Origin of the sequence: Brevibacillus sp. NPDC058079 (genome assembly GCF_042885155.1) — a bacterium.
In the GTDB taxonomy this organism is placed as follows: domain Bacteria; phylum Bacillota; class Bacilli; order Brevibacillales; family Brevibacillaceae; genus Brevibacillus.
This window is the reverse complement of sequence record NZ_JBHVSO010000008.1, coordinates 229,593-285,847: the sequence shown is the minus strand read 5'-3', so window position 1 is coordinate 285,847 and position 56,255 is coordinate 229,593. Positions and strand designations below refer to the sequence as shown.

The window sequence follows — 56,255 nt, the reverse complement described above, 5'->3', positions numbered from 1 at the left end:
CTGTGAGGAGAGAAGTGACTAATGTTGTGCTGTAAATGTGTTTGAAGAGCCTGGATTTCATGGGGCAACCTCCTGATCATATATGCAAGAATTTGATAACGATTCTCATTATCAAATCCATGAAAAGTATATATTTCCAATAGAATTTCGTCAATAAGAAAATGTTTTTTCATCATGTTCTTGGTCAGAAATTCAAAAGGAATCCCCTTCAGGAAAAAGGCAAAGTGAGCATCTGCCTGTTTCCCCAAAGGGGATTTGTTCTTCGTGATGGGAAAGAACTATTCTTTGTCCCTGTTTTCTTTTTTTGCCGCAGCCGTCTTTGCAGTTTGGTCCAATGTCCCTTCCTTTGGTGTAAGGGAATAACCATGCATATTGCTTCCGTTATAACCCATGTCCGGTTTTTCCTTTGAGATGCGATCAGTCATTTGCGTCCCCCTTATTTTGCCCAGTGGGTGTAGAGTCTTGCTGCACATACGGATTGTCGATGTCATTTGGTTCCTTGTCTAGATTGGTACGGATTGCGATTATTGGGCTATTCGGAGGTTGAGCGATCAGTCTGTCATCCAGTTGTTTGAAATCAGGCAGGTCGTTTTCGCGATTGTCATCCATGTTCGTCTCCTCCTTTACGGGTTAGTATGTCCACCATCTGCCTGCCAATTTCCTTAACTGGAAAAGGAAAGAGACTGGTACTACACACGAAAAAACAGCCCCAGTCCCAGGAAAAGTTCGGGCGGAGGCTGTGACGATCATCTTTGTGCAGTTAACTCGTTTTCTTGGCTAGGATCTTCATAAAAGAGGCAAGATTCGTTTGTAGCAATGGTGTGAAGGTTGAAAAGGAAGTATTTTCAGCGAGCGTATTCATTTGACGAACAAATTCAGTGGCGTCCTTTGTATTTACATTCTCAAAGCGGTTAGCGATTTTTGTATTTTTTAAATCGGAGAGAAGCGTAGCTTGTTCGTTTCGGTATTGTGCGATCCAGTCTGGACGATGTTGCAGCTTTTTGACGAATTGAATCAGCGTGCTTACTTTCTCTGTTTGATTGGTTGTGGCCGCTTGCATTTTTTTGTAGGCTTCTGGGTCATACCGCTCCATCAGCTTGGACGGATTAACATAGTCGTTCGGCGCCCCATGTGGTTTTTGCGGAAGCTCTACGTAGCTGGCACTGCCAGTTGCAGGGTCAACCTTTCGTGTTTTGGCGACTCCAGCAAGCAGCTGGAGGGTATCCAAAAATTCAGCAGCATTTTTTTCATCACCCATGTATTGGTCTGCCAAATATTTACCTTGGGTTAAACCGACTTCTACCAAAGCAGTTCTTTCTTCATCCGTGTAAGTGGATTGGGAGTTGAAAAAATTTTGCTCCAGGATGTGGTCAAAGCCTTTGCGAGCCTCGGGTGGTTTATCTGCGAAAATTTTATCCAAACGCTCATTAATCTCTGTGCTAAAGAAAAATTGGACGCTGTGATGTTCGATGGCATCAGCAGGTAGCTCGCGTGCCTTGTGTGAACGAAGGTCTACAGTATCGGGCTTGGGCAATCCCAGACTAGTTCCTGTCACCATTTTGGGTGCAGGTTGGTTAGTTGGAAGCTGGGGGGTTAGGTAGCGGGTATTCGATTGGATTTGCATGTTCTACTCTCCTCACATGGATTCATGTTCAGTCGTGATGGCAGGAGATCTGGTTACCTTTTATCAGATGACTGGTATGAGCTGTGAGAACGGAAGGAAACGGATCTCAATTGCTTCTTGTCTATACTATCGGCTGTTTTTGGTCCATTTTTAATATGCTGGCAAATATGAAAAAGGACTCCCGTTTAGATAACGGAAGTCCGTATTTTTTTCTTCGATTACTTCGTGTATTCATCCATGCTGAAGTCTACTTGTTCAAGCGGGACGAGCTTGGTCTTTTTGGTGATTTTATAAGCGAGCCAAATGATTAAGAAGAGTGGCAGGCCAATGTAAGAGACCAGGACGCCATACCAGTCAATCATTCCACCCACGAATGCGGAGTAGTTTTGCCCCAAAATAACGATACAGCAAATGATGAAGGCAAAAATCGGTCCAAACGGGAACCATTTTGCCCGATAAGGCAATTCGCTTAAGTCACGACCCTGAGCGATAAAGGCTTTGCGGAAACGATAGTGACTAATGGCAATTCCCAGCCAAGCGATGAAGCCTGACATACCGGAAGCATTCAAAAGCCATACATACACTTCACCTTCCCCAAACAGAGAGGACAGAAAAGCAAGGGCGCCAATGAGCGCAGTCAAGATCAAGGCATTGATCGGTACGCCGTTACTTGTTACTTTTGCGAACCATTTTGGTGCGTTTCCTTCTTTCGCCAAGTTCCATAGCATGCGTGTAGAGGCGTACATACCAGAGTTACCAGCTGACAATACAGACGTGAGAATAACGGCATTCATGACAGATGCTGCAAAAGCAAATCCGGCATTTTCAAATACAATCGTAAACGGACTGATCGCAATATCCGTAAGGTCGCCACTGATCAGATTTGGATTATCGTATGGAACCAACAACCCGATGATCAAAATAGCGAGGATGTAGAAAAGCAAGATGCGCCAAAAAATTTGACGGATGGCCTTCGGAATGTTGCGGGCAGGGTCTTCGCTCTCCCCAGCTGCGACACCAACGAGCTCTGTCCCTTGGAAAGAGAATCCGGCAATCATAAAGACACCGAGCAGGGCCATGAAGCCGCCATTGAATGGCGCGTCGCCTTTGGTGAAGTTTTGGAAGCCAACTGCTTGGCCGCCCATAATGCCAAAAATCATCAACACACCCACAATAATAAAGATGATGACCGTTATTACTTTAATCAAGGCGAACCAATATTCTGATTCTCCATAGGCTTTCACAGACAGGAGATTCAAGGCAAACAGCAATCCGAGGAACAAAGCGCTCCACAATATCGCTGGGGTATCCGGGAACCAATATTTCATAATAAGTGCCGAAGCTGACAGCTCGACGGCAATGGTAATCGCCCAGTTGTACCAGTAGTTCCAGCCGAGAGCAAAGCCGAGAGATGGATCGACGAACCGTGTGGCATACGTCGAAAACGAACCGGAAACAGGCATGAAGGACGCCATTTCCCCCAAGCTGGTCATTAAAAAGTAAACCATGATACTAATGGCGAGATAGGCGACTAAAGCTCCACCTGGTCCGGCGGAATGGATCGAGCCTCCACTCGCGAGAAACAATCCCGTCCCAATCGAGCCGCCGATGGCGATCATCGTCAGGTGTCGGGCTTTTAAACCACGTTGCAATTGATTTTGTGACATAAGCTGCTTGCACGACCTTTCTTGATTTTTGAGAAGGAAGGTCGGAAATTAAAAAACCGCCATAGCCAAAAAAATGGCATAGGGCGGTATCATCCAATCCCCACCAAGCCTTCACTGAAGATAGCTCACCACGTTTGCTTGGCATGCAAACGTGACAGTTCTGCCTCTTTCGAGTACAGCCCCAACCCAATCGCACAGAGACGCGATATGAGCTTCGGCGGATTTTCCTTACCTGGAGTCATTGATTTTCTCTGAATCTCGTACAGGATGATATAAAAGCCGCGACCTCTATCCCCACCGTGAAAGATGAGGATAACATGTATGAAATTATGTGATTTAACAACTATAAAGGATTGTTCGGGATTAATCAATGTGAAATTTTGTTATTCAAATGAGCGTCTGGCAGGCCAGGAGCCTTGCAGCTTGCGAATTTGGACGATTTGTCCTGTATGAAACGCATCATGCAAGACAAGACTCATTACGGCCTGGTAAATGGGTTTATAGGTAGCCATCTGGTTTAACTCTTCATCCGTCAGCAAGGAAAGCTTTTCATGAATGTGGTGATGGACGCTTTCCATTCGTAAGAGGGTAGCTTTCCAAGCGTCTTCGTCATCTGGACCACCGGATGGGGTGAAGGTATCATCGTTCGTCACAGCGGAGCCAGGAAATTCGGTGCCCAAAAGACGATGCAACAGGCGTTCTTTGTAATAAAGCAGGTGGCTGACGTTTTCCCAGATTGTGTTGGCTGCTTCTCCCACAGGGCGCCAGTTTGCCTCCGCTACTGATACTCCGGCAAGCGCTTCTTTTAAGGGTGGATACCAGTCTTCCTTGTCATAGGCACATTCCCATCCGTGCAAAAGCAATTCCTTCCGATTCATACGCTTCCTCCTCGTCTGTGAAACAGATTGATGAAACGCTATAATAGCTGTAAGAAATGATTGTGTAACCAGTTAATTCAATTACGATAGTTACAAATAAAGATTACCATATCCTGTATGGTCATACAAGAGAGAAAAATGAAGGGTTTCGTCAGGAGAGTTGATGACATGGACTGGCTTTGTATCGATTTTTTAAATAGTGATTGGCGGGATTGGCGCGGTTCTGGTCGTGGGGAAAATCGTCTGGAGAAAGAGGAATGGCTGTCATCCTTTTTGCAGACATACAAGCTAACCGCACCGCTGCCGATGAATGAGGCGTGTGCCGCGTCTCTTTTGCAATTGCGGGAGCGTTTGAGACGTATGCTAGAGGCCGTAATCCGTGGAGACCGATTCCAAGAGGAGGACCTTGCGGAATTGAACAAAGTGTTGGCTCTCGCTCCTTTTCATACGCAGGTGTTGTATGTAGATGAGGAGGGCGGCTACAGGCAAAAGCAATCCAGCCAAGCAGAGGGATGGTCACTCGTCATGGCACAAATTGCAGCTTCTTTCGCGGAGTTGCTTGCCCCACAGCATCTGGAGCGAATCAAAATATGTGACAACGAGGATTGCCGCTGGGTGTTTTATGATGAAAGCCGCAACCGGGTGCGCCGCTGGTGTGATGACAAAATGTGCGGAAACCTGATGAAGGTGCGCCGTTTTCGTGAGCGGCAGAAGGAAAAAGGTTAATGGAGCCTTAACCAAAGACCGTCGGGATTTTGTCTCTGACGGTTTTTTCTATGTTTGAGACATAATAAGTAGCATATACATGGGAACGGAAACGAGGTGGGTAGGATGAGTCAAGCGCGCAAAAAATGGTTTCAGGCACTCGTATTGGTGACACTTGGAGCGATTTGTCTGGCTATATGGTATTTGCAGCCATATCAGCCCGATCAGGCAGCGTTAACGGCCATGCAAGGCGGTGAAGGGATTACGGTTATGGATACGAATGACTGGATTATTTTCCAAGGCGGGGAGTCACGCGAACCGGGACTCATCTTGTATCCAGGAGCACTTGTCAAACCGGAGAGCTATGCACCGATTGCCCGTGCCTTGGCAGGCTCCGGCTACCATGTTTTTCTCGCACGAATGCCGCTGAATTTGGCTGTAAGTGATCTGACGCGAGCCACACAAGTATTGAAGGCGTACCCGAATAAAACGTTTGTCATCGGAGGACATTCGCTTGGTGGTACTATGGCAGCTCAATTCGCAGCAAACCACCCGGACCGAATCAACGGCGTGTTTTTACTGGGAGCATATCCGAATAGTCAGGGGAACTTGAAGAAGGTGAATTTGCCTGTGCTGTCTTTGCTCGGGTCTCGCGATGGAGTGATCAATATGGAAAGGTTTATGGAGAGCAAGCAATATTTGCCCGATCGTACCGTGTACATGTCCATAGAAGGGGGGAATCACTCCCAGTTCGGAAGCTATGGATCGCAGGAGGGCGACCAGCCAGCTGCCATTACCCCGCAGGAGCAGTGGCAGCAAACAGTGGCAGCAATCAAGGATTGGCTGCTTAATGAGGTTACGATGATGAACGTGGAATAATACCGGATACAACACCTGTAATGCGAATGTTTTCCGAGGGGAGTAGCAAGGGGGTGTCTTGCTCGCGTGTGGTTGTAAACAGACATTCCAATGGATTGACGTCTGCTGCGATGCGCACAAGAAACTGCCCCTCCTGTCGGATCAACACAGGTCTGTCTTTTACAGGCTCCATCGAAAAGTCTGAGATCAAGAGAGCATCTCCGGGAAAAATACCGAGACCACGAAGGCCATCATCTCGCATGATGAGAGCAAAGCGGGCCACGTGATAGCTGGCTACCTGCAAGGAGGGTAACAGCGACAGCTCCTCGTCTTGGTCCAAGGCGAGATCAAAAAAATGAGTCGTGTATGCATCTCCGGCAATAAAGACTCGTTTCATCAGGTATCGCCTCCTTCATAACTAGCGTCTTAATTTATCCATAGACGGGAAAGCCTTTGGCATACAGTCGGCTCAGTATGCGCTCAAAACGGGCGCGAGCAAGAGGCATCGGTACCTGAAAGCGCTGAGCCAACATAGCCGGAGCGTTGTATCGCGAGCAATCGGCAAGCAGGGGGCTCATCATGTAGATGGGGAGCAGCAAATGCTCGGCAAAATGATTCGCCTGCGATTCTTGCCAGTCAATCATCCATTCGCTGCTTTGGGGCTGAATGCCTTCATGAAGGAGCAAATGTCCGAGCTCATGCGCGATTTTAACCCGCTGGGTAGCCGGATCGAGTCGCTCGTCCACCGCAATGACATAACGTCCCGGAGAAAAGGGATGCGCGTGTGCACGACTCCTGCCGCAAATACGATGGATCTCGATGCCGTACGTTTCGCACAGCAGATGCAGATCGATTTGTTCGGGCTGGTCGATGCCGTGATGCTGAAGCAACAAGTACACGCGACTCTCGAGCCATGTTTGCGGTTCGCAGATTTCTTTCAAAAGGGAGTGAAGCATCAAGGACCTCCTAAATGAATGGTGAGGAACGTACGTTCTGCTTTGTGCTGAAAAGAAAACCCCGCACTGGGGTTATTTTTATTTTTTTTTGATGTCTTCCGTGATGTCAAACAAAGACGGAGGTCGTTCCTCGCGTACTTTATGGACTTTCCACTGTTTCTTCAAGTCGTACCAGTAGCGGCGAATTTCTTTTTTCTCCTCTTCTGAAGCGTCCAGATACCCGTCTAGGAAATAGTAGTCGTCTGGGTCATCGATCTTTTCCTGCAAGAGCTCGTCCAACGAACGTTGATTTGTCTGCTCAGTTGCGGGGAGGATATAGGCTGTGACTTCATCTGTGCGGCCCAACAACCAATCGGTCGTGACGTCCAGCACATCAGCCAATTGTCGCAGCATGTCATTCGGTGGTGTGCTGTGGTTGTTCTCGTAGTTACTGATCGTCCCCTTGGTCGTGCAGACATGCTCTGCCAACTCTTCCTGGGTCAGACCTTTTGTCTTACGAGCTGTGCGTAAGCGCTGAGATAGCATGAGCGTGCCAGTCCTTCCTGTGAGGATGTACAAATTTATTGTACTAAATGAGAGGGAAAAAGAAAAGTATGGATATTAATTTTGTTTTCAACGAATTATGTACAAGCCTTTTGTACAAAATACAGATAAGGACGGTGCAGGAACACTCGTTCTGTACAGTGACAAAAGGGGAGATCAAACATGGAAGATCAAGTAACAACCGTATTACTTCAGCAAGGGCCATTTGCTGCTTTGTTTGTCTGGTTGTTGTTTTATATTATGAAAGCAAATCGCGAGCGCGAGGGGCGCTTACAAGACTTGTTGGACAAATACAGCGACAAATATGATCTGATCCTCGAGGAATTGCGCGAGATCAAAGGAAAAGTGAAGAAATAACGCTTTTTGACATCAAACCTTCTGATGAGCGTGACGAATACGAATCCGAATCCGAATCCATTACTTATGTTGCCCGATTCCTTGAAGAGCTTATTCAGCAAGGGGGACAAATCCTTGCAGCCTGTACCAGACCTTGATCGGCCTTTAGCCCTTCAAGGTCCTTTTTTACTTGCAGTGTCCTTTTCCCCATTTACACGTCTTCCATAATAACTTACTAATACTTAGCAAAAAGGAGCAGTATGACTATGCATTTACCCGTCGTCTACTCAACCATCTGTGAAAAAGCATTACTGAAAGTACTTCAGGATGCATATCCAACCGAACAAATACAAACGGTACACTACATGCTTCGAGGCATGAACGATACGTACCTCGTGGAGACAATCGATCAAAAACGAATATTCAGGCTGTATCGCAGTGATTGGCGAACAGAGGAAGCAGCAGTCGCGTTCGAGATGGAGCTGTTGCTTCATTTGAACAGACAAGGAGTATCTGTTTCTGTGCCAATTGCGGACGGCTCAGGAAAGCATGTCTTGAGACTGCAAGCAGCAGAAGGCAATCGCTTTGGTACGCTGTTCACTTATGCCTGTGGCAAGGAGCAGGAGATCGATAGCGAGGAACTAAGCGCACGGTTTGGCAGAGCCGTTGCTGAGTTGCATGTCAAAGCAGAAGGTTTTTCCACACAACAAGCTCGCGAGGTGTGGGATGCCAAGACGTTGATTCATCGCCCGTTAGCGATCATCGAGGCACGTCTGCAGCATCGGAAGGAGGATTTTCAATTCCTCCAAAAGCTGGCGATTGAGCTGGAAGCCAAGCTGAACGAGCATATCCGTGCGGGACTAGACTGGGGGATTTGCCACGGAGACCTTCAAGGGAATTTTAATACGAATTTTTGCGAGGACAACACCTGTACCCACTTTGATTTCGACCTGTGCGGATATGGCTGGCGGGCGTATGATCTGGCTGCTTTCAAGCTGAGCCGAATATTGATCGAAGAAGATGACGAACTGGTGGAATCGCTATGGAGTGCTTTCCTAAAAGGATATACCGAGGCTCGTCCCTTATCTGGAAACGATCAGGCTGCGGTGTCGCTTATGACAGGCATTCGCCAATTGTGGCTAATGGGGCTGTGCATGCATGATCCTCATATCATGGGTAGTAGCGAATCGGATGATGCTTTTGTGAATGAGAAGATGGAGTTTTTCAAAAAATTTTTCGCGTAAACGAGAAGTATTTTGCAAAGCGTTGTCAGAAAAACATGCGACCCGAAGTCAATGATAGGTAAGCCATACATTGACGAGAAAGAGGGAGAAAGCATGCTATCTTATATGGGAAGTGGCCACTACTGCTACGCAAATTCATCATCAATGCTTTTGGAGACAATTGGGGAGAAGGTAGCGCCTGCTGTACTCGAGGTACTTTCCGGTGTAGGAGTCGGAGCCATCTGGTATGAGGAGCAAAAAGTCATTTATTTCGGACAAGTGATTCCTGACCGTGGTGTCAGTCATGCGCTAGAACTGCTTGGTTTTCGTTGGACGGAAAGATCAGGAGATGCAGAGGGCGAGCCACCGTTGGCAGAATTACGGCGCGAATTGGAAAAGGGACCCGTGTTACTCGGACCGCTTGATATGGGCTACCTGACGTATAACCCAAATGCTCAGTACTTGGGAGGTGCTGATCATTTTGTTCTTGCGTACGAGATGGATGATCAAGCGATCTACGTGCATGATCCCGCAGGTTTTCCTTTTGTCAGCCTGCCGTTGTCTCAGTTTGTCTTGGCGTGGAAGGCTGAGAAAATCTTTGATAGCCTCTTTTCCTATCATTATTGGACTGCACCAAAGCGTGTAGGTAGTCCGACGGAGGAGGAGCTGGTTGCAAATGCGCTTCGTTTATACCAAGGGATCTATCAGGAAAGCGCAGCAGCTGAACCGAACCCTTCGATCCTATACGGAAAGGAAGCGATCTTGCGTGTAGTGAAGCGGATGGAAGATGAAGGTGGACTTTCGCCAGCGGAAATGGGCCACTTATCCTATTTTGCTTTCCAGCTAGGGGCGAGGCGAGCGATGGATTTCGCTGTATTTTTCTCGAAGCATGAGCCAGAGCTGGCGGCGATCAAAGAGAAGCAGGCAAAGCAATTCGGACGTTGTCATACACTGACCGTAGAAAAGAATGAGAAAGAACTCGCGGATGCCATGCGCGTGCTGGCAGATATCGAAGAAGAATTTCGCCAAGCGGTTTGTGCCAAATAATATCGTTCCCCCGAGTGAGTAAGCAACGCTCCTTGGGGGTTTTTCTTTAATTTAAATATTATTACTTTTTTATGATTCATGACAATTACATCCCGGATGTGTTACCTTGATATTCATTCGTCCATGTAAAAGAGACAAAGTCCATTCCATGTGGACATTATTTACCAACACGTATCGGGGGTTCAAGTCATGAAACAGTTAGGTTTACTACCCAAAATTCTGATCGCCATTGTCCTTGGGATCGGGATCGGCTCCATTTCGCCGATTTGGGTTGTGAAAGGATTGGCTACATTTAGTGGCCTGTTTGGAAATTTCCTCGGATTTGCGATTCCGTTGATTATCATTGGATTTATCGCGCCAGGCATTGGTGAGCTGGGCAAAGGGGCTGGGCGTTTGCTTGGGGTAACCACAGGGGTTGCTTACTTGTCTACGATCCTTGCAGGAGCGCTTGCTTATTTGGTCAGTACGAGTATTTTTCCACACATTCTTGAGGTAGGTGGACTGGTGAATCAGTATGCCAACCCGGAGAAAGCACTGGTGAAGCCGTTCTTTACCGTGGACATGCCGCCGATTGTAGGTGTGATGACAGCATTGTTGCTCGCCTTCACCCTTGGTCTTGGAGCGACTGTCATCAAAGGGAACGCCCTGCAAAATGTGATGGTAGACTTGAGAGATATCGTAGAGAAGCTGATCGCTTCCGTCATTATCCCGTTGCTTCCCTTACATATCCTGTCTGTATTTTCAAACCTGACCTATGGTGGACAAGTCACTATGATTTTGTCCGTGTTCGTTAAAGTTTTCGTTATGATTATTGCCTTGCATCTATTCTATCTGTTCGTGCAGTACTTGGTAGCGGGCCAGATGGGACGCAAAAACCCATTCACGCTGATGAAAAATATGCTTCCCGCTTACTTTACCGCGATTGGGACACAATCATCTGCGGCCACTATTCCTGTGACACTGAATCAAACCAAGAAAAACGGTGTGAGCGAAAAGATCGCAGATTTCGTCGTTCCACTCTGTGCGACGATCCATCTTTCCGGAAGCACGATTACGCTTGTCAGCTGTTCCATGGCAGTCATGATGCTAAATGACATGACGACATCCTTTAGCGTGATGTTTCCGTTCATCTTGATGCTGGGCGTAACAATGATCGCCGCACCAGGTGTGCCGGGTGGAGCAGTCATGGCAGCACTCGGATTGATGGAGTCCATGCTCGGATTTACAACTACGTTGACTTCGTTGATGATTGCGCTGTACATCGCGCAGGATAGTTTCGGTACCGCTTGTAACGTTACGGGTGATGGTGCGATTGCGGTGATTACGGATCGTTTGAGCGAGGAGAAGGCGACGTAAAGTCTATTGAAAAGATAATCCCTTGGTTTTCGTGAGGATTTCTTCCAGTTAAATTCCCCCGTTTCCAACTAGTGAGAATTATATTATCATTGGGTATAATTCCATCATTCTACTTTTTGCGAAAAGGGGAATACATAACGCAATGTTTAACGAACGGAAAGCGTTACAAATGACATTGCAGGCCATGCTAGAGCAACGTATGGCACTGCGTCGACAGTATGTCGATCAGGACAAGCAGTTGGGAGCTGACATCAAGCAGCTTTTGAGCCGTATTCGCGAGTTGGATAACGAAGCCGGGATCGGAGACGATGAAAGCTCAGAGGATGAAACTATGTCAACAGAGGAATTTTCCGACGATCTGATGAAGCGAATGAAGGTAAGAAAGGCTCACATTCGTCACGATTATTTGGAAGTTGCGAAGCACATCGAGAACCTGTTACGGGAAGCGATGTCTCCGATGTCATTGGCTGATCTCTGCTCCGTGTTGAAAGCACGGCACCAGGTTGAGTTTGCGAGTCCCTACATTGGTGTACAGAAGTCATTAAAGTATCTACCCCAAGTAAAAGTAGAAAAAGACGGGCGGAAACTGATTTTTTCACTCTAGGCAACGAGGGTGAGATAGACAGTTTCACGGAAGGCAAGACCCAAAAAAGGCGATGTGTCTATGCACAATCGCCTTTTGGTGTCTATTGATTTACTTGCTTATTGCAAGAAGGACTTGAGCATCCAAATGTGTTTTTCCAGGCCGCTGCGGATTCCCAAAAGCATATCGGCTGTCGCTTCATCGTCGGCTTGGTCTGCCGTTTCCATAGCCAGCTTCAGCTCGTCTACGAGAATGGAGAAGTCTCTTGCGATCGTTTCTACCATTTGCTCAGCTGTTTCGTTTCCTTCTGCTTCGGTGATGCTCGCTGTGTTCAGACATGCAGCCAAAGTCGCTACAGGCTTTCCGCCGATGGAGAGGACACGTTCAGCGAGGGAATCAAGATTCGCTGCTGCTTCGTTGTACAATTCCTCAAATTTTGCGTGGAGTGTAAAGAAGTGAGGTCCTTTTACATTCCAGTGAAAATTGTGTAGTTTCGTATAGAGGACTGTCCAGTTCGCCACTTGTTTATTTAATACGCTATAGAGTGTGTTTTCCATTGAGAATCTCTCCTTATTTATAATAATTATTTGTTTAAACTTATTATAAACTAATAAGGATTATTGTCAACACCCAGGAGGAAATTTATGCAGCAGCTGCGTATCGGTGCGGTTATTTTAGCGGGCGGAAAAAGCAGCAGAATGGGCTCGCCAAAGCAAAACTTACCGTGGAGGGACGGAACCTTTTTAACAGAGCTAGTAAAAGAAGTACAGACGGTTGGCTTGTCTTGTTTCATTGTAGCGAACGATTTTTCGGATACTCAAGTGACACAAAAGGAACAAATTGATGAACGGCCCGTCACAATTACACCTGATCTGGTACCATCCTGCGGTCCTGTCAGTGGACTGGTTACTGCCTTTCGCGTAAGTTCCGAGGATGCTTTGCTGGTGTTGTCCTGTGATCTTCCCTTTATGGATCGTGGGCAAATTGCCAAGCTTATTGAATTTGCGAGGGAGAGGGACGATTGGGATGTGATCGTCACCCAATCAGAGGGACGCACGCATCCGTTATGCGCAGTGTATCATCGGAGAACGCAGGCTAATTGGGAACGGGCGCTGTTACATGGACAGCGAAAACTGATGTGGACATTAGAGGAGTTGCGGGTGGTGCCATTGCCTGATGAATGGTTGGACCCTTGGGCTGTATTTAATGTCAACACGCCTGAAGAGTACGAACAGGCTAAAATTGAAGAAGAACGCAGAAAGACAGGACATGCTTGAGGTATGTCCTGTTTTTTGTTTGGAAAAAAGGGGCTTGTCATAGAGGGCAATCATACAAGCATTTCTCAGGACAAACCGTATGAATAGTAGTGATCGCTAACGAAAGGAGGGAAGCGCAATGACAAGAAAGTGCAAAAAACAGGGCCAACACCACGGTCACCACTGTTGTTGCAAAAAACACGACAAACATCACGACCACCATTGTTGCGGTAAAAAACACGACAAGCATCACGACCACCACTGTTGCTGCAAAAAACACGACAAGCATCACGACCACCACTGTTGCTGCAAGAAACATGACGATTACTGCGAGCCTCACTGCTGCTGCAAAAAACACGATGAGCCGCATTGCTGCTGCAAAAAGCATGAACAGTGCCACGATCACTGCTGCTGCTGCTGCAAATGTCATGATTGCAAATGCTGTGAAAAACATGACCACCACTGTTGCAAGAAGCATGAAATAGATGATGAAGACGAAGAAGAGGATGACGACGAAGACGAAGATGACCACCACTGCAAGCATCACAAAAAGAAACATTGCTGGTGCAAATAGAAAATTCCCACGTACAAAGAACAAAAGCCCGAGAGCTAACTCGGGCTTTGAGATTACCAACAGCTTGTCCCGCTTTTATTTGATTCCTCCTTTAAGGAAGAAGGATTCTCTTTGCTTGTGTATACACGTTCATTTTGTCATTGCGGATAAATCCTACTGCGGTGAGCTTCAGCTCATCTGCCAGTTGCAGGGCGAGATCAGTTGGAGCGGACTTGGACAAAATGATGCCAGCACCAATCTTGGCAGCCTTGAGCAGCACCTCAGACGAGATGCGTCCACTGAAGACAAGAATTTTGTCCGTGGTCGAAATGTCATCTCGCAAGCATTTTCCATAGATCTTGTCGAGAGCATTGTGACGTCCGATGTCGGAGAACTGAAGCAAAACTTCATCCGGTGTACAGAGGGCTGCATTGTGGACGCCACCTGTTTGGCGGTGGATCTCAGACGACGCTTGCAATTCTTTCATCAGGCGCATGCATTGAGCGGGAGTGACAGTTGTTGTGCTTTCAACGGGCTTTGCTGTGCGCGCATCGCTAAAAAAGTAAAAGGATTGTCTGCTTTTTCCGCAGCAGGAGGTAATTCTGCGTTTGGAGTAAAAGCTCTGCGACAAAATCGTTTCTTTATGCAAATCAACGTAGGCAAAACCTTGGGCCTCATTAATCGTAAGCTGTTTGATTTCCGAGTAGCTCTTGATGACGCCCTCGGCTGCGAGAAAACCGATGACCATTTCTTCCAGGTCGGCCGGAGTACATACGATTGTAGCGAATTCCTCATCATTGAGGAAAATCGTGAGGGGGTACTCGGTAACGATTTCGTCGTCTTCCCAGCCATGTTGGTCAGCCGAAATTTTCAACACGGGCAGTCGGGTGGTGATGGTTAGTTCGGACATACGGGCCTCCTTTTTGTCGAAAATATGAAGTTTTTATGGCTATTTTGTGAGGAAAATATTGTCGAGTGAACGCTTACATGGTAGTATACTATGTGAGATGAAAAGTGTCATAAAATTTTCGTCTTTCCATGTATGCTTAGCGTAAGGACAGATTGACACGGAGCAGCGACCCTGCCACCGATTATTTTGTAGCCTTGCAGCGAATTACATAGTGAACACAATGCTTGTTGATGCTGATGTAGCGTTCCTGCTGATGATTAACTGCTGTGTTTCATCGTATCCCTCGTTTCCATTTGTGGAGACCTGGGTGAGTCGGTGAAATCAGCAGTTTTTCTTTTTTTCGAGAAGGCTGCTGATGGATCCACAGCATGCGAAAGACCATTGCGAAGGAGATGAATGATTTGGAACAAAAAGTGAAAAACCGCTGGCTCATCGCGTTGGCTGCGGTAGGCATCCACATCTCGATTGGATCGGTATACGCATGGAGTGTATTCACGAAGCCAATTACCGAGCAGTTCGGATGGGACTTGCCAGACGTTCAATTTACGTTTAGTATTGCGATCTTGTTCTTGGGGCTGTCTGCTGCCTTCCTCGGTCATTATGTAGAAAAGCACGGCCCGCGCAAAGCTGGCATTCTCGCATCTATCTTTTTTGGAGTAGGAACTGTCGGGGCTGGCTTGGCGATTCAAATGAGCAGCTTGCCTCTGTTGTACTTATGTTATGGAGTGCTGGGCGGTATTGGACTTGGGGTAGGCTATATTACGCCAGTATCGACGCTGGTCAAATGGTTTCCGGATCGCCGTGGTTTAGCAACAGGTCTTGCGATTATGGGCTTCGGCTTTGCTTCCATGATTGCCAGTCCGATTATGAACGCTTTGATTGCAAATGTAGGAATCGCGAACACCTTTTATATTTTGGGCATTATTTATTTCGTTGTGATGTTGGCTTCGGCTCAATATTTGGCTCCACCCCCAAAAGCCTGGGTACCGGCTGGATTTTCCGCTGAGGGAACAGCTGGCAGCAAGCAAATCAAAAAAGATTTGTGCCAATTGACTGCCAACGAAGCAATCAAGACACGCCGTTTTTACTGGCTGTGGCTGATGCTGTTTATTAATGTGACATGTGGAATCGCGGTTATTTCGGTAGCATCGCCGATGGCGCAAGAAATGGTGGGCATGTCTGTCGGAACAGCAGCTCTGATGGTAGGGTTAAACGGTTTGTTCAACGGTGGTGGACGAATCGGATGGGCGTCTCTGTCTGATTTCATTGGACGACCAAATACGTACACAGCTTTCTTTGCCATCCAAATGGTATTGTTCTTCCTATTGCCGAATTTGTCCAATCCAATTCTGTTCATGGTTGCGATGTTTATCATTATGACCTGTTACGGTGGTGGCTTTGCATCTATCCCGGCATACATTGGTGACTTGTTTGGAACGAAGCAATTGGGCGCGATTCACGGCTATATTTTGACGGCATGGGCTGCTGCCGGCTTGGCAGGACCGATCTTTGCAGCATGGGTTCGCAAGACGACAGATAGCTATACAGGAACTATGAGTGTTTTCGCAGGAATGTTCGTTGTCGCTCTGGTGATCTCGCTATTAGTCCGTCTGGATATCAAAAAACTGAAGGAAGAAGCCAAACAAAGAGAAAAGTCTGTTGAATTGGCTAGTTAATCAATGGTAAAGTTTAAGTAGAGAATGATTTGAAGTAAAGGTGATTTTCCTCGATGAATAAGTTCGAAGCAGAATTCAGTAATTTGGTCAGGGCTTTCCGAAAGCGCCATATGGGAAAGGGACCTAGCAAGATCAGCACCACGTTCTGCAAGAACTGGGCGATTTGCGAGATGGAAGGCAACCTTTCTCCGGTGGAAAAGTTCATCGCCACTTCGGAAGACGGAAAGCAGACATTACGAGCTGCCCGAACCGAAATGGTCAAAGAGATCTATCGGAAACACCAGCCAGTTGACATGGAAGCGTTTCTTGGAGCAAAACTCGTTGATCTATTCGTCGATATTGACATTGAACGGGATTTTGGAATGTCGATCTTTGTTTTTGATCAAGACATCGAAAAAAGAATGAAAAACGAACCGTAAGTCTAAACGAAGCAGCGATCCTGTTCACCGGCTTAGACATAACGGAATTCGCGAAAGCAAACACGAAGTTGAGACTAGGTAGCGAACCTGCCGTAGACAACCACCGTGAACACGCTCTTTTCCTATAGGACAAGGGACGGTTTCATGGTGGTTTTTTCGTTTCAATGGAGTTTATTAGAGGGGAGACAAAAGAAATGGGCAAGACCAAGCATGGCGGACCAATTAAGCTGGATACTTCGTGGAAGCCTTCCTTATGGGCTTCACTGATGCCGATGGGACTCGGAAAAATCAAGCCGCATCACATTCGCGATACGATGAAGGTGGCCTATGACAATCGCGATAATTTGGGCTACGCCTATCGAATTTTAACGCAAGGTGTATGTGATGGCTGCGCTCTCGGCGTATCCGGACTCTACGATCAGACGCTGACTGGCCCGCATTTGTGCACCACGCGCTTGAATGTGCTGCGTCTCAATACGATGTCTGCGATGGATCCAAAATGGTTCGAAGATGTACGGGCGCTACAAAAGTTATCCAGCGAAGAATTGCGCAAGCTGGGAAGAATCCCGTATCCGCTGTCCAGAAAACCTGGAGAAAACAAGTTCACGCGCATTAGCTGGGATGAAGCGCTGAACCGCATTGCGAAAAAAATCAAAGACATCAGCCCAAAACAACTGGCCTTTTTCTTGACAGCTCGTGGTATTACGAACGAGGTATACTACACGGCAGCGAAAATGGCTCGTTTCCTCGGAACCAACAACATCGACAACGCATCACGTATTTGTCACTCGCCGAGTAAGACGGCATTGAAGCGTTCGGTTGGAATTGGTGCATCGAGCTGTAACTATCAGGATTGGATCGGTACTGATGTGCTCGTATTCTGGGGCTCTGTACCAGGTAACAACCAGCCTGTATCGACGAAATACATGTATGCTGCGAAAAAAGCAGGAACGAAAATCATCTTGATCAACCCGTACAGAGAGCCAGCGATGGAGAAGTACTGGATTCCATCTGTACCGGATAGTGCTTTGTTCGGAACAAAGATTGCAGACGATTTCTACCAAGTGAACATTGGCGGCGACATCGCATTCATGAACGGCGTGATGAAGATTTGGTTCGAGATGGAGGAAGCCAAACCAGGTTCTGCGATCAATCATGAATTCATCAAGGAGCACGCGAACGGAATCGAAGAGCTGCGCAAGCATGTGATGAATGAATCGTGGGACAAAATCATTGAATCCTCCGGTCTCAGCCGTGAGCGTATCAAAGAATTCGCGCAACTGCTCGCCAACTCCAAAAATGGCGTATTCGTATGGAGTATGGGACTGACCCAGCACAAATTCGGTACGGACAATATTTCTCAAGTAGCCAATCTGGCTATCCTGCGTGGTTTCTTCGGTCGTAAGCACACAGGTCTCATGCCGATTCGCGGTCACTCCGGCGTACAAGGCTCCGGTGAAATGGGTGCCGATCCATTCAGCTTGCCTGGCGGCGACTTCGAAGAAAAATCGTGGAACCGCATTGAAAAGATCTGGAACTTCCCGATCCCGAAATGGCAAGGGGATATCGTAGGTATTTCTTTGGAAAATGCAGTGTTGCCAGATGGACACGAGCGCAAGACCAGACTGTTCTACACGAGCGGTGGTAACTTCCTGGAGACGATGCCAGATCCGGACTTCATGCAAAAATGCTTGGAAAGCGTAGAGCTGCGTGTACATCAGGACATCATTTTCAATACATCTACGTTGGTGGACGCGAAGGAAGAAGTGATCGTTCTACCGGCAATGACTCGTTACGAGCAGCCGGGTGGCGGTACTTCGACTAGTACAGAGCGTATGGTCTACTTCAGTGCGGAAGTCGAAGGGCCACGTATTGAAGAAGCCCGTTCGGAATGGGAGATTTACGTAGACTTGGCGGCTCGGGTAAATCCAGAGAAAAAGCATCTGATGCACTTCTCCAATGCGGCTGAAATTCGCGCAGAGATCGCCCTAGCGAATCCGAACTACGACGGCATCCAGCATCTGAAAAACCGTGGAGATGTCTTCCAATGGGGTGGCGCATGGTTGTGTGAAGATGGCGTATGCCCGACACCAGACGGACGTTCGAATCTGATCCCGATTGAGATTCCGGATTTGAACAAGCCAGAGGGTCACTTCTATGTAACGACTCGTCGGGGCAAGCAGTTCAACTCGATGGTCTATAGCAATAAAGACCCGTTCAACAATGCGGACCGTTATGATATCCTGATCAATGCAGAGGATGCAAAAGAACTACGCATTGCAGAAGGCGAAAATATCGTCGTTTACAATAAATATGGAACGTTCCAAGGACGGGCCAAATTCGAGGACACCAGACGTGGAAACATTCAAGTACACTGGCCGGAAGGGAACGTACTCATTCCGAAGGGTGTATACGAGACATACGCAGGTATTCCCGAATACAATACAGCCGTGAAGGTTGAAAAAGCGGACACTTTCCACGCCAACAAAGATTTGAAATACGTGGAGAGAGAAGTAGAAGATTTGGAAGTAAACGTCGGCTGACGAGCTGTAGCAATGGGTGGTCAAGATTAGGAGGAACAAGCCATGCGTTTTTCGCGACAAACACTCTCGGTTGAAGAAGCGATGAGCAAGCTGTTGGCAATATTGCTGACAGGGAGAACGGAACAAGTGCAGATCGGGGAGGCATACGGGCGGATACTGGCCTCTGAACTATGTGCAACATACGATTTGCCGCACTTTGACCGCTCGCCGCTGGATGGGTTTGCCGTGAGAGCTGCGGATACTGTGGGGGCCTCCGTTGACCATCCGATTACGCTAACAGTGCTAGAGACGGTTGCGGCCGGGCAAGTACCTACTAGAGAATTGGAAAAGGGCTACGCGACGCGGATCATGACTGGTGCGATGATGCCTGCGGGTGCGGATGCGGTCATCATGTTTGAGCAAACGTACAACCCAGCCGAAGAGGCGGATACTGTGCGGATCAAGCGGGAGATGAAGCCTGGGGAAAATGTATCGCGACGCGGTGAAGAGATGGCCACAGGAACGATCATTGCTAAGGCGGGCGAGCGGATTAACGCAGGTACGCTCGCCAGTTTGGCTACGTTTGGCTATTCGCAGGTAGAGGTGTTCTGCAAGCCGCGTGTCGGTCTGATTTCGACTGGAAGCGAGCTGTTGGAGATTGATCAGCCGCTTGCTCCAGGCAAAATTCGCAACAGTAATACGGTGATGCTGACTGCCTTGATTGCCGAGGCAGGGGGCATCCCTGTTTCGTTTTCAAGACTGCCGGATGATCTGTCGGTGGCAAAGGCGAAAATCAGTGAATGCTTGCGAGGCGTGGATTTGGTCATTTCAAGCGGCGGTGTGTCCGTTGGGGATTTTGATGTGATCGCCGCTTTAGTGGATGAGCCTGAGGTGGAGCTTCTGTTCAACAGGATCGCGATACGTCCGGGAAGTCCGACGACAACCATGATCATGGAAGGCAAGCCTCTTATTGCCCTATCAGGGAATCCGGGTGCCTGTTTTCTCGGGTTTGAGTTATTTGCGCGAGCAGCCATTCGTCGCATCTCGGGAGAAGCCCATGTAGTGCAGCAGGTGATTAAGGCGAGACTTGGTGTCGATTATACGAAGCCTTGTCCATACCCTCGTTACCTGCGAGGGAAGCTTCTCGAAAAAGACGGGGTTTTGCACGCGATACCTGATTTCAATGAAAAGGCAGGGAATCTAGGGACGTTGAAGGACAGCGAATGCTTTATGATCATACCAGCAGGGGGAAGCGGGCAAAAAGCAGGAGAGCTGGTTGATGTTCTCACGCATGCCGCCCCAACCTGGAGAAGAGAGGGATAGCGAATGGTCAAGCCACCTTGTGTTTTGCAGATTGTCGGTTATTCGAACAGTGGCAAGACGACGCTGCTCACCAAGCTCATTCCAATCCTCGAAAAAGCAGGGATTAGAGTCGGAGTCATCAAGCATGATGGTGGACACGATTTTGAGTGGGATCAGCCAGGGAAGGACACCTGGCGTTATCGTGAAGCCGGAGCCTCGCTAGTCGCGATCACATCCAAAACGAAAACGGCCATCGTAGAGCAAAAGCCGCAGGAGTTGTCCGTTCTTATTCAGCGCTTAGCAGATGCCGGGGCTGAGCTCATTTTGGTAGAAGGCTTCAAGCGTGAAGGCTATCCCAAGCTCGTCCTGCTTCGCAGGCCAGAAGATGAGGAGCTCTTATCGATCGTTACTCATCTAGTAGGGATCGTAGGTTGGTCAGACAATCGTCAGCCGGGGTTGCCATTTTTCGATATTAATGACATAGACAACATGGCCAAGTTTGTGAGGGAACGGGTATCTGGTTGGAATTGTCAAAACTGATTAGAAACATTGAGATCATCCCAGTTTGATTTGGGATGATCTTTTTTTGTAGATGGAAACTTCTACCGACGACCACGTTTGCACCGACGAGGTTCGCCATGTCGAGAACGTGGATCGGACGAACTTTGCGTTAGCCATTCGCTGCCCAGCCACTCAATGTCGCGTCTGGCGCGTTGTCTACGCGATCCAAAGGCGCAAGGGGCGGATCAATCTCTGCTTCGCGGCGCAGCTTCTCCACGTCCAGCGTGAATCCGATTTTTTGCATGTGCTTGTATGCGAGTTTCGCGTTGTACTCAAAGCTACGACGTACAGTCTCTTCCACGTCTCGCAGTAGCTTATCCTTGTCGATGTGACTCAGGAGGTTAATGTCGTAATCGTATGCGGTTTGTGACATGGGAAAATAAAAAAGAGGAGTCGAGCGCTATGCTCGAACCCTCTCTATCTTCCAAATGCTAATTGGAGCTAGCAGAAAGTTTAACTTTTCCCGGGACGCCATTTTTATTGGAAACGTTCAATCTATAATCGCCAAATTCCCATGGGTCATCTAAATAGAAGGAGTTTTCGACTTTTTCGTTAGGTTTTAAAGTACCGGAAAACCAAGTCCTGCTGGATGGCGTGGAAACTTTGTACTTCATATCAATGTCCCCCAAGTTTTGTACGTATACTCGAAGCTCTTCCTCACCTGGTCCCCACTCGTCGAAATTGAAAGTCCAGCTGTCGCTTCCGTCATACGTAAATGTGTCTCTTATGATTCTGCCTAATGGCTGTATCGTACCGCTCTTATCAGTAGAAGCTCCATGTCCGCTACTTGGAACAATTTCTAAAGGTCGAGCCGATTCCGCAGAAACCCCCACCGAAAGACTGCTTAAAAGTAGAGCTGTTACAAGAGTTGATTTAATCAGTTTCTTCATAACAGAATCACCTATTATTTGTATAAATTTGTAAAACTATGTTATATATTACAACTATCCGTCCTATTATTTTCATTTTCTTACAAAATATTATTTTTTAAACTATTGTTAATTTTTGCGTCATATTCATTTATATGAAAGCCCCGGTAAATAAAAAGAGCAACCGCATTTTTTCGATAATTGAGCAGCGTGGAGCTATTCAACACCCAGATAGCATTCGCATCAGGGATGATGGAAGCAACTGCCGGATTCGCAAGCACAAATTGTAGTGCAGCAGCCTTGACACTAATATTATGACGATTGCAATCGCTTTGATGCTATCGACCAGTAGTGGGGGAAGAAACTTTTATTGCAAGCTATTAGACTTGCTGGCAGATTATCCATGTAATGAAATATGTGGTAATGTAAATAAAAAATCGGCGAGAAATGATAAGGAGCAAAGAACATGAAATGCCCTCACTGTAACAACGAGTTAAATGAACTTCCTTTCTGTTACGGAATGAATGCGCCACATTATTTTTACATGGTACCAGAAGAGAAAAGAACAGAATTAATAAGAGACTTTTGTGTAATTGATGAACAGCATTTCTTTATTAGAGGACATATTGAAATACCAATAGTGGATACAAATGAGAAGTTTATATGGAGTGTTTGGGTCTCACTTAGTGAAGAAAACTTTTTGAAATCGAATGAATTGCTGCATGTAGAAGGAAGAGAAAATGAAAAACCTTATTTTGGTTGGTTATCGACTGAACTTTCCGTCTATCCAAAAACTACACTATCCTTAAAGACATTCGTACATACACAAGAAGTTGGTGCGGTTCCCTTAATAGAATTAGAACAAACGAATCATCCACTTGCCGTTGAACAAAGAGAAGGGATTACAATGGAGAGAGTGAAAGAAATTGCTCATTTAATCAATCATACTGAGTAATAAGAAAATACCTGCTGCCGGGTTGTTCCGGCAGCTTTTTCGTTTTCTCATGCTTTAGATGATAGCTTATGGATTGCTTCAATCTGGTGGTTTTGGACGTATATATTCACTCCAATGGCTGATAAACTTGCAGCATATTTCAAAATAATAGGAGTGATAACAATGGATGGAGTGCGTTACAAAATTAGAGAAGTATTGGATCAGAGCAAGATTGAGACGTTTTTGCAGCAAGCTAGAATCGGACATCTTGGAATGGTCGATGGTCATTTGCCGTATGTTGTTCCGCTCAATTTTGTTTGGACAAATGGGCAGCTTTATTTCCATGGAGCCACCGGCGGGAGAAGAAATCAGGTTATGGATGCTAATCCAGAGGTCTGTTTTACGGTTTGTGAAGAATATGGAACGATTACTGATCCGGTGCCAGCTAAGACAGACACAGCGTATATGAGTGTAATGATTTTTGGCAAGGCACAGCCTATAGTCGATCTGGATGAAGCTACACACATGTTGCAAGAAATGATGAATAAGTATGTGCCTGGCTACTATAATCGGCCTTTACCCAAGCAGCACGTAGACAAATACCGTTCAGCAGTATTCGGTGGTCCGGTTCAGGTGTACCGAATAGATCCATATCATATCACTGCGAAAGAAAATGCAATGGAAGAAGAAAAAATGTTCAAACCTGGTAAAACCGTGTAATCTTCGCAAGACGAAAAATGCCTTCTTCAATGGTGGATTCATCTACTTTAGCAAAACCCAGTACCCACCCTTTTCGATCGCTTTTCATACAATACTTGCTAAGTGGATAAACACGGATTCCATTTTCGAGTGCTAGGTTCGTCGCGGCTTCTTCGACAAACGATTTATCAGCTTCAAGAAGGATATGCAAGCCCGTTTCTACGCCGCTTAATGTGAAGTGTTTGCCGAGACCTGTCGTGATGATGGCCTTCGTCATGGCTTCATGTCTGCGCCGATATACATTTCGAACCCGTCTCATATGGCGCATGAAATGCCCATGCTCAATAAAATGAGTAAGCGTTAATTGCTCCATAATCGGAAGATGCCGATAGGTTAATTCATGGACTTGGGCGAGCTGACGAATGGCCTCTTTGGGACCAACGATTGCCGATATTCGAATACCAGGAGCAATCATTTTGGAAAAACTCATCATATACAACGTGTTCTGAGGTCGCTGACTGAACAAGGTTGGAAGTGGGTCGCCGCGATATCGAAATTCGCTGTCGTAATCATCCTCAACGATCCAAAGCCGCTGCTCAGCAGCCATGTGTAACAATTGTTGCCTGCGAGGTTCTGACATAATTACTCCAACCGCACACTGGTGTGATGGCGTAACATAGACAAGCTTGGACTCCGGATGAATTTGGTCTACGCATAACCCGTACTCGTCAACTGGAACAGGGACAACTTGCATACGCCGATACTTCATTGCCATCCAGGCAGCAGGGAAGCCAGGATCTTCAACAGAAACGCTATCTCCTTCATGTAAAAGGGCTTGGGCGATCAAATCGATGCTATGTTGTGCACCTGAGGTTAACATGATTTGATCGATATTCACATGAACCCCCCGTTCAAGTGACAAATAACGTTGAATCTGTTCTCGTAGTGGTTGGTATCCATAGGCATTGCCATAAGCCCAACTGTCCAGATTCGTTTCTGTAGAAGCCTGTAAAAACGAACGTCTCCAATTCTTTTGAAACTGTTCGTCCAAATATGGCTCATGGGGACTGAAATCGATCTCAACCTTTTGACTATCTTTGTCCCCGAACCAACCGTGCAAATGACCGATTGTAGCGTTTAATAAAGGCAATTCGGGAGGGACAGGTCCTTCTGGCGCAGCATCCTCTGAAGGACGAGTTGCATAAGTCCATTCGCTAACTCTAGTCCCGCCGCGACGAGAGGTTACCGTGTATCCGCGACTAAATAACTCCTCATAAACAATCTGTATGGTGGAACGGGAAACGCCAATTAAAGAAGCGAGTTCGCGGGAGGGGAGCAGCAATTCACCTGGCTGCCATTTCCCGGTGGTAATATTATGGATCGCTTGGTCCAGCAGTTGCTGCCAGATTGGACGTTCGTCATCTCGGTTTACTGTTAGCATTCATTCACCTTCAGTGGTTTTGTTTAATGATAGATTTGGCTGATATGCTATCATGGCAATCGTTACTTTTGCAACAAGACAGTTGGGGGACGACTTTTTCTTATGGCGTTTTGTAGTTGTCACAAATTGTTTCTATTTCCTGTGACCAGAATCACATGTGTATTTCTGAACCTCCCGTACACTTGAAATATAGAAAGAACGAAGCACTTCAAGGAGGTTCTACGATGTTAAGCCCAAAAACCATTGAAATCATAAAATCAACCGTTCCTGTGCTAGAGGTGCATGGAACTGCCATTACAAAACGTTTTTATCAAATGATGTTTGCTAAGCACCCTGAGCTTCTCAATATTTTCAACCACGCCAATCAAAAGCAGGGAAGACAGCAAGCCGCTCTGGCAAATGCGGTGTATGCTGCGGCTTTGTATATTGATAAGCTGGAAACGATTTTGCCTGTTGTGAAGCAGATTGGACACAAGCACCGCAGCTTGGGAGTGAAGGCCGAACACTACCCAATCGTTGGGGAAAACCTGCTTGCTGCGATCAAAGACGTACTTGGGGATGCCGCTACGGACGAGATTTTACAGGCGTGGGCAGAAGCGTATGGTGTCATTGCTGATGCTTTCATCGGTGTAGAACACGAAATGTATGAAGAGGCGAGCGGGCAGCCTGGAGGATGGGTAGATTTCAGAGAGTTTATCGTCCAACGCAAGGTGAAGGAAAGCGACGTAATCACTTCCTTTTATCTGGTTCCGGCGGATGGTCAACCGATTTCCAGCTATGAGCCAGGGCAGTATGTCAGCGTCAAGGTAGAATTACCGGGTGAGCAGTTTACACACATTCGCCAGTACAGTCTCTCTGATGCACCAGGGAATGCGTACTACCGCATTTCTGTCAAACGCGAGGATGCGATGCAAGATAAGCCAGCAGGAAAAGTATCCGTTTATTTGTCAGAGGAAGTGAAGGAAGGAGATAGCCTGCAGCTGTCTGCTCCGGCTGGAGATTTTACCTTACAGCAAGAGGGCAGCCGGCCGGTTGTGCTGCTAAGTGGTGGTGTAGGATTGACCCCAATGATCAGCATGCTGAACACACTGATCAAATCGGGAACAGATCGTCCGATCACTTTCATTCACGCAGCCAAAAACGGAAATGTGCATGCCATGAAGCCGGCAGTAGAGGAGCTGGCCGCAAAACATCCGCAGCTCTCTGTTCACTGGTGCTATACACAGCCGACCGAGCAAGATCGATTGAACGGTGCTTTCCAGAAAGAAGGATATATCGACTTGCCGTGGCTGCAAAATGTCATCGATACAAAAGAGGCGAGCTACTATTTCTGTGGTCCAATTCCATTCATGAAGACGATCAACGGTGCTCTGTTGGAATGGGGAGTGCCAGCAGACGATATTCATTTTGAGTTTTTTGGTCCGGCTGCTACATTGGCATAAAGAGGATCTTATAGAAAAATACCAAACTTACTCGCGTTTCGCAGTTTGAGCGCGCAGCAGTCGATTTACCGTCTCGCGGCGAAGCCCGATGAGCTGACCGATTTCATCCTGAGTCAGCAACTCCGAAAGCGAGGCGACAGGAATGAATGTCTGAAACCAAAGCTGGAGCTTGCGAAGCTTTTCAGCAGGAGAGACTTCGGTCAGTTGGTCGATACGCTGCTGCATCATACGTAGCTTCCCTTGCAGCTGTAGCGCGATATCACGACACTTTTCAGGATTGTCATCCAGATGGCGATACCAATCTGGGGCAGATAGCACTTCGACCTCACAGGTCACGAGAGCGATTGCTGTCCCGTAATAGGGATTCGGGCTCATCAACGAATGATGCGGAATGATCTCATCCGGAACGATGATGTTGACCAGCGTCAATGCTCCGTCTGCATGTACCCGAACGATTTTTAACAGACCGCTCTTCAGATGATAGAGCGGTCCTGTTTCTCCTTGTCGAAACAGGACTTCTCCCTTGTGCAGGATCATGGGTTTCTCCTCGATTCTCTAAGTTTTTCTTTAGCAATTATAGCAAGCCCGGCATGTGGAAGTAAGCAAGCGTAAAAAGCAGTTTGCCGCTTTTTTAGGCTTGCTACAGCAATAATGCCTTTTGCTATAATGGGGAAATCACAGCTAGATAAAGGGAGTTGTCTGATGCTCAACTTTTTTACATGGGTAGGCTCCATAGTGGGGGTACTCCTTATCGGATTGATTGGCTATGTGGCTTACCGCTACTGGTATCATATGGGACAGCTTCCGAAGCCGGAGTTTCGTCATCTGGACACGAAAAAGCCAGTGCCTGCCGACTGGAGTCATGATGAGGTTACATTTACATGGATCGGCCACTCGACGATTCTGTTGAATATGTTTGGTACGAAAATACTGACGGATCCGGTTTTGGGAGAGAAGCTCGGGATTAAGCTTGCAGGTGTCCATTTTGGTCCCAAGCGCTTTACGCCTCCTGCCCTCGACTTTGCTGAGATTGGCGAGGTAGATATCATCTTGCTATCGCATGCCCATTTGGATCATGTCGATCTGCCTACCTTGCAGAAAATAGCGAATCGTTCCACACATGTTATTACGGCGCACCAGACGAGCAACCTGTTCAAGCATATGCCATTTGGTTCGTATGAGGAAATGCAGCCGGGAGAAGCCGTTACAACCAAAGAAGGAATGACGGTTACTGCGATTCCTGTTCGCCATTGGGGCAACCGGTTTCCATGGAATCATGAATATGGCTACAACGGCTATATGATTGAGAAAAACGGCGTGCGCATCCTCTATCCAGGCGATACTGCTTATATCTCCATGGAAAATTTGGCGAAGCAATTCGGGCCTATCGATCTGGTGTTCATGCCGATTGGAGCCTACAAGCCAGACTCGTATCAAGCAGCGCATTGTACGCCAGAGCAAGCATGGCAAATGTTCAAGGAGACTGAAGCCAAGTGGCTGGTGCCCATTCATTGGAATACGTTTGTGCTCTCGCGTGAGCCTGTTGATGAGCCGTTCGAGCGTCTGTTGGCAGTAGCGGGGGACGAGAGGGATAGGATCGTTGTTGAAAAACAAGGGGAGACGTTTTCGATCCCTGTTCAATAGGCGTGAAAAGTTAGCGACTGCTTACATGGCAGTCGCTTTTCTAACGATATGAATAAATGGGGAGGGAATAGCTACCTTATTATAGAAATATTTTTATCGAAGGAGTTTTTTGAGGAGGGGTACATATGACAAAAGCATTGCCACAACGCTGGGATATGGATGTGATTTTTCCTGGTGGTAGTGAATCAGAGGATTTTCGGGCGTTTTTAGGAACTTTGGAAGGGGATATTGCGAACCTGAAAGCTCGGTTGGAACAATCTAGCACTGGTTTGCATGAAACAGCGGCTTTCAAGGAAGCTGTCACTCAGGTCCAAAGCATTGCTGTGCGTGTGAGACAAGCAGGTGCATTCATTTCCTGCCTGACTGCTCAAAATGTAAAGGATGAGCCAGCCAAGCTGATGGGTGGGCGTGTGAAGAGCATCTCGGCTGCGTTTGGTGCAGTATTGACGCGCTGGGAAGAAAAGCTGCTGGCTATCGACGAGGCTGCATGGGAGAATCTGTTGGCAGACGAAGAAGTGCAACCGCTTGCTTTTGTGCTGAATGAGCGCCGTCGCCGTGCACAGGAAAAGCTGTCGCCTGAACAAGAAGTGCTGGCAAACGATTTAGCTGTAGACGGGTATCACGCTTGGCAAGATTTGTACAATGCGGTCGTGGGACGTATGAGCATTGAGGTTGAGGTCAATGGAGAGACGAAGCAGATGTCTGTCGGGCAAGCGTCTAACCTGATGAGCAGTCCTGACCGTGCTGTTCGTGCCCATGTTTTTGAAAAGTGGACAGAAGCTTGGGGCAAGGAAACGGAGCTGTGCGCGCAGGCGCTGAATCACTTGGGTGGTTTCCGTCTCTCTCTGTACCGTCATCGCGACTGGGATTCCGTCCTGCGTGAGCCGCTGGATATTGGACGGATGCAGGAAAAAACACTCGACGCGATGTGGCAGGCTATCGACAATCGCAAGGATCGTTTGGTTGCCTATCTGGAGCGCAAGGCGAAGTTGCTCGGTGTAGACAAGCTGAGCTGGTACGATGTAGGGGCTCCAGTCGGGAATGTACATAAAGAAGTGTCTTACGATGAAGCAGCTGCCCTGATCGTTGAGCACTTCAAACGTTTCAATCCGAGCATGGCTGAGTTTGCGCAAAAGGCATTCGATGAGGGCTGGATCGAGGCAGAGGATCGTCCTGGCAAGCGCCCAGGCGGATTCTGCACGAGCTTCCCAGTCAGCAAGCAGTCTCGCGTGTTCATGACGTATGCAGGAAGCGCAAGCAATGTATCCACACTGGCACATGAGCTGGGGCATGCGTATCATCAGCAAGTCATGTGGGATTTGCCAGCACTTAACCAAAACTACGCGATGAACGTAGCGGAAACAGCATCTACCTTCGCAGAGATGATTCTCGCTGACGCTGCTGTGAAAAATGCAGCCAATGACGATGAAAAACTGGTGCTCTTGGAAGATAAGCTGCAATCCATCGTCGCGTTTTTCATGAACATCCACGCTCGCTTTATTTTCGAGAAAAACTTCTACGAGAAGCGCAAAGAAGGTCTCGTTAGCGCGGCTGATCTCGACCGAATCATGGAAGAGGCGCAAAAGCAAGCGTACAATGGCGCTTTGGCAGATTACGAGCCGCACTTCTGGGCATCCAAGCTGCATTTCTATATCACGTCGTATCCTTTCTACAACTTCCCGTACACATTCGGGTACTTGTTTAGCATGAGTGTCTATGCGCGTGCACTCGAAGAAGGCGAGAGCTTCGCACCGAAATATGATGCACTGCTCCAAGATACGGGCCGCCTGATGGTAGAGGACTTGGCGAAGAAGCATCTCGGCGAGGATATGACGACAGTTGAGTTCTGGCAAAAAGCTGTTGATCTGGCTGTGGCAGACATCGACGAATTCCTGTGCCTGACAGAAGAAGCATAAATTCACGAATAAATAAGCTCCAAGCAGTCTGTCGCTTTTCTGACAGGCTGCTTTTTCGTTGAGAGATTGTTAACATCGCAGACGAAATCTTCGGATAACCTTTACCTGCGGTTTATAGAATCCTCGCTATTTTTTCGTACAGTAAAAGGGAAGGGAGTACTTGCAAAGGGAGGCATCGTAATGGACACTGGCAGTCATCTTTTGTTGGGTGTCACACTGGCGGGCTTAGCCCATATCACGCCAGCAGTGGCACATGATCCGGCGCTTGCTCAGGCGCTGATGATCGCAACGGTAGTGGGATCTCATGCCCCGGATTTCGACACTGTGGCCAGACTTCGCGGTATTTCTTTTTACATTCGCTTTCATCGGGGAATTACTCATTCGATTCCCGCCCTGTTTCTGTGGCCCCTCATCATCAGTCTTCCTCTTGCCTGGGGGTTTGGTCTCATGGGGCAGTTCGGGATTTTGTACGGATGGACGCTGTTGGCTGTTGTGTTGCATGTTTTTCTCGATATGCTAAACGCCTATGGAGTTCAATGTATTCGACCTATTAGCAAGCGCTGGGTGCATTTGGATGTGCTCGCGATTTTTGAGCCACTGGTGTTCGCGGTTCATTTGGCAGCGGCGATATGGTGGATAGCTTTTAACGGAGATCCCAGCGTGCTATTTCCGGGAGCATATGGGATGACGCTCCTGTATATTGGCGTGCGGGCTTGGCAGCATCAGCGTAACGTCAAGCGGGTAGTAAGGGCGTTGGAAACAAGAGGCATATCCCATGTTTTCCCGAGTATACATCCTTTTCACTGGCGATTCGTCGTAGAGACGGAGAAACTGTTTTACACAGGGAGAATCGAGTATGCACGTGTGATACTAGAGGATGTGTATCCGAAGCAGCAGCGTGATGCGATCATCCAGGCTACTGTCGGTGTGGACGGAGTTCGTGCTTTTCTCGGATTTGCTCAACGAATCCACGTCACGTGGAAGGAGATTGCCGACGGTTATGAAGTCACGTGGAGCGATGTGCGTTTTTGGTACAACCGCAAGCTGCCATTTGGCGTAGATGTTGTCTTGGATCGTGATTTGAACGTAGTTGATCATCGGCTGGGCTGGCGAAAAAAAGCGTGGGACCCGCCGTTTGTATAAAAGGATTGGTAGATAAGCCCCGTCAGTAAATCTGGCGGGGTTTTACTGTTTTTTATAAAAGTAGCTATGCAATCTCCAGAAAGAATGATACACTGAAAAAAACTAAACGTTCGATGGTGATAGAATGAATGGGTTGTATTCGATCAGAGTAGAATGGTCTCCTGCGTATGAATGTATCATTAGCCTTTACACTTACATCTACGAGAAGGAGCGCAAGCATTGTTTGCTTGGTACGGCTTGGTTAGAGGAGACAAAACAAAAGCTCCCGGTCTCTTTTGCAGATGAACTCGCAGATGAACGCTGGGAGGTACTCCACCGTTTGGTGCTGCTTGTAGCGCAATCACCCCGGACCAAATCCGTTGAAGAATTTCTTGGGTGGCTGGAAAGCATCCCTCCCGGTGAAATTTATGAGCGCCTCGCGCCATGGGTGGAGACAATCCCACTGAACTTGGGAGAAATCCGTGATCGCAGCCTATCGTTGCTTACCCGGTGGAATGAACATTATTTTTCGAAAGTGGACCCACGCATTTTGGAGAGTCTGCAACGGAGCGCCGATGAGCTGACAGTCCGCGCCAAAGAAACGCCTCCAATCGATTTGGTCGATCATGTTACGAACGGTATCTGGATTGAGCCGATGGCAGATTTGCGAGAGGTTGTACTGATCCCGCAATATCATTGTGCCCATTCTTCTGTTCTCGACTTTTATCTGGGACTTGCTACTTGCATGTACCCTGTCAAAGATGCGGCAACGACCAAACCACAGCCGCTCCTGGAGCTGTTGCCTATTACACAGTGCTTGGCGGATGAGAAGCGTCTGCAAATCTTGCGCTGCCTGGCAAAAAAGACGTGCACCCTCGGTGAATTACAGAAGCAAGTATCCTTAGCAAAAAGCACCGTCCATCATCATGTAACGGCGTTACGCAGAGCGGGTCTGATTCGTGCTCACTACACAGGAAGTACGACGATTTCCTACTACAGTCTGCGAGAAGCCTTCGTCGAGCGTCTCCCGGTCTTACTGCGTTCCTTCTTCCATACACCAGAGTGATATTACTTACGGAAATGGCATGATTTTGTTGAGAGGGTAGGTTGAATCAGTATGAGCAAAATGAGGCAAGTGTGGGAGGCGTATCACCCGATTGTTCATCTGTTGATGGCAGGCACGGTGTTCGTTCAGCTCACCCAATCGATGAGTATCCCTTTCCTGGCCATCTATCTCGGTGAAACGACGAAGCTCTCTCATGCCTATATTGGACTGATTATCGGTGCAGGTCCTTTGGCTGGAACAGTAGGAGGATTTGTTGGCGGGATTCTCTCGGATTTGTTTGGCAGACAAAAGCTGATGTTTTTTTCCTTGCTTGCTATGGCGTGCTCGATTATCGGATTCATTACGGTGGCTCATCCGATCGGTTTGCTGTTAATCAGCATGGTTATGGGATTTGCGGCTTCGATTTTTGCGACGGTTTCAAAAGCGCTGATGGGCGACTTGACTCCCGAGCATAGACGTTTTCGTGTGTTCTCGAACCGCTATCTTGCGAACAATCTAGGTTTCGCGATTGGTCCTATGCTCGGTGCTTTTTTGGGGATTTCCGGCAGCAATCTGGCGTTTTTTCTGACTGCGGTATCCTTGGTGAGCTTTGCCATCATTTTATTAGTGGCATGTCGGAGATGTGGCGTCACCGATGATGCTGGGGGGAACGGAGAGGTAGAGAGAGCTAGTTTGGGTGAGATCTGGCAAGTACTCAGAAGGGATGTCGTCCTTCTTACATTTGTCACAGGCGGAATCCTGTTAGTGACGGTGTACGGTCAGATGTCTGTTACGCTCTCCCAATACTTGCGGGAAAACTTTTCAGAGGGAGTCGCCTTGTTTGGAACATTGATGAGCGTCAATGGATTTACCGTCTTGCTTTTGCAAATTCCAGTGACGAGGCTGGTTGAGCGTTATTCCTTGTTTACACGGATAGCAGGTGGCGCTGTATTGATGGCCATAGGAGAAGTCGGCTTTGCTTTTTCGCCAGACTGGGCTTGGTTTATTACGGCGATGATCGTATTTACGCTAGGGGAAATCTTGATCATACCTGCGGAGTATGCGCAAATCGATGAGATCAGTCCAGCGAATATGCGAGGGACTTACTACGGGGCACAAAGCGCAACGATGCTGGGCAGCTTCCTTGGACCATGGGCAGGTGGGATGGTGCTCACCGCATATGGTGGCCCCGTGATGTTTTTGGTCATGGCAGTATTGGCGCTGGTTAGCTTGATCTTTTATTGGCTGGGACGTAGGCTGCATGAAAAGCGGAAGCAGCCTAGAATTGCAATTGTAGAGACTGCCATGTAGCTTCTTGCCGATTGATTGCGAGTACCGTATAATGGAAAGTATCTTTTTCAAAAGGGGACGTTTTGATGTCGGTGTGTGTTCTTAACTAGGCAATTGGATAGGGTACTCCCAGTATTTTTGGCAAAAACCACATTTCATGTCGGCTTATTTGCTATGGAAAAAGGGAGGCCTTGATTAGTTAAGAACTTACGGTCATCCATCTACCCATTTGCTCGACTACGGGAACCGTGCTCTTACGCACGGTTTTTTTGCGTGACTATCCACGCGCACGTAGCGAATGTATGCCCTCAAGGCGGAGATGAACGAATGTTCATGCTCTGCCTTTTTTGCATGCATGATGGGTCCATCCCTTTTGAAAAGAGGTTTTCTACATGAAAAATTATATCGAAGACACCTATAAACAAGTGCGTTTACAAGAAGGCCAGCGTGTAATCGAACAGTTTCTGCTCGCGTGTTATTTTCATCCGGGTTTGCCTACGAAAGAGCTGGCGAGAAAGGTGCTCTTGCCTGTACCTGTGGCGACTGCGATCAAAAAAGAAATGATCAAGGCCGGTGCCATACAGCAGGGGAACGGGGTGAGGTGCACCGCAGAAGGGGAAGCGTTCATTGAGCAAAAGCTAGGGTTTGGTGGGCTGGATCGAGAGCTGTACGAGAAGCTGATGAGAGACGACGAAGCTTGGAAAACCGAGCTGGCTGACTTGCAAGCGGAAATGGAGACGATTTTTGCTGGGCGTCCGCAAGTCGATGTACAGATCGATCAGTCCAAATGCACAGTCGAGACGAGCTTGCGCAGGGCAATCTTATGCTTGCGGCATCAGAGCTTGGTGGGCAAAAAAATATTATGCGTCGGGGATGATGATTTGGTCAGCATCTCGCTGGGGCTTTTGCTCAAGCGCCTGTTTCCGGGGAATCAGCAACGTCCAGGGCAAATTGACGTAGTCGATATCGATGAACGTTTTCTCCAGTACATTACGGATGTGTCCAAGCAAAAAGCATTGACCGTGGCCTGCCATCAGGCTGATTTGCGGCAGCCGCTGCCGAAGAAGCTGCAGGGTGGGTACGATTGCTTTTTCACCGATCCGCCTTATACGCTGCAAGGAATGGCTTTGTTTTTATCCCGTGGAATCAGTGGGCTGCAAAAGCAAAAAGGACTATCCGTCTTCTTGTCCTTTGCGCATAAATCGCCTGATTTCACGCTGAATATGCAACGGGAGTTCGTGCTGGCAGGCTTGACCGTACGAGAGGTGCTCAGTCATTTCAATGAATACGAAGCGGCGCAAATGATTGGAAACAAGGGACAGATGATCGTGCTCACCACCACAGAGCTGACGGCTCCGACGATCAAGCATCCTTTTCTGGAGTCGCTGTACACAGGCGAAGAGGCTCCTTCCAAGCGTGAGTATCAATGCAAGCGTTGCAAAAGATCGATCCAGGTAGGGGCACAGGCAAAAATAGTGACGATAGAACAATTGAAAAAACGCGGCTGCCCTCGTTGTAAGCACCAGAGCTTTGAACTGTTGTCCCGCCGGAGAGCACAAGACTGATTGTCTACAAGTGGGCATATGGTAGTGGTGGAGGGAGGGAGAATAAAATAAGATGGCTTACGAAAAAGCGTTTGCATTATTACGGATCGGGACGGGAATCTTGTTTTTCATTCATGGCATAGCCAAGCTGCAAAAAGGGATGGCTGTTGTTGTGACGACGTTTGGAGATCTCGGCTTGCCGGGGTGGCTGGCGTATCTGGTGTTGATCGTAGAACTGATCGGCGGTCTCGCGCTGATCATCGGTGTCGGGGCGAGATATGCTGCCTGGGGATTAGCTGCGATCATGGCAGGAGCAATTGTGACGGTGAAATGGGCGAAAGGGTTTGTTGGCGGTTATGAGCTGAATTTGATCCTGTTGCTTGTCACGATTTGTGTGGGTCTAAAAAGGTGAAAAAGAGATCCGGCTGAACCAGTAAGTGGTCAGCTGGATCTCTTTTTTTAAACAAACAGCTCGTAATACACAGGAGAAACGTTTTCTAAAAATGGACTTTTTTCACCCGAATAGTAAAGGTGCAGCTCGTGCATGGCACGTGTACATGCCGTGTAAAAAAGCTTGCGTTCACTTTCTTCGCCATAGCATGTGGCCGAAGCATCATAAAGGATGACCGCATCGAACTCGACCCCTTTTGCCAAGTAAGAGGGAATGATCAAGATTCCCTTCTCAAAGGAAAGAGTAGCGGGCTTGATCAAGCGAATCGGCAATCTCTCTTGCAAAGCGTCATGAACGGCTTGGGCTTCCTCTAGCGTTTTGGTGATAACAGCGATCGTCTGATGACCACGATCGGCGAGCTCACGTATGCGCGCTTCGATTTGATCGGTATGAGCTTGAGGTGATGTCACTTTGGTTAGCGTTGGCAAGCGACCGTCGCGCATAAATGGCTCAATCATATCCCCGTTTCGCAAAAGTTGTCGTGTAAACAAGACGATGGGATAGGTGGAGCGGTAGCTTTTGGTCAGGACGAAGGTCTCCGTCTTTTCAGGCTCAAACAGGGATGTGACAGCATCAAAGCTATTCTGGTGATACGCATGGGCGTAAATCGCCTGATTCCAGTCTCCCAGCACGGTCATTTTGGCACGGGGAAACAAGCTCTTGATGAGAGCGAACTGAAAGGCGGAGTAGTCCTGGGCTTCATCGAGAAAGACATGACGGACGAGGTTGTTCGTCTGCTTACCCTCCAATCGTTCCTGTAAATACAAATAAGGAGGGATATCTTCACATGCCAAATACTGTTGTTCTAAACGCTCTGCTGTCTGTTCGCACACTGCGGGCCAATTGTCCAATACATCGTGTTGGAGAGTGTCTGGCGCAAGCGTCCCGAGCAAGTCAGGTGACAAGAAGAGCTGGCGGTAAATAGCGCGCGTATCAATAAATTGTAGTTCCCGAATAAAATCGCGTAGTGGCTGAAACTGCTTTTTGACGATCCAGTTGGCTAAGAGCTCCTGCTCGCGTTCGAAGTCATCGAAGGTATCCTCCCGAAACTGCTTTTTGCGGCGCAGCGATTGATAGGCAGCTACATAAGCATCTCGGTCAAGTAGCTCCATTTCCTCTTCTACCCATGGTTTTGATCGTTCACGCTGTTCCCGTTTTTTCAGCTCTGTCAGCAGTGATTTTGCAACGAGTACCATCCGATTGGGGATCGGCAGACTCGTATCGAGAGAATAAAACAGTTCATGGATGTGCGCAGCACTGATTAGAGTCTGGTTTCTAAATGTAACGGGGCGAAACAGGATACCAGATTCCTTCAGGCTATTTGCGTATTGATCCATGGCTTGCAAAAACAAGTCGCTTGATTTGAAACGGATTCCTTCCAGCCGCGCCTCGTATCCAGACTGATCACTTGCTGTCAGTACATACTCCATCTGTTCAAGCGGGTTTTCTAGACGGAAGTCGTCACCGAGACGATGCTCCGCGTATTCCTGAAAAGTCGTTTGCTGCATATTTTCCTCGCCGAGCTCAGGAAGAACGGTCGAGACATAGCTGTTGAACAAGGAGTTGGGCGAGAACAAGACGATTTGCTCCGCGGTCAATGTCTTGCGATAACGGTATAACAAATAAGCGATTCGTTGCAAAGCCGCTGACGTTTTTCCACTACCGGCAGCTCCGGAGACGATGACGAGTCGGCTACGTTCGTTGCGGATGATGCGGTTTTGATCCCGCTGGATCGTGGCCACGATGCTTTTCATCTGCGAGTCAGCCTGTTTGCCGAGTACCTCCTGAAGCAGCTCGTCACCAATCGTCACGCCCGTATCGAACAGGTGCAGCAATTTGCCATCGCGAATGATGTATTGTCTTTTGCACGTAATCTCTCCACTTACGCTTCCGCTTGGGGTATTGTACTCTGCTGGCCCCGGCGCGTAGTCGTAATACAGACTGGAGATCGGTGCGCGCCAGTCGTAGACGAGAAATTCTTCATCGTTTTTATCCAGCAAGGAAGCAATGCCGAGATAGATGGCTTCTGGCTTCGATTCCAGCTCTTCTTGAAAATCAATCCTGCCAAAATAGGGAGAGTGCAACAATCGCTGCAGTGTACGCAACTGATTTTGGGCATGGCGATGGATGCGTTCACGTTCGGACAGGACTTCCGCTTGTTGCTTAATACTGGCGTAAGTCTCGACAGCTTCGATGGCATCTTCGAAGTTGACTGTTACATCGTCCCAAAAATGCTTGCGAATTCCGATGATATCCTCGCTTACGACATTCACATGCTCTTTGAGGTCATCTATTCGGTTCTTTATCTCTGAGATGACTCGTTCAACACGTAGTTGTTCGTTTTGCCGATCTTGATCAGTCACGCTCATGGTACCGCTCCTTTTTCGTTCCCCATTTTTGGCCTGAAGGTTTGACAATCGAAAGTGAATGTGGTACTATTATATTGGAGATAAAATAGTTACATATTGACAATTGACCAACAGACCAATTCTCATTTTATCACGTGAAAATTGGCTTTTCAACATGGTATAGGGAAAATACAAAGTGAAATGACAGGGAACTCCTTTGGGGGTTCCCTTTTTAGTTGCGGCTATACTTGTCCGTCAAGCATTCCAGTGAGAGCTACCCATATACGGGTTGTTCCCACCAGTCTATTGAAAAGGAAAAGGATGTCTTCTCACCTGTGTTTGGAACGCGAACGATGAGTGCAATTCCTGGTCCGAGAATCCACTGTCCACCAGGGGTCGCCTCAACGGTGGAGGACGCCGGAATGATTCGCGTGGCAGTATGGATGTGATCAGAAAAGGTATCCGCCATACCAGTGCCATGCAAAAGTTGCCCTTGGGCGGCGGGACAAGCGGGGAGTTGAACATAACCAGAAGTCACTTGACGTGAGAGAGTTGCACCAGTGAGGGAGGAGCCTTTGCCAAACAAAAAATGTGCTTCTATCGGGTGCGGGGATGGATTGGTGATCATCCAATGGTGGACAAATAAATGAACACCGGAGCGTAAGGGATTCGACAAGGTAGCGATCCCGATAGCCCCATCGCCCACGATCATTTTTTCCGATTGCCCCATAAAGTATTTACATTGATCCGCCATCGACATCGCATACGGAATGTGAACACTCCGACTCAGCTGTTCCGTAGCAGAAGGAGTGGGAAACGGATAGTACCCCATCTGCATGTAGACATCTGGTATTCCGCTATAAAAGTACGAGGGGCGTGTATAGGAGGGCTTTGTCATGATTTCCTCTCCTTGTGAGTGGGGTAACTGCTAACCCTACAGCATATGGCAATCGTCGATAGAGGGTGTCAGGAGTTGGCGTTATTGGCAGGCAAAGTTCCGATGAAGTCATGGCGTAAAGAAAAAAGGCTGGGAGTCAGAATCCCAACCTTTAGCAAGCTTTTGTCTACGATACGGTTTTCCAAGCATGAATCGCAAGCAGCGCCCATCCAGCGAGGAACAAAACGCCGCCAATCGGGGTAATCGCTCCGAGAACCTTAATACCGGTCATTGCCAGCGTGTAGAGGCTGCCGGAGAAGACCAAGGTTCCGGCTGCAAAGCACCAGCCCGCCCATACGAGGCCAGAAGAATCCGGGTACCATTTGAGCAACAGGGCAACCAGCACCAGAGCCAGCGCATGTGTCGTCTGATAGGTCACGCCCGTATGGAAAATGCCCAGCGAATAGGCGTCCAGTTTTTCCTTCAGTGCATGTGCTCCGAATGCTCCTAACGCAACCGAAAGAAATCCACTGATACTGCCAAGCATCAAAAACAGCTTCATGAGTGCGTCACTCCTTTATTCACATAACCTGTACATCTGTCTGTTCTCTATTTTAACTTAAAAATCCAAGTTCAAAAAGTCGACTTTTCAGCACCGAGAAAGTGGCGAGAACCTGAAGAAGGAGGAGCGGAGTGTAGGGAACCTACATGAGCACCGGACTTTGAAGGTGAACGTCACTTTCGATGTCGAATATGCCTGCAGAATTACTTCGTGATCAAAAGTCGATTTTTTGAACAACCACTAAAGCCCAATTGTAATTTGGTGAACATGCCTTGGACTACCATACAAGCCGCTTGTCAACCTCCTACATAGAGTAAAGTATCGTAGTGGCAACGCTTACAGGCTGCTGCGACGGGAGGTGACGTAATATGAACAAATGGATTTCCAACGTTGGAGGTCTCCTCGGTGGTTACGCATTGTTGAAAGCACCAGTGGCTGGTTCCTTCCTAAATGGATTGGACCCGCTGGTAGATGGAGTTGGTCTCATCGCTGTGGTCGTATTCTCGGGAGCTCTTATTTATTCTGGTGTACGCGACTGGTTCAAGGCTTAAGTAGCAAGATGAAAAACAAATCAAGGGTGTCTCCAGTCGGGGATGCCTTTTTTTCTGGATGAATAACAGAGCAAATTTACAGAAATAGCCTTAATCCGAACTACTACCGGACTAAGGCTGTTTAGATGCATCTTATTTGTGCTTTACTTGATTACTCTTTTTATTCGAGATTAAATCCATTATAACGATCAAGGCCACTATAAAAATAGACTGCAATAGAGGTTTTACATAGCTGGATTGATCGTAAATAAAGTAAGCTACTATTAAGTTGAGTATGAAAGTAATTAAGTACCCAAAAGTTTTAATTATCTCACCTCATCTCAGAACCAAGGGTCTATTATAGTAGATTCTCTTACATCTACTTCAAGATTACCACCAGTATAATTTGAATTTTTGGTAACTCTTATTTCTTTTTTGATTTCATAGTCTCCAATGAAGTTTCCGTTCATATCAAATTTACCAGCCGATAATTCGCAATATATTAGGGGAATAGTTGATTATTTTGTTTGAATTAAAAGCAATATCTTTTCTAAATGCTGGCGTCTTTTAGCACGGTCCCCCATATACATAAAGTAGACCGACGGCAAAAGGGGGAGGCGAAACGATTTGACCAACGACGAGCGAAACGAACTGGAGCGATCCATTGACGAAATTACCGAGATCGCCAAAGGGTTCAATCTTGATTTTTACCCGATGCGATACGAGATATGCCCGTCTGACATCATTTATACATTTGGCGCGTATGGAATGCCGACACGATTTTCTCATTGGAGTTTTGGGAAGTCGTTCTACCGAATGAAACTGCAATATGACCTGAATCTGAGCAAAATCTATGAGCTCGTCATCAACTCCAATCCTTGTTACGCATTTCTTTTGGACGGCAATTCCTTGATCCAAAACAAGCTCATTGTGGCTCACGTCCTTGCTCATTGCGACTTCTTCAAAAACAATGTGCGCTTCTCTAACACCAATCGGGATATGGTCGAAAGCATGGCGGCCAGTGGAGAGCGGATTCGCCAGTATGAAATCGAGTACGGCAAGGATGCTGTCGAGAATTTGCTCGATGCGAGCTTGGCGATTCAGGAGCATATCGATCCGAGCTTGCTGCGTCCAAAGCTGCGGTGGAAACGAGAGCCAGAGGAAATGAACAAAAAGACGAAGAACGAACGGCGATCCCCATATGACGATCTCTGGGGATTGGACCGCAAAGCAAAAGAGGAAGCCGAGCTGGTAAAAGCACCACGCAAATTCCCGCCAGAGCCGGAAAAAGACCTCCTGCTGTTCATTATGGAATACAGCAATATCTTAGACGATTGGCAACGGGATGTGCTGACGATCATCCGGGATGAGATGCTGTATTTCTGGCCGCAGATGGAGACGAAGATCATGAACGAAGGCTGGGCCACCTACTGGCATATGCGCATCCTGCGGGAAATGGAGCTGACAGAATCGGAGACGATCGAGTTTGCCAAGCTGCATTCCTCCGTCATTCAGCCTTCGACGACGAGCATTAATCCGTATCATTTGGGTCTGAAAATTTTGGAGGACATTGAGAAACGCTGGGATAATCCGACCAAGGAAGAGCAGGAACGCTTCGGACGCAAGCCAGGAGAGGGACGCGCGAAAATTTTCGAGGTGCGGGAGCTGGAGTCCGACATCAGCTTCATTCGTAACTTCCTGACCAAGGACCTCGTCAGTGATCTGGATTTGTACATGTTCGGCAAGCAGGGCAACGATTGGGTTGTCGCGGAAAAGCAGTGGGAAAAGGTACGCGATGGTCTTGCGGGCACACGGGTTAATGGGGGATTCCCTTATGTACTCGTGCACGATGGGGATTACTTACGCTCCGGCGAGCTGTACTTGAAACATCATTTCGAGGGGCTGGAGCTGGATGTCAAATACGTAGAAAAAACATTGCCTTACGTCTATACCCTATGGGGAAAATCCGTTCATCTGGAATCGATGGTGGAGGATCGACAGGTGTTGTTTACGTACGATGGGAAGAAGGTACATCGTCGCTTTTTATAGGGGAAAAAGGCCGCATGCCCGGTGGAAGCTGACCGAGCGTGCGGCCTTTTCTACGTGTCCGAACTAGGACAACTGATCCGTAATTCCGATGTGACTGCTGATCCCGCCGTCCATGGTGATGCTGGCTCCGTTGATGTACCCGCTATGTGGTCCGACGAGATGATAAATGAGTATTGTATTGTGGAGCAACGAGCAATGTACATACAGATGAAGGAAGACGATAAACTAGTAACTATGTCTATTTTTAAACAAGATAAACTGGAATCATTAAACTTCATTATCTGAGTTTTAGCGCAGGGGGATTATTAAGAGGGATTGGGAGATCATCGCTTTGACTCAAAAAAAGGCTGCGATGAAGGGAGGTTAAAGGTTTTGGGGATACCAGAGGAAGAGCGAGGACGGATTAGGGTTCTTAATTCGCGTACCAGGCTAGTTCATGTAAATGAAAACGGTACAATTCAGGAACGCTCCTTCTTAGACATTGTGAAGATTACTTACGAGTAACTCCCAATGTATGCACTTTACAGGATTGCTACAATATAGTGGTGATTAAATAGAATATTTTCCGATCGATGATATAGACTTTTTAATTTGTAGTTTACATATTTATCCAAAAATATTATCATAATTAAGTCGTTAAAAATGGATTTATAAAAAGAGGGAGGCGTAAGTATGTTGATTGATTTCCTATCAATATCATTTATTGCTCCAATAATAGTTTTATTAATACTGCTATTTAGTATTTATAAGTACAAGTTTGAAAAATACAATAAACAAAACATAGGTATTTCCCTAATTGTAATAATTGGATTATTGGCTTTGCGGAACAAAGATTTCTATTCCTACAGTATGTTAATAATATTTGTGATACTGCTTTTGTTATTTTTAATAAAACAAAAAAAACAGCATACCTCATATAAAAATCTCAAGTAGATTTATATTTTTAAACCAAGTCCTCCTAGTTATAGGGGGATTTTTGTTATGTACATTTGTCGATTAATGACAATAATAATCGGAATTTATTTATTTACACAACAAGCCTATTAGTAAATAATCAAAATATAATATAACAAATTTTGGGAGGTATTACAGTGAATTACAATTTCAAGAAAATCATTGCCTCAGCTCTTGCATTTGCAGTTTTAACATTGTCGGCCAGCAGTATATACGCAGAGAAATTGCCTGATAGTGAAAACCTCGTTGATAACTTCTCGTATGAACGAGAAATTAAGGGTGAGAACAATAATGTCATTGGGGTTGTAAAAACAGATGTGACTCGAGAAGTGAAAGTGGAGGAAGATGGTACAAAAGTAATTACATTAGAAAAAGACATTGTCGAGGACTATAACGAGGGGGAAGATGAGGAACGGAAAAAGGTTGACGAATTTATAATTACAGCATCTGGTGAATATTATCTTAATGGAGAAAAATTAAGTGAAGAATTTTTAAACCAAACGTATACCGGATCAGAAAATACTCTGAAGGCATCTTATAATGGAGTGTCAGGTGGATATTTGGCTGAATATGACGAGATTTCGAAAGATTACTACAAACTTGAGTCCTACAAAACTACAAACTTTTTCCTAGATAGAGGGTCTGCTAAAACGTATACATCGACATATGTAGGGGAAGAAAATCATGCTGCTGATATCGCAATATTTGTATCAAAAGCAGATGGTGTTGAGGACGCACGTGACCAGGTTTCTCTTCTAACTAGCGCATTAGCGGCTGAGCTAGGGATTGCTGTATTAACAGTATCTACAGTCATTGGTGCAATAGCAGCTGGAGGAGCAGCAGCAATAACAGCATCTGAGTTGGTTGATGCTAGTAACGATGGACTTGAGGACCTTGAAGATGCATACAATATAATTAAAAATATTTAACTAATGTAGCAAGCTAGTTGCCAAAACTCATGATAAAACAAACTCGTCCCTGTTTTGAGAGGACGGGTTTGTTTTATCTCTTGATTATTGGAACTGCAAGAGTAAACTGGGTTATGCTTTCTTGAGAAAATACTTTTACTTTACCGTAATATTTTTTAACAGTTGCGTTGACTACTAGAAGACCTACACCTTGCCCCTTGTATCTTCTAAAGCCAAGTTTAAAAAGGCGTTGAAATTCATCTGCCTGAATAGTAGGTCCAGTGTTTTCAATTAAAAGAACCTCGTCATTTCATTCTATCCCCCTACTTATGTTATTTTGGACGCTCTTTTTCGAGGTGCGCGAGCTGGAGTCCGACATCAGCTTCATTCGCAACTTCCTGACCAAGGACCTCGTCAGTGATCTGGATTTGTACATGTTCGGCAAGCAGGGCAACGATTGGGTTGTCGCGGAAAAGCAGTGGGAAAAGGTACGCGATGGTCTTGCGGGCACACGGGTTAATGGGGGGTTCCCTTATGTACTCGTGCACGATGGTGATTACTTACGCTCCGGCGAGCTGTACTTGAAGCATCATTTCGAGGGGCTGGAGCTGGATGTCAAATACGTAGAAAAAACATTGCCTTACGTCTATACCCTATGGGGAAAATCCGTTCATTTGGAATCGATGGTGGAGGACCGACAAGTGTTGTTTACGTACGATGGGAAGAAGGTACATCGTCGCTTTTTATAGGGGAAAAAAGGCCGCATGCCCGGTGGGAGCTGATCGAGCGTGCGGCCTTTTCTAAATGTCCGAACTAGGACAACTGATCCGTAATTCCGATGTGACTGCTGATCCCGCCGTCCATGGTGATGCTGGCTCCGTTGATGTACCCGCTATGTGGTCCGACGAGATGATAAACCATCTGGGCGATTTCCAATGGATGAGCTACACGTTTTACCGGGCTTTTGGCGATGACCCGATTCATATAATCAGAAATATCCTCCGGACGTACGCCCATCGCGGTATCCACATACCCCGGACAGATGGCATTACAAGTAATCCCGTGCTCTCCCCATTCCGCAGCAATGGTTTTCGTATAGCCGATCATGCCGTGTTTGGAAGCGACGTAGGTGGATGAATGTGCAGAGCCTAGCAAGCCCTGAATAGAAGCGATGTTTACGATCCGCCCGTAGTTCCTTTCTTTCATCTTGGGCAACAGGTTTCTGCAAAATAGGAATACACTCTTCAGGTTGGTATTCATGATCCAATCCCACTCTTCATCGGAGACTTCGTCTACCCGGTGGAATGGTCCGCCCACTCCTGCATTATTGACCAAGATGGTGACATCCCCGAAATGCGATTCCACAAGCTGGATGGCTTCTTCAACCTGCGCTCGTTGACCGACATCACAGCGAATGGGTAAGGCTTGACCGCCTGCCTGATTGATTTCTTCGGCGACTAACTGTGCCTTTTCTTCTTGTACATCAAGAACAGCGACATGGACCCCATGTTGAGCCAAAAGTTTTGCTGCTGCGGCCCCGATCCCATTGCCTGCTCCTGTGATCATTGCTACTTGCTGCATTTGTAAACTCTCCTTATTAATCTGTCATTTAGAGAATGCCTTTAGGAGGAAGGATTTTGACTTCATCGATTCGAACGTGGAGGGGACGGGAGGCGATATCTAACACGGTATCTGCCACATCTTTTGGTACGAGCATCGCACTCGGATCAAAAAAATGCCGGTCCTCCGTCATGTTTGTATGAACGGCGCCGGGAAAAATGGTGGAGACTCTTACATTGTCGTTTTTCCATTCTTCATTGCAAATTTGGGAAAAGCCTTGGACGGCAAATTTCGAAGCACCATAAACGCCGTTTTCCGCAATGGGAATATAGCCTGAGACACTAGAGATATTGATGATTCGGCCCCCGTGAGCTTTCATTACCTTGTATCCTTCGCGGCTACAAAGAAAGAGTCCAGTTACATTAGTGCGGAAAACATTCTCCCATTCTTCTAAGCTTGTTTGTTCAACAGGCTTAAACACGCCGACTCCTGCATTGTTGACGAGGACATCTAGACGTCCGTATATCCTTTGTACACGCGCAAATAGGGCAAGGACACTTTGCTCGTCCGTCACGTCTAGCTGTATATTCGTCACACTTCCCGGTTCAGCGTGTGCGATTTCGTGGGGATGAGGCGCGGATCGAGAGGTTGCCCAAACAATCGCTCCTTCTTTTGCCAGAACATTTGCCATTTCAAGACCCAATCCTCGACTGGCTCCTGTGATGACCACGACTTTATTCAGTAGTTTCATGTGTACCTCCGGATATAAAACGTGCATTCCAAGAATTGGGTTCATTCAAGCGTTTTTAATGGTACAAAAATTTGCTTTCCCCAACAAGCGCCATAGGAATGAATTTCGGTAAAAGTAGTAGGAATTTGCTTGGCAGGAACTAGGTATTTGATCGTGGAAAGCTTTGTTAGTAAACCTATTTCACCCTGGGAGGCTCATTCTATGGAAAAGCATGCGGCTGTTATCGGATCAGGTGTTATGGGACATGGAATCGCGCAGCTATACGCATTGGCTGGATTTCGTGTTTCTCTTTACGATTTGCAGGAAGAGTTTTTGATGAAAGCGAGAGCTAGCATCGAGCACAGCCTTTCCCTTCTGGTTGCAGAGGGAGTGATTGCAGACCAGTCTAGAGTAACAGCACTCGAACATATTGTCCTGACCACGGATTTGCGAGCAGCAGTATCTGATGCAGAAGTCATCACAGAAGCAGTACCAGAAGTCATCGAGCTAAAGTGGGAGCTGTTTGAAAAGCTGGAGCAATACGCAAGGCCAGATGCGATTATTGCTTCCAATACGTCTACGTTTTCGATTGCGCGACTGATCGAAAAAGCAACTACGCCACAACGCTATATCATTACACATTTTTTCAATCCGGCTCAATTGGTTCCGTTGGTCGAGATAGTCAAGCACGAGAAGACCGCGCAGGAAGTGGTTCACAAGACGATGCAGCTAATGGAAGAGATCGGGAAGTCTCCGGTTTTGCTGAAAAAGGATGTACCGGGCTTTATCGCCAATCGGCTACAAACAGCCTTGATGAGAGAAGCTTTTCATTTGCTCGCAGAAGGTGTAGCAGATGCAGCCCAGATCGATACGGTGATGAAAGAGGGCATTGGCTATCGTTGGGCTTTTGTCGGGCCTATTGAGACGGCGGATTTTGGCGGACTCGATACGTGGAAGCGTGTGATGGATAACCTGGCGCCAGAGCTGGATGCGTCGACAAAAGCACCCGCCATCATTGAAGACAGAGTAGCAGAAGGCAATCTCGGCACCAAGACCGGAGCAGGTATTTACTCGTATAAGGATACGTCCGTTTCAGAAAAGCTTCGTGTACGTGACGAACAGTTCATTCGCTTGGGGAAAATGAAGCGCGGTTGAAATAGCTTACAGATAAATACTTTATTCGTAAATTTTTCACTAAATACTCATTCATTCCTAGCCGATATTAGATTGGGGTTATATCATGGAAAAAATTTCCCCAATACAACCTAGAAAGTAGTTGAGAATGAGTGAGAGTTGGCCTAATAAATTGGAGTAGAAGCTTTAAAACGAGGTTAATCGCAGCCTTTCTATTGATTCTGCTTGTTCCTACTATTGTCGTTGGAACACTGGCTTCCAATCAGGCGAAGCAGGAGATGGAAAAACAGATCTTGAACAGCGCTAAAGAAAATGTCGGGCTGGTCAATTCGATTGTGACGAGTACGATTAAACCCAAGCTGGACACCATTGAGTTTTTAGCCAAAACCGTTAACAAAAGCATGTATCCAACCAAAGACAGTGCAGCGCTCGTCATGCCGCATCTGGATATTTACAGTGGAATGCTTCCGGACACGAATGGCATTGGTTTGGGGACAGTGGACGGACAGTATTATCAATCCCCGAAGGTAACAGTAAAGGCAGGTTTTGATCCGCGAACGAGAGAATGGTACAAGAAAGCGATGGAAAATAAGGGGAAGGCTGTCATTACGGAGCCGTATGTCTCAGCAGCATCAGGCAAAGTCCTCGTTACCATTTCTAAAACGACGGATGATGGATCAGGTGTGGTCGGAATTGTGATGGGTGTCGAGCAGATCAAAGGTCTGGCGGATATGGTCAGTATCGGAAGCGACGGGTACGTCATGATTTTGGACAGCAACAAGAAGTTCGTTGTTCATCCAGAAAAAGAGTCTGGCACTGTAGCGGAAGAGAGCTATTTTGAAAAATTGTATGAAGGTGCATCAGGTGACTTCCGTTACGACGAGCAAGGCAACGAACAAGAAGTGCACTACACGACAAATGAGCTGACTGGATGGAAAATCGCTGGAAAACTGGATCGTTCGGAGATACAGAACTCTGTACAGCCAATCTTCACCTTTACGTACATGACAATCGCTATTTGCTTGATTGTAGGAGGATTGATCGTAACGGTTGTACTGCGCTCGATTATCCGATCTATTCATGCGGTCAAGGTACATGCAGTCAAAGTGAGTGAGGGTATACTTACTGAGCCTATCCAGGTTCGTTCCAATGATGAGATTGGTGAGCTGGGTCGCGCCTTCAATACGATGCAGGACAACCTGCGCACGCTCATTTCGGATGTAGAGACAAGAGCAGAACAAGTGGCCGCTTCGTCTGAGCAATTGACCGCGAGTGCGCAGCAGACGAGCATCGCCACTGAGCATGTTGCCACGGCCGTGCAAGAAGTTGCTGGCAGCGTAGAGAAGCAAACGAATGGAATTGACCAAAACGTCCACTCTCTCCAAAATATATCAGACGGCGTAGCGCAAATTGTGGAGAGTGTACATGGATTGACGGATATCGCTGAGCAAACAACTATTCACGCAGGTGAAGGCGGCGAATCGGTTCAGAAGGTAATGGGCCAGATGGACTCGATTCACGCGTCTGTGGAACAGCTCAATCACATGGTTCATTCCCTTTCTGAACGCTCCAGAGACATTGTCGCCTTCTCTGAAGTGATCAGTGGAATTTCGCAGCAAACAAACCTGCTTGCACTCAATGCAGCGATCGAGGCGGCACGGGCTGGCGAGCATGGCAAAGGATTTGCGGTTGTAGCAACTGAGGTAAGGCTGTTGGCAGAGCAATCGCAGGAATCGGCCAAGCAAATTTCCGACCTTATCGTAGAAATTCAACGTGATACGCAAGAATCCGTTGAGACTATGGAGAAAGTCAGACGCGATGTTTCGGAAGGCTTGCGAATTTCCAAAGGTACGATTGATAAATTCGAGGAAATTTTGACAAGCACGAAACAAACAAATCCTCGTATCGAGGAGGTCTCGTCGATCGCTCGACAAATCGTAGCAGCTGTTGTGGAAGTAAAGGTGACAGCGAACGAGTTGGCGATGATTGCAAAAGGCAATGCAGAAACAGCAGAGGAAGTAGCCGCTTCTACAGAAGAGCAGCTCGCATCGATGCAAGAAGTTTCAGCATCTGCCCAATCTCTGTCATCGTTGGCAGAAGAGCTGAATGCGATGATCAATAAATTTCGCTACTAAATAGTCTACCAATACCGACCGTCCTGTCTATCGTACATAAACAGGGCGGTTTTTCTATGGCTCGGGGGGCGATATAATCCCGGCTTTTTTTATCTATTGCAGTTCTATATATTTTTTACTTAATTAACCTTCCTTCGTTACCGATATAAAAAATTAGGACTTCACCAACACGAAACGTTTATCCAAATACAACTTAGAAAGTAGATGAAATGAAGTGAAAACTAAATTGCGAAATTGGTTTCGAAGCTATCGAACCAAACTCATTATCACATTTCTCTTGATTCTGTTAGTCCCTTCCCTTGTCGTTGGAAGCCTAGCTTACCATCAAGCGAAACAAGAAATTGACAAACAGATCATGGACAGCGCCAACGAAAACGTCGATTTGGTCAACTCCATCGTCAGCAATACGTTTGAGGGCAAAAAGAAGGATGCTGACTATTTGGCAAAAGATATCACACCTGGCGTGAAATCAGCTGAAGTTCAAAAAGAAATCATGCATCATTTGGATATGTATATGGGTATGCATGCGGAAGCGTCCAGTATCAGTTTGGGAACGGTTGATGGACAGTACTTCCGCGCTCCTAAGCAAGAAGTACAGGCAGGGTTTGATCCGCGTACGAGAGACTGGTACAAAAGAGCGATGGAAAACAAGGGGACTGTCGTCGTTACGGAGCCATATATTTCGGCGGTATCAGGTGAGGTTTTAGTAGCTGTAGCAAGAACGACGGAGGATGGCGCAGGGGTTATCTGCATTACCGTTGGGATTGAACAGATCAAGCAACTGGCAAACTCAGTCAGCATCGGTACCGATGGAGATGTCATCGTAGTGGACAGCAATAAGAAGTATGTCGTCCATCCGGAAAATCAGGCAGGAACGCTGGCACAAGAGAGTTTTTACGACAATTTGTACCAAGGGGAAACAGGTAAATTTACTTACGAGGAGCAAAGCATCCCGAAACAGATTTACTATGTGACGAATCCGGCTACAGGCTGGAAAATTGCCGGGTCGATGTACCTGTCAGAGATTGAGGATGCTGCACAGCCGATTTTTGCGCAAACATTTTGGACGATCACGATCTGCTTGCTGCTGGGAGGACTCATTGTAGCAGCTGTACTGCGTTCCCTTCTCCAGTCCATTCAGGAAGTGAAGGTACATGCGGTCAGAGTGAGCCAAGGTAATTTGACTGACCCGATTAAAGTACGGTCAACCGATGAAATCGGTGAGCTCGGCCATGCGTTTAACACGATGCAGGATAACCTGCGCGCGCTCATTTCCGATGTCGAGGCCAGAGCGGAGCAAGTAGCAGCGTCTTCGGAGCAATTGACTGCGAGTGCGCAGCAGACGAGCATTGCAACCGAGCATGTAACGACTGCTGTTCAGGACGTAGCTGGCAGCGCGGAACAACAAACGAGCGGAATCGACCAAAATGTTCGTTCATTACAGGACATTTCGGAAGGGGTCACACGGATTGTAGAGAGTGTTAATGTGTTGTCAGATACTGCTCAGCAAACGACAGTTCAGGCAGAAGAAGGAGGCAACTTTGTCGCTCAGGTCATGAGTCAAATGAAGTCGATTCATGAATCGGTAGAACAGTCGGATCGCATGACCAAATCGCTCTATGATCGTTCGAAAGAAATCGGCACGATCTCGGATGTCATCAGTGGAATTGCCCAGCAGACGAATTTGTTGGCATTGAATGCAGCGATTGAAGCGGCGCGGGCTGGTGAGCATGGTAAAGGCTTTGCGGTTGTTGCTACAGAGGTGCGCCTGTTGGCTGAGCAATCACAATTGTCGGCCAAGCAAATTTCTGAATTGATCACAGAGATTCAGCGGGAAACCAAGCAATCCGTCGACAACATGGAAAAAGTCAGCCTGGATGTTGCAGCAGGCTTGAACGTTTCGGAGGAGACGATTCACAAGTTTGAAGGCATCATGGAAAGCACCAGACTGACCAATCCACATATCGCAGAGGTTTCCTTGATCGCACAGCAAATCTTGGCTAGTGTTCAGGAAGTAACCGCGACAGCCAATGTGCTCGTCACCATCGCGAAAAGTAATGCCGAAACAGCCGAGGAAGTAGCAGCCTCTACTGAGGAGCAGCTCGCCTCCATGCAAGAGATCTCATCCTCCGCTCAATCCCTGTCGTCATTGGCGGAAGAGCTGAAAGTTTTGCTCAATAAGTTTACCTATTAACCTGTGTCCTTACACAAACGAAGCGCCCTGTCTCTAGGCATACGAGCAGGGCGCTTTGCCGTATAGATGTGATAACATATGGGCACCACAAGCGATATGGAATGAGGAGATGGGAACGATGAACATGAGGATCAGAATAGAACAGGTAGATGATTATTCTGTTACGGAACAAGTCGTAAAAAGTGCATTCGCGAATGCAGAGTTCAGCGATCACAAAGAACATGAATTGGTGTCTTCCATCAGAAAATCTGATGCATTCATCCCCGCGTTATCTCTAGTCGCGATTGATGAAGAAAATCAAGAAATCGTGGGACATATTCTTTTGTCGAAAATATACATTCGCAATGACAATCAGAGCATAGAGTCACTTGCACTTGCCCCAGTGTCTGTCTTGCCCGATTACCAAAGCAAAGGAATCGGAAAGAAGTTAATTCTCGAAGCCCTCCAAAAAGCCAAAGAACTGGGATACCAATCTGTTGTTGTTCTCGGGCATTCCGAATATTACCCGAAGTTTGGCTTCCAAAAAGCTTCGCGCTGGGGAATAAAAGCACCTTTCGACGTACCGGATGAGGTATTTATGGCGTTGGAGCTGCAAGAAAATGCGCTGGCTCAAGTCTCAGGCGTTGTTGAATACTCCAGTGCTTTTTTTGAATAGGTAGGGATAGTTAATGAAAAGAAACGCAGTAGATTGTTGAAGCCATCTATTGTGTTTCTTTATTCCTAATTATGGTAATATGAAGTGCCTACCAATTCGAGAAAAAACGGAATCGTATGTCGGAGGGGAAAAGGAAGAAATGGAACTCAGGCGAAACGAATCGATCGTGCAAGAGAATATAGCGGCAAACCTATTCAGAGGAATGGAAGGAGTAGGTGGGAAGTTAACGATTACGAGTGAAAGACTCTATTTTCAACCACACAGTCTCAATATTCAAACACAACCTCTCGAATTAAACTTGAATGATATTGCGGCAGTTGAAAAGCGGAACACGCTGTTCGTGATCCCAAACGGAATGAAAATCAAGATGCATAATGGGCAAGAGCATAAATTTGTTGTATGGAAACGAGCGGAGATCATTGGAATGATTCAGGATACAAAAGTGAAGCAAAAAATGACGGTGATCATTAAGACGAGGTAAGCGATCCGTTCAATGAAAATCGCCCTGCCACAAGCAATACTGTGCAGGGCTATTCCTATATTTTACAAGTCCTTTGCAATGTGCGGTTTGCTATAATGACTGGTACCCCCACCGCCAACCAATACTCTTCCACCTTGTCTGAAGATGAGCAATTTCCTAGATCCATTTGAAAGCAGTACCGTTATTTTTGCTCGATTCGCTGTTGCAATATAAATAACGTAACCACTTCTGGAGATTACTGTACGCCAGTTGCGATCGAATTCAGAGCGCAGAACCCGATTGGAATACACTTGGTTTTCTACGCGTCTCGCAGTGATTCTTTTCTTTTTCATCGAGTATCAACACCTCCTGTCAATCTATCCTATTCAGGAGATAGAAAAAAGAATGGACAAGAGTTGTAGGCGATTTTACTATTTTCGTTGCAACAACACAGGAAGCGTTCTATGATAACATCAAGGACGGTATTCATCGTAGTAAGCCGTCAAAAAGGAGTGAAAGACAATGGCAAAAAGCGCAGCACGCAAGCAACGGGAAAAGCTGGCCCGTGAAGGCAAAAGAAATCCAGAGCTCAACAGAAGCATTTTCGCTTTTGCAGACATGACACAACGGACAACGAAGACGAGAGCAGAAAAACTGAATCAACAGAAACACAAAAGGTCATTATCCTACCAAAGTGATGATGGCCTTTTTTATTTGCGTGCGAAGCGTGCTGTAATCGTTTAACATAAAGTCATTCCGTTCCAAAGTGAGGCATGACATCATGAATAATTCCGTTCATCCCGAATGCGCGAAAGCCATTCAACATCTCCTCCAGCTGAAGGACCCAAAACGCGAAGACTTTTTGGCGTTGAAAACGTACGGTAATGACCGCTATTCGGCAATGGGGTGGGAAGAGCTACAGACGTACATCAATGAAAAGACCGTCATCATTGTCGAGCAGTTTGAGAATGAACAAAATATTATGTCTGCCCTGCGCTGGGTAGCCAGAGGATTGCCGGTTTGGCTAGCGATTCGAAAAGTGCGGGCGGATTATTCTGTGTATGGATACAAGAAGTAGCCTGTCTTTCAAAAAAAATATATGCAAATAATAGAAATAATACTGCACTAGCGAAAAGATAGGTCTATTATTGTCAGTATCAGCAATATTGGAGGGAGACATCATGACAGATTACTTACTTAGCTTACTACAAATCATTATGATCAACCTGGTCTTGAGCGGAGACAATGCAGTCGTTATTGCTCTTGCCTGTCGCAACCTGAGTCCAGAGCTACAGAAAAAAGCCACCTTTTGGGGGAGCTTTGGTGCAATCGGACTGCGGATCATCCTTACCTTCATTGCCATCTGGCTGTTGAACATCCCGTTTGTCCAAGTCGTCGGAGGACTTTTGCTCATCTGGATTGCGGTCAAGCTGTTAAAAGGTGAAGATGAGGACAGTCACATTGGTGGCGGAGCGAGTTTTGTTGAGGCACTTAAAACCATTATTTTTGCCGATCTGATTATGAGTCTGGACAATGTCATTGCCGTAGCGGGAGCAGCGAACGGGAACCTGGTTTTGGTCATCATCGGTCTTGCCATCAGCATTCCGCTCATCATTTGGGGAAGCCAGTTGCTGATGAAGCTGATGAATCGTTTTCCCATCATCGTATTATTGGGGGCGGCATTGCTCGGATATACAGCAGGAGAAATGATTGTAGGAGACAAAGCAGTTGGCAGCTTCCTCGAGGGGGTAATGCCTTCGCTGCATATTATTTTGCCGGTAGCATTGGCACTTCTGGTAATTGTGATTGGAAACTATTTGAAAAGGAAGGAGAAAAATGTGTTAAATAAAGAAGTGACAAATAATCATGCGGAGACACTATAGCCATGGAATATCGCGATTGGTACATTCTCCAAACCTTGTACCAGGAACAAAACATCACCAAAACAGCCGAAAGCTTGTATTTGTCCCAGCCTGCTCTGACCAAACGGCTGCGGCAGATTGAAAAAGAGTTTGGCGTACAGATTGTGCAACGGGGGAGTAGAGGCGTTCATTTCACTCCTCAAGGCGAGTATTTGGCCAAATGTGCGGATGAAATGCTCCTCAGACTGCGCAATATCAAGGAGCATGTCTTGAACATGGGAGACGAGGTCAATGGTACGCTCCGGCTGGGGGTTTCCAACTATTTTGCACGGTACAAGCTCCCGATGATCTTGAAAAAGTTCAAGGAAGCCTATCCAAACGTCGAGTACAAGGTGATGACCGGATGGAGCAAAGACGTCTACAAGTCCGTGTATAATCAGGACGTGCACGTAGGATTCGTCCGGGGAAGCTACAACTGGTCCGACCAAAAGCACTTGCTGTTCGAGGAATCGGTCTATGTCGTTTCCACGGAACCCATTCATATCGACGACCTACCCACCCTGCCGCGAATCGACTATGAGACCGATCCGATGCTGCGGGCGTTAGTGGACAACTGGTGGACCGAACGATTTTCCCAACCACCTCTGATCGGTATGGAGGTCGACAAGGCGGATACATGCAGTGAAATGGTAGCAAACGGTTTGGGGTACGCGATCCTTCCACGAGGCGTGCTGAATGGCAAAGACGATCTGCACATGATTGAGCTAACCACAGCAGAAGGGGAGCCGATCAAGCGAAGTACCTGGATGTTTTATCATGCCGACTCAATGGACTTGCAAATGGTCAAGGCATTTGTACGCTTCATGGAGCAGGGTGAGATAACATTTCTCGATTAAGCAAGGAAAAAGGAACTGCTGGGAACTCTCTGAATGGGAGCCAGCAGTTTTTTGTTATTCATGCAAGGAATCGCCAACGATAACCATTTTGTATTTTTGCTGCGAGAACAATTGTTTTACACTAGGTGTACCCCCACCCTAGAAGCTTCATACAACGTCGGAGAGTAGGAGAGGGAACGCTTATGCTGCTACGCATTCTGTTTACATTGCTGCTCGGATCACTGGGAGGCTGGCTGTTTGCTACCATCCATAGCCCACTTCCTTGGCTGCTCGGAGCACTAGTCACCACAGTTATCTGTAATATGCTTGGGGTCAAAAATCTTTGGATTCCCCGTTGGTTTCGTCAAGCAGGATTGACAGTGATCGGGATCACCCTTGGTCTGCGAATGACACCTGAAATCGTCGATACGATGACGGGGCACATCGGTTTGATGCTCGTCACCACGATTTTGACCATCTTGATCAGTTTGGTGAACGCTTGGATATTTTATAAGGTCTGCCGAGTAGACGGAATAACGGCGATCTTCAGCAATATCCCCGGCGGATTATCAGAAATGGTGTCGGTGGGGCAAATGGCAGGGGGAAATCAGCAAGTCATCACGATTTTCCACTCGATTCGTGCGATTAGCGTCGTGCTTTGCACACCTTATCTTGTGACATTTCTACCTACCCATGAAGCCATACAGACAGCTACTACAGAACACATGCTGGGGATTGGGCAGACGGTCATGATTCTTGTGGCTGGTGTCATTGGAGCGTTGATTGCGTCTCGCTGTTATATACCCGCTCCGTTCTTGCTAGGTGCCTTGCTCGTGACCGCTTTGATTTCGATGAATACATCACTTGTGGGAGAGACTCCTGCGTTGCCAAGCATCTTGGTCCAAGTGGCGCAAATATTCATCGGGGTCAGCATCGGTCTTGGTTTCAAACGAGAGGACATCGCCAAAAACCGCCGATTCTTTCTGTTCGGCCTGATGCACTCCCTGTTTTTGTTCGTCATGGTGATTGCCCTTGCTATCGGCATTTCTT

59 protein-coding genes, 2 pseudogenes and 1 riboswitch (2 of these 62 cut by a window edge) are annotated in these 56,255 nt (G+C 47.0%); of the genes and pseudogenes, 37 read left to right on the top strand and 24 right to left on the bottom strand.

The window, feature by feature from the left end:
- From ACFVS2_RS23625 to ACFVS2_RS23600, 6 genes are all read right to left on the bottom strand, one after another.
- A protein-coding gene (locus tag ACFVS2_RS23625) for a TolC family protein (RefSeq protein ID WP_390238236.1) crosses the window boundary here: on the bottom strand, positions 1–61 show its start. It extends 995 nt beyond the left edge of the window; only the first 61 of its 1,056 coding nucleotides appear in the window; it begins with the start codon at positions 59–61; its stop codon lies off the left edge, out of view.
- Between the two features lie 217 nt (positions 62–278).
- On the bottom strand, positions 279–425 hold the full coding sequence (locus tag ACFVS2_RS23620; RefSeq protein WP_173621014.1) for a hypothetical protein: 147 nt from the start codon (positions 423–425) through the stop codon (positions 279–281).
- Positions 418–609 (bottom strand): hypothetical protein, encoded by a 192-nt coding sequence (locus ACFVS2_RS23615; RefSeq protein ID WP_390238234.1) that lies wholly within the window; start codon positions 607–609, stop codon positions 418–420. The genes ACFVS2_RS23620 and ACFVS2_RS23615 overlap by 8 nt, the downstream gene beginning before the upstream one ends.
- Positions 610–760: 151 nt before the next feature.
- Positions 761–1,624, bottom strand: coding sequence for a hypothetical protein (locus ACFVS2_RS23610; protein WP_390238233.1), 864 nt, complete (start codon positions 1,622–1,624; stop codon positions 761–763).
- Between the two features lie 218 nt (positions 1,625–1,842).
- Positions 1,843–3,291 carry an amino acid permease gene (locus ACFVS2_RS23605; RefSeq protein WP_390238231.1) on the bottom strand — a complete coding sequence of 483 codons (1,449 nt, stop codon included), beginning with the start codon at positions 3,289–3,291 and terminating at the stop codon, positions 1,843–1,845.
- Between the two features lie 113 nt (positions 3,292–3,404).
- Positions 3,405–3,590, bottom strand: a riboswitch (Lysine riboswitch).
- An 84-nt stretch (positions 3,591–3,674) separates the two neighbouring features.
- Positions 3,675–4,169, bottom strand: a complete 495-nt coding sequence (locus tag ACFVS2_RS23600) for a DinB family protein (protein ID WP_390238229.1) — start codon at positions 4,167–4,169, stop codon at positions 3,675–3,677.
- 168 nt (positions 4,170–4,337) lie between these two features.
- Between ACFVS2_RS23600 and ACFVS2_RS23595 the strand changes: the two genes are divergently transcribed.
- The gene (locus ACFVS2_RS23595; protein WP_390238227.1) at positions 4,338–4,895 is read left to right on the top strand and encodes a CGNR zinc finger domain-containing protein; all 558 of its coding nucleotides are present in this window, start codon (positions 4,338–4,340) and stop codon (positions 4,893–4,895) included.
- Between the two features lie 105 nt (positions 4,896–5,000).
- Entirely contained in the window at positions 5,001–5,753 is a 753-nt protein-coding gene (locus tag ACFVS2_RS23590; protein ID WP_390238224.1) for an alpha/beta fold hydrolase, read from the top strand.
- Here ACFVS2_RS23590 and ACFVS2_RS23585 read toward each other — a convergent pair.
- The 3 genes from ACFVS2_RS23585 to ACFVS2_RS23575 all read right to left on the bottom strand — a co-directional run bounded on the left by ACFVS2_RS23585 (position 5,731) and on the right by ACFVS2_RS23575 (position 7,213).
- Positions 5,731–6,129 carry a hypothetical protein gene (locus tag ACFVS2_RS23585; RefSeq protein WP_106834523.1) on the bottom strand — a complete coding sequence of 133 codons (399 nt, stop codon included), beginning with the start codon at positions 6,127–6,129 and terminating at the stop codon, positions 5,731–5,733. The two genes, ACFVS2_RS23590 and ACFVS2_RS23585, sit on opposite strands and share 23 nt — an antisense overlap.
- 34 nt (positions 6,130–6,163) lie before the next feature.
- A complete protein-coding gene (locus ACFVS2_RS23580) occupies positions 6,164–6,688 on the bottom strand; it encodes an ImmA/IrrE family metallo-endopeptidase (RefSeq protein ID WP_173621006.1) in 525 nt (174 codons plus the stop codon).
- 78 nt (positions 6,689–6,766) lie between these two features.
- Complete coding sequence (locus ACFVS2_RS23575; RefSeq protein ID WP_390238221.1) at positions 6,767–7,213, bottom strand: helix-turn-helix domain-containing protein; 447 nt, start codon at positions 7,211–7,213, stop codon at positions 6,767–6,769.
- A gap of 180 nt (positions 7,214–7,393) precedes the next feature.
- Between ACFVS2_RS23575 and ACFVS2_RS23570 the strand changes: the two genes are divergently transcribed.
- From ACFVS2_RS23570 to ACFVS2_RS23550, 5 genes are all read left to right on the top strand, one after another.
- Positions 7,394–7,588: a BhlA/UviB family holin-like peptide gene (locus tag ACFVS2_RS23570; protein WP_017251979.1), complete on the top strand. Its 195-nt coding sequence runs from the start codon at positions 7,394–7,396 to the stop codon at positions 7,586–7,588.
- A 245-nt stretch (positions 7,589–7,833) separates the two neighbouring features.
- The gene (locus tag ACFVS2_RS23565; protein ID WP_390238219.1) at positions 7,834–8,811 is read left to right on the top strand and encodes a homoserine kinase; all 978 of its coding nucleotides are present in this window, start codon (positions 7,834–7,836) and stop codon (positions 8,809–8,811) included.
- Between the two features lie 93 nt (positions 8,812–8,904).
- Entirely contained in the window at positions 8,905–9,837 is a 933-nt protein-coding gene (locus tag ACFVS2_RS23560; RefSeq protein ID WP_390238217.1) for a cysteine peptidase family C39 domain-containing protein, read from the top strand.
- 189 nt (positions 9,838–10,026) lie between these two features.
- Positions 10,027–11,193: a dicarboxylate/amino acid:cation symporter gene (locus ACFVS2_RS23555; RefSeq protein WP_390238215.1), complete on the top strand. Its 1,167-nt coding sequence runs from the start codon at positions 10,027–10,029 to the stop codon at positions 11,191–11,193.
- 142 nt (positions 11,194–11,335) lie between these two features.
- The gene (locus ACFVS2_RS23550; RefSeq protein WP_173621001.1) at positions 11,336–11,797 is read left to right on the top strand and encodes a hypothetical protein; all 462 of its coding nucleotides are present in this window, start codon (positions 11,336–11,338) and stop codon (positions 11,795–11,797) included.
- A gap of 98 nt (positions 11,798–11,895) precedes the next feature.
- On the opposite strand, the gene ACFVS2_RS23545 is transcribed toward ACFVS2_RS23550, so the two are convergent.
- Positions 11,896–12,333 (bottom strand): Dps family protein, encoded by a 438-nt coding sequence (locus tag ACFVS2_RS23545; protein WP_173621000.1) that lies wholly within the window; start codon positions 12,331–12,333, stop codon positions 11,896–11,898.
- Between the two features lie 87 nt (positions 12,334–12,420).
- Between ACFVS2_RS23545 and mobA the strand changes: the two genes are divergently transcribed.
- The gene (gene mobA / locus ACFVS2_RS23540) at positions 12,421–13,053 is read left to right on the top strand and encodes a molybdenum cofactor guanylyltransferase (RefSeq protein ID WP_390238213.1); all 633 of its coding nucleotides are present in this window, start codon (positions 12,421–12,423) and stop codon (positions 13,051–13,053) included.
- Positions 13,054–13,090: 37 nt separating this feature from the next.
- Here the strand turns inward: mobA and ACFVS2_RS23535 are convergent, their stop codons facing one another.
- Both ACFVS2_RS23535 and fdhD read right to left on the bottom strand, forming a co-directional pair.
- A complete protein-coding gene (locus ACFVS2_RS23535) occupies positions 13,091–13,666 on the bottom strand; it encodes a hypothetical protein (protein ID WP_390238211.1) in 576 nt (191 codons plus the stop codon).
- Positions 13,667–13,697: 31 nt separating this feature from the next.
- Complete coding sequence (gene fdhD, locus ACFVS2_RS23530) at positions 13,698–14,495, bottom strand: formate dehydrogenase accessory sulfurtransferase FdhD (RefSeq protein ID WP_390238209.1); 798 nt, start codon at positions 14,493–14,495, stop codon at positions 13,698–13,700.
- A 401-nt stretch (positions 14,496–14,896) separates the two neighbouring features.
- Between fdhD and ACFVS2_RS23525 the strand changes: the two genes are divergently transcribed.
- The 5 genes from ACFVS2_RS23525 to mobB all read left to right on the top strand — a co-directional run bounded on the left by ACFVS2_RS23525 (position 14,897) and on the right by mobB (position 20,954).
- The gene (locus tag ACFVS2_RS23525; RefSeq protein WP_390238332.1) at positions 14,897–16,171 is read left to right on the top strand and encodes an L-lactate MFS transporter; all 1,275 of its coding nucleotides are present in this window, start codon (positions 14,897–14,899) and stop codon (positions 16,169–16,171) included.
- Between the two features lie 53 nt (positions 16,172–16,224).
- On the top strand, positions 16,225–16,590 hold the full coding sequence (locus ACFVS2_RS23520) for a Na-translocating system protein MpsC family protein (protein ID WP_007722503.1): 366 nt from the start codon (positions 16,225–16,227) through the stop codon (positions 16,588–16,590).
- Positions 16,591–16,784: 194 nt separating this feature from the next.
- A complete protein-coding gene (locus ACFVS2_RS23515; RefSeq protein WP_390238207.1) occupies positions 16,785–19,133 on the top strand; it encodes an FdhF/YdeP family oxidoreductase in 2,349 nt (782 codons plus the stop codon).
- Between the two features lie 42 nt (positions 19,134–19,175).
- On the top strand, positions 19,176–20,435 hold the full coding sequence (locus tag ACFVS2_RS23510) for a molybdopterin molybdotransferase MoeA (RefSeq protein WP_390238205.1): 1,260 nt from the start codon (positions 19,176–19,178) through the stop codon (positions 20,433–20,435).
- A 3-nt stretch (positions 20,436–20,438) separates the two neighbouring features.
- Entirely contained in the window at positions 20,439–20,954 is a 516-nt protein-coding gene (gene mobB, locus ACFVS2_RS23505; protein WP_173620994.1) for a molybdopterin-guanine dinucleotide biosynthesis protein B, read from the top strand.
- Between the two features lie 130 nt (positions 20,955–21,084).
- On the opposite strand, the gene ACFVS2_RS23500 is transcribed toward mobB, so the two are convergent.
- From ACFVS2_RS23500 to ACFVS2_RS23490, 3 genes and pseudogenes are all read right to left on the bottom strand, one after another.
- The gene (locus tag ACFVS2_RS23500; RefSeq protein ID WP_390238203.1) at positions 21,085–21,276 is read right to left on the bottom strand and encodes a hypothetical protein; all 192 of its coding nucleotides are present in this window, start codon (positions 21,274–21,276) and stop codon (positions 21,085–21,087) included.
- Positions 21,277–21,406: 130 nt separating this feature from the next.
- Positions 21,407–21,865: a hypothetical protein gene (locus tag ACFVS2_RS23495; protein WP_390238200.1), complete on the bottom strand. Its 459-nt coding sequence runs from the start codon at positions 21,863–21,865 to the stop codon at positions 21,407–21,409.
- 215 nt (positions 21,866–22,080) lie between these two features.
- Positions 22,081–22,190: pseudogene (locus ACFVS2_RS23490) on the bottom strand (aldo/keto reductase); the annotation flags it as partial.
- A 120-nt stretch (positions 22,191–22,310) separates the two neighbouring features.
- Between ACFVS2_RS23490 and ACFVS2_RS23485 the strand changes: the two are divergent.
- Positions 22,311–22,799, top strand: a complete 489-nt coding sequence (locus ACFVS2_RS23485; protein WP_173620993.1) for a DUF2199 domain-containing protein — start codon at positions 22,311–22,313, stop codon at positions 22,797–22,799.
- A 162-nt stretch (positions 22,800–22,961) separates the two neighbouring features.
- Entirely contained in the window at positions 22,962–23,498 is a 537-nt protein-coding gene (locus tag ACFVS2_RS23480) for a pyridoxamine 5'-phosphate oxidase family protein (RefSeq protein WP_173620992.1), read from the top strand.
- Here the strand turns inward: ACFVS2_RS23480 and pdxR are convergent.
- Positions 23,476–24,918 (bottom strand): MocR-like pyridoxine biosynthesis transcription factor PdxR, encoded by a 1,443-nt coding sequence (pdxR, locus tag ACFVS2_RS23475; protein WP_390238197.1) that lies wholly within the window; start codon positions 24,916–24,918, stop codon positions 23,476–23,478. The two genes, ACFVS2_RS23480 and pdxR, sit on opposite strands and share 23 nt — an antisense overlap.
- A 224-nt stretch (positions 24,919–25,142) precedes the next feature.
- Here pdxR and hmpA point away from each other — a divergent pair, with 224 nt between their 5' ends.
- On the top strand, positions 25,143–26,360 hold the full coding sequence (gene hmpA, locus ACFVS2_RS23470; protein ID WP_390238195.1) for an NO-inducible flavohemoprotein: 1,218 nt from the start codon (positions 25,143–25,145) through the stop codon (positions 26,358–26,360).
- Between the two features lie 27 nt (positions 26,361–26,387).
- Here the strand turns inward: hmpA and ACFVS2_RS23465 are convergent, their stop codons facing one another.
- Entirely contained in the window at positions 26,388–26,897 is a 510-nt protein-coding gene (locus tag ACFVS2_RS23465; RefSeq protein WP_390238192.1) for a Crp/Fnr family transcriptional regulator, read from the bottom strand.
- A 165-nt stretch (positions 26,898–27,062) separates the two neighbouring features.
- On the opposite strand from ACFVS2_RS23465, the gene ACFVS2_RS23460 reads away from it, so the two are divergent.
- From ACFVS2_RS23460 to ACFVS2_RS23430, 7 genes are all read left to right on the top strand, one after another.
- On the top strand, positions 27,063–28,004 hold the full coding sequence (locus tag ACFVS2_RS23460) for an MBL fold metallo-hydrolase (RefSeq protein ID WP_390238189.1): 942 nt from the start codon (positions 27,063–27,065) through the stop codon (positions 28,002–28,004).
- 125 nt (positions 28,005–28,129) lie between these two features.
- On the top strand, positions 28,130–29,920 hold the full coding sequence (locus ACFVS2_RS23455; protein ID WP_390238187.1) for a M3 family oligoendopeptidase: 1,791 nt from the start codon (positions 28,130–28,132) through the stop codon (positions 29,918–29,920).
- Positions 29,921–30,100: 180 nt separating this feature from the next.
- Complete coding sequence (locus ACFVS2_RS23450; protein WP_390238185.1) at positions 30,101–31,063, top strand: metal-dependent hydrolase; 963 nt, start codon at positions 30,101–30,103, stop codon at positions 31,061–31,063.
- A 124-nt stretch (positions 31,064–31,187) separates the two neighbouring features.
- A complete protein-coding gene (locus tag ACFVS2_RS23445; RefSeq protein WP_390238182.1) occupies positions 31,188–32,108 on the top strand; it encodes an ArsR/SmtB family transcription factor in 921 nt (306 codons plus the stop codon).
- Between the two features lie 51 nt (positions 32,109–32,159).
- The gene (locus ACFVS2_RS23440; protein WP_173620984.1) at positions 32,160–33,398 is read left to right on the top strand and encodes an MDR family MFS transporter; all 1,239 of its coding nucleotides are present in this window, start codon (positions 32,160–32,162) and stop codon (positions 33,396–33,398) included.
- Positions 33,399–33,769: 371 nt separating this feature from the next.
- Positions 33,770–34,942: a bis-aminopropyl spermidine synthase family protein gene (locus ACFVS2_RS23435; RefSeq protein WP_390238180.1), complete on the top strand. Its 1,173-nt coding sequence runs from the start codon at positions 33,770–33,772 to the stop codon at positions 34,940–34,942.
- A gap of 52 nt (positions 34,943–34,994) precedes the next feature.
- Complete coding sequence (locus ACFVS2_RS23430; RefSeq protein ID WP_007722256.1) at positions 34,995–35,333, top strand: DoxX family protein; 339 nt, start codon at positions 34,995–34,997, stop codon at positions 35,331–35,333.
- Positions 35,334–35,380: 47 nt separating this feature from the next.
- On the opposite strand, the gene helD is transcribed toward ACFVS2_RS23430, so the two are convergent.
- The 3 genes from helD to ACFVS2_RS23415 all read right to left on the bottom strand — a co-directional run bounded on the left by helD (position 35,381) and on the right by ACFVS2_RS23415 (position 39,159).
- Complete coding sequence (gene helD, locus ACFVS2_RS23425; RefSeq protein WP_390238177.1) at positions 35,381–37,741, bottom strand: RNA polymerase recycling motor HelD; 2,361 nt, start codon at positions 37,739–37,741, stop codon at positions 35,381–35,383.
- Positions 37,742–37,994: 253 nt separating this feature from the next.
- Positions 37,995–38,618 (bottom strand): DUF6143 family protein, encoded by a 624-nt coding sequence (locus tag ACFVS2_RS23420; protein WP_390238174.1) that lies wholly within the window; start codon positions 38,616–38,618, stop codon positions 37,995–37,997.
- A 166-nt stretch (positions 38,619–38,784) separates the two neighbouring features.
- Positions 38,785–39,159, bottom strand: a complete 375-nt coding sequence (locus ACFVS2_RS23415) for a DUF423 domain-containing protein (protein ID WP_173620980.1) — start codon at positions 39,157–39,159, stop codon at positions 38,785–38,787.
- 368 nt (positions 39,160–39,527) lie between these two features.
- On the opposite strand from ACFVS2_RS23415, the gene ACFVS2_RS23410 reads away from it, so the two are divergent.
- The 3 genes from ACFVS2_RS23410 to ACFVS2_RS23400 all read left to right on the top strand — a co-directional run bounded on the left by ACFVS2_RS23410 (position 39,528) and on the right by ACFVS2_RS23400 (position 43,621).
- Positions 39,528–39,710, top strand: coding sequence for a hypothetical protein (locus ACFVS2_RS23410; RefSeq protein ID WP_390238171.1), 183 nt, complete (start codon positions 39,528–39,530; stop codon positions 39,708–39,710).
- 606 nt (positions 39,711–40,316) lie between these two features.
- Complete coding sequence (locus ACFVS2_RS23405) at positions 40,317–41,738, top strand: SpoVR family protein (RefSeq protein WP_390238168.1); 1,422 nt, start codon at positions 40,317–40,319, stop codon at positions 41,736–41,738.
- Positions 41,739–42,829: 1,091 nt separating this feature from the next.
- On the top strand, positions 42,830–43,621 hold the full coding sequence (locus ACFVS2_RS23400) for a hypothetical protein (protein WP_390238166.1): 792 nt from the start codon (positions 42,830–42,832) through the stop codon (positions 43,619–43,621).
- A 73-nt stretch (positions 43,622–43,694) separates the two neighbouring features.
- On the opposite strand, the gene ACFVS2_RS23395 is transcribed toward ACFVS2_RS23400, so the two are convergent.
- Complete coding sequence (locus ACFVS2_RS23395) at positions 43,695–43,892, bottom strand: ATP-binding protein (RefSeq protein ID WP_390238330.1); 198 nt, start codon at positions 43,890–43,892, stop codon at positions 43,695–43,697.
- 58 nt (positions 43,893–43,950) lie between these two features.
- On the opposite strand from ACFVS2_RS23395, the pseudogene ACFVS2_RS23390 reads away from it, so the two are divergent.
- A pseudogene (locus tag ACFVS2_RS23390) lies at positions 43,951–44,349 on the top strand (SpoVR family protein); the annotation flags it as partial.
- Between the two features lie 64 nt (positions 44,350–44,413).
- Here ACFVS2_RS23390 and ACFVS2_RS23385 read toward each other — a convergent pair.
- A complete protein-coding gene (locus ACFVS2_RS23385) occupies positions 44,414–45,181 on the bottom strand; it encodes an SDR family NAD(P)-dependent oxidoreductase (protein WP_390238163.1) in 768 nt (255 codons plus the stop codon).
- A 28-nt stretch (positions 45,182–45,209) separates the two neighbouring features.
- Complete coding sequence (locus ACFVS2_RS23380) at positions 45,210–45,911, bottom strand: SDR family oxidoreductase (RefSeq protein ID WP_390238161.1); 702 nt, start codon at positions 45,909–45,911, stop codon at positions 45,210–45,212.
- 201 nt (positions 45,912–46,112) lie between these two features.
- On the opposite strand from ACFVS2_RS23380, the gene ACFVS2_RS23375 reads away from it, so the two are divergent.
- The 5 genes from ACFVS2_RS23375 to ACFVS2_RS23355 all read left to right on the top strand — a co-directional run bounded on the left by ACFVS2_RS23375 (position 46,113) and on the right by ACFVS2_RS23355 (position 52,489).
- Positions 46,113–47,045 carry a 3-hydroxyacyl-CoA dehydrogenase family protein gene (locus tag ACFVS2_RS23375; RefSeq protein WP_390238159.1) on the top strand — a complete coding sequence of 311 codons (933 nt, stop codon included), beginning with the start codon at positions 46,113–46,115 and terminating at the stop codon, positions 47,043–47,045.
- 131 nt (positions 47,046–47,176) lie between these two features.
- Positions 47,177–49,159 carry a methyl-accepting chemotaxis protein gene (locus ACFVS2_RS23370; protein ID WP_390238157.1) on the top strand — a complete coding sequence of 661 codons (1,983 nt, stop codon included), beginning with the start codon at positions 47,177–47,179 and terminating at the stop codon, positions 49,157–49,159.
- Positions 49,160–49,373: 214 nt separating this feature from the next.
- On the top strand, positions 49,374–51,353 hold the full coding sequence (locus tag ACFVS2_RS23365) for a methyl-accepting chemotaxis protein (protein ID WP_390238155.1): 1,980 nt from the start codon (positions 49,374–49,376) through the stop codon (positions 51,351–51,353).
- Positions 51,354–51,471: 118 nt separating this feature from the next.
- Positions 51,472–52,008, top strand: a complete 537-nt coding sequence (locus tag ACFVS2_RS23360) for a GNAT family N-acetyltransferase (protein ID WP_390238153.1) — start codon at positions 51,472–51,474, stop codon at positions 52,006–52,008.
- 139 nt (positions 52,009–52,147) lie between these two features.
- Complete coding sequence (locus ACFVS2_RS23355; RefSeq protein WP_173621294.1) at positions 52,148–52,489, top strand: GRAM domain-containing protein; 342 nt, start codon at positions 52,148–52,150, stop codon at positions 52,487–52,489.
- A gap of 62 nt (positions 52,490–52,551) precedes the next feature.
- On the opposite strand, the gene ACFVS2_RS23350 is transcribed toward ACFVS2_RS23355, so the two are convergent.
- A complete protein-coding gene (locus tag ACFVS2_RS23350; RefSeq protein WP_007722283.1) occupies positions 52,552–52,821 on the bottom strand; it encodes a hypothetical protein in 270 nt (89 codons plus the stop codon).
- Between the two features lie 169 nt (positions 52,822–52,990).
- On the opposite strand from ACFVS2_RS23350, the gene ACFVS2_RS23345 reads away from it, so the two are divergent.
- From ACFVS2_RS23345 to ACFVS2_RS23325, 5 genes are all read left to right on the top strand, one after another.
- The gene (locus ACFVS2_RS23345) at positions 52,991–53,212 is read left to right on the top strand and encodes a hypothetical protein (RefSeq protein ID WP_007722284.1); all 222 of its coding nucleotides are present in this window, start codon (positions 52,991–52,993) and stop codon (positions 53,210–53,212) included.
- A 37-nt stretch (positions 53,213–53,249) separates the two neighbouring features.
- Positions 53,250–53,546 carry a hypothetical protein gene (locus ACFVS2_RS23340; protein ID WP_390238149.1) on the top strand — a complete coding sequence of 99 codons (297 nt, stop codon included), beginning with the start codon at positions 53,250–53,252 and terminating at the stop codon, positions 53,544–53,546.
- A 103-nt stretch (positions 53,547–53,649) separates the two neighbouring features.
- Positions 53,650–54,351, top strand: a complete 702-nt coding sequence (locus ACFVS2_RS23335) for a TerC family protein (protein ID WP_173621296.1) — start codon at positions 53,650–53,652, stop codon at positions 54,349–54,351.
- Between the two features lie 2 nt (positions 54,352–54,353).
- The gene (locus ACFVS2_RS23330) at positions 54,354–55,226 is read left to right on the top strand and encodes a LysR family transcriptional regulator (protein ID WP_173621297.1); all 873 of its coding nucleotides are present in this window, start codon (positions 54,354–54,356) and stop codon (positions 55,224–55,226) included.
- A 182-nt stretch (positions 55,227–55,408) separates the two neighbouring features.
- Positions 55,409–56,255 carry the 5' portion of an AbrB family transcriptional regulator gene (locus tag ACFVS2_RS23325; RefSeq protein ID WP_390238146.1) on the top strand. Its footprint extends 221 nt past the window's final position, so only the first 847 of its 1,068 coding nucleotides appear in the window; the start codon lies at positions 55,409–55,411; the stop codon falls past the right edge of the window.

What these genes read in the sequence shown, in the direction of transcription:
- ACFVS2_RS23515 (WP_390238207.1), top strand. Translation starts at nt 16,785, where the DNA reads ATGGGCAAGACCAAGCATGGCGGACCAATTAAGCTGGATACTTCGTGG.
- ACFVS2_RS23415 (WP_173620980.1), bottom strand. Translation starts at nt 39,159, where the DNA reads ATGAAGCTGTTTTTGATGCTTGGCAGTATCAGTGGATTTCTTTCGGTT.
- hmpA (WP_390238195.1), top strand. Translation starts at nt 25,143, where the DNA reads ATGTTAAGCCCAAAAACCATTGAAATCATAAAATCAACCGTTCCTGTG.
- ACFVS2_RS23445 (WP_390238182.1), top strand. Translation starts at nt 31,188, where the DNA reads ATGAATGGGTTGTATTCGATCAGAGTAGAATGGTCTCCTGCGTATGAA.
- ACFVS2_RS23360 (WP_390238153.1), top strand. Translation starts at nt 51,472, where the DNA reads ATGAACATGAGGATCAGAATAGAACAGGTAGATGATTATTCTGTTACG.
- ACFVS2_RS23585 (WP_106834523.1), bottom strand. Translation starts at nt 6,129, where the DNA reads ATGAAACGAGTCTTTATTGCCGGAGATGCATACACGACTCATTTTTTT.
- fdhD (WP_390238209.1), bottom strand. Translation starts at nt 14,495, where the DNA reads ATGTCCGAACTAACCATCACCACCCGACTGCCCGTGTTGAAAATTTCG.
- ACFVS2_RS23465 (WP_390238192.1), bottom strand. Translation starts at nt 26,897, where the DNA reads ATGATCCTGCACAAGGGAGAAGTCCTGTTTCGACAAGGAGAAACAGGA.
- ACFVS2_RS23595 (WP_390238227.1), top strand. Translation starts at nt 4,338, where the DNA reads ATGGACTGGCTTTGTATCGATTTTTTAAATAGTGATTGGCGGGATTGG.
- ACFVS2_RS23600 (WP_390238229.1), bottom strand. Translation starts at nt 4,169, where the DNA reads ATGAATCGGAAGGAATTGCTTTTGCACGGATGGGAATGTGCCTATGAC.
- pdxR (WP_390238197.1), bottom strand. Translation starts at nt 24,918, where the DNA reads ATGCTAACAGTAAACCGAGATGACGAACGTCCAATCTGGCAGCAACTG.
- ACFVS2_RS23610 (WP_390238233.1), bottom strand. Translation starts at nt 1,624, where the DNA reads ATGCAAATCCAATCGAATACCCGCTACCTAACCCCCCAGCTTCCAACT.
- ACFVS2_RS23350 (WP_007722283.1), bottom strand. Translation starts at nt 52,821, where the DNA reads ATGAAAAAGAAAAGAATCACTGCGAGACGCGTAGAAAACCAAGTGTAT.
- ACFVS2_RS23460 (WP_390238189.1), top strand. Translation starts at nt 27,063, where the DNA reads ATGCTCAACTTTTTTACATGGGTAGGCTCCATAGTGGGGGTACTCCTT.
- ACFVS2_RS23440 (WP_173620984.1), top strand. Translation starts at nt 32,160, where the DNA reads ATGAGCAAAATGAGGCAAGTGTGGGAGGCGTATCACCCGATTGTTCAT.
- ACFVS2_RS23615 (WP_390238234.1), bottom strand. Translation starts at nt 609, where the DNA reads ATGGATGACAATCGCGAAAACGACCTGCCTGATTTCAAACAACTGGAT.
- ACFVS2_RS23590 (WP_390238224.1), top strand. Translation starts at nt 5,001, where the DNA reads ATGAGTCAAGCGCGCAAAAAATGGTTTCAGGCACTCGTATTGGTGACA.
- mobA (WP_390238213.1), top strand. Translation starts at nt 12,421, where the DNA reads ATGCAGCAGCTGCGTATCGGTGCGGTTATTTTAGCGGGCGGAAAAAGC.
- ACFVS2_RS23375 (WP_390238159.1), top strand. Translation starts at nt 46,113, where the DNA reads ATGGAAAAGCATGCGGCTGTTATCGGATCAGGTGTTATGGGACATGGA.
- ACFVS2_RS23335 (WP_173621296.1), top strand. Translation starts at nt 53,650, where the DNA reads ATGACAGATTACTTACTTAGCTTACTACAAATCATTATGATCAACCTG.
- ACFVS2_RS23355 (WP_173621294.1), top strand. Translation starts at nt 52,148, where the DNA reads ATGGAACTCAGGCGAAACGAATCGATCGTGCAAGAGAATATAGCGGCA.
- ACFVS2_RS23570 (WP_017251979.1), top strand. Translation starts at nt 7,394, where the DNA reads ATGGAAGATCAAGTAACAACCGTATTACTTCAGCAAGGGCCATTTGCT.
- ACFVS2_RS23430 (WP_007722256.1), top strand. Translation starts at nt 34,995, where the DNA reads ATGGCTTACGAAAAAGCGTTTGCATTATTACGGATCGGGACGGGAATC.
- ACFVS2_RS23520 (WP_007722503.1), top strand. Translation starts at nt 16,225, where the DNA reads ATGAATAAGTTCGAAGCAGAATTCAGTAATTTGGTCAGGGCTTTCCGA.
- ACFVS2_RS23420 (WP_390238174.1), bottom strand. Translation starts at nt 38,618, where the DNA reads ATGACAAAGCCCTCCTATACACGCCCCTCGTACTTTTATAGCGGAATA.
- ACFVS2_RS23435 (WP_390238180.1), top strand. Translation starts at nt 33,770, where the DNA reads ATGAAAAATTATATCGAAGACACCTATAAACAAGTGCGTTTACAAGAA.
- ACFVS2_RS23575 (WP_390238221.1), bottom strand. Translation starts at nt 7,213, where the DNA reads ATGCTATCTCAGCGCTTACGCACAGCTCGTAAGACAAAAGGTCTGACC.
- ACFVS2_RS23340 (WP_390238149.1), top strand. Translation starts at nt 53,250, where the DNA reads ATGAATAATTCCGTTCATCCCGAATGCGCGAAAGCCATTCAACATCTC.
- ACFVS2_RS23495 (WP_390238200.1), bottom strand. Translation starts at nt 21,865, where the DNA reads ATGAAGAAACTGATTAAATCAACTCTTGTAACAGCTCTACTTTTAAGC.
- ACFVS2_RS23565 (WP_390238219.1), top strand. Translation starts at nt 7,834, where the DNA reads ATGCATTTACCCGTCGTCTACTCAACCATCTGTGAAAAAGCATTACTG.
- ACFVS2_RS23555 (WP_390238215.1), top strand. Translation starts at nt 10,027, where the DNA reads ATGAAACAGTTAGGTTTACTACCCAAAATTCTGATCGCCATTGTCCTT.
- ACFVS2_RS23385 (WP_390238163.1), bottom strand. Translation starts at nt 45,181, where the DNA reads ATGCAGCAAGTAGCAATGATCACAGGAGCAGGCAATGGGATCGGGGCC.
- mobB (WP_173620994.1), top strand. Translation starts at nt 20,439, where the DNA reads ATGGTCAAGCCACCTTGTGTTTTGCAGATTGTCGGTTATTCGAACAGT.
- ACFVS2_RS23330 (WP_173621297.1), top strand. Translation starts at nt 54,354, where the DNA reads ATGGAATATCGCGATTGGTACATTCTCCAAACCTTGTACCAGGAACAA.
- ACFVS2_RS23455 (WP_390238187.1), top strand. Translation starts at nt 28,130, where the DNA reads ATGACAAAAGCATTGCCACAACGCTGGGATATGGATGTGATTTTTCCT.
- ACFVS2_RS23345 (WP_007722284.1), top strand. Translation starts at nt 52,991, where the DNA reads ATGGCAAAAAGCGCAGCACGCAAGCAACGGGAAAAGCTGGCCCGTGAA.
- ACFVS2_RS23480 (WP_173620992.1), top strand. Translation starts at nt 22,962, where the DNA reads ATGGATGGAGTGCGTTACAAAATTAGAGAAGTATTGGATCAGAGCAAG.
- ACFVS2_RS23620 (WP_173621014.1), bottom strand. Translation starts at nt 425, where the DNA reads ATGACTGATCGCATCTCAAAGGAAAAACCGGACATGGGTTATAACGGA.
- ACFVS2_RS23545 (WP_173621000.1), bottom strand. Translation starts at nt 12,333, where the DNA reads ATGGAAAACACACTCTATAGCGTATTAAATAAACAAGTGGCGAACTGG.
- ACFVS2_RS23560 (WP_390238217.1), top strand. Translation starts at nt 8,905, where the DNA reads ATGCTATCTTATATGGGAAGTGGCCACTACTGCTACGCAAATTCATCA.
- ACFVS2_RS23510 (WP_390238205.1), top strand. Translation starts at nt 19,176, where the DNA reads ATGCGTTTTTCGCGACAAACACTCTCGGTTGAAGAAGCGATGAGCAAG.
- helD (WP_390238177.1), bottom strand. Translation starts at nt 37,741, where the DNA reads ATGAGCGTGACTGATCAAGATCGGCAAAACGAACAACTACGTGTTGAA.
- ACFVS2_RS23380 (WP_390238161.1), bottom strand. Translation starts at nt 45,911, where the DNA reads ATGAAACTACTGAATAAAGTCGTGGTCATCACAGGAGCCAGTCGAGGA.
- ACFVS2_RS23550 (WP_173621001.1), top strand. Translation starts at nt 11,336, where the DNA reads ATGTTTAACGAACGGAAAGCGTTACAAATGACATTGCAGGCCATGCTA.
- ACFVS2_RS23580 (WP_173621006.1), bottom strand. Translation starts at nt 6,688, where the DNA reads ATGCTTCACTCCCTTTTGAAAGAAATCTGCGAACCGCAAACATGGCTC.
- ACFVS2_RS23410 (WP_390238171.1), top strand. Translation starts at nt 39,528, where the DNA reads ATGAACAAATGGATTTCCAACGTTGGAGGTCTCCTCGGTGGTTACGCA.
- ACFVS2_RS23450 (WP_390238185.1), top strand. Translation starts at nt 30,101, where the DNA reads ATGGACACTGGCAGTCATCTTTTGTTGGGTGTCACACTGGCGGGCTTA.
- ACFVS2_RS23605 (WP_390238231.1), bottom strand. Translation starts at nt 3,291, where the DNA reads ATGTCACAAAATCAATTGCAACGTGGTTTAAAAGCCCGACACCTGACG.
- ACFVS2_RS23485 (WP_173620993.1), top strand. Translation starts at nt 22,311, where the DNA reads ATGAAATGCCCTCACTGTAACAACGAGTTAAATGAACTTCCTTTCTGT.